Here is a 56,758-nt window from a genome sequence, read left to right as displayed (position 1 = left end):
TTATCAAGCATAGAGCAGACACGCCAAGCTCACTTAGCACGCTTAAGTAATAACAGTAGTAAAGCACAAGACGACCCTGCCGTTGTATGGATGGGTTATAGCGTTCATGGTAATGAGTCATCAGGTAGTAACTCATCTTTGCTGGTGGCATATTACTTAGCTGCTGCACAAGGTACTGAAATAGATGAGCTATTAAATAAGACGGTTATTTTACTCGACCCTTCACTTAATCCTGACGGGCTTGCTCGTTTTGCTAATTGGGCAAACAGTAACCGAGGCATGAACTTATCAAGTGACCCTAAAACCCGTGAACATGTTGAAAACTGGCCAAGTAGTCGTACCAATCACTACTGGTTTGATTTAAATCGCGATTGGCTACTGCTACAGCATCCTGAATCGCGCGCGCGTATTGCTAAATTTCATCAGTGGAAACCAAATGTCTTAACCGATTTTCATGAAATGGGGCCTAATAGCAGTTACTTTTTTCAACCAGGTATTCCAAGCCGTAAACACCCAATAACACCTGATGAAAATGTAACGTTGACTAAAGCGATTGCTAACTATCACGCAAAAACGTTAGATGAAAACAACGCACTTTATTTTACTGAAGAAAGCTTTGATGATTTCTATTACGGTAAAGGTTCAACCTATCCCGATGTAAATGGCGGCATAGGCATTTTATTTGAGCAAGCAAGTTCTCGCGGACATATTCAAGACACCATAAATGGACCTTTGAGCTTTCCTTTCACTATTAAAAATCAACTGTTAACGAGTTTATCTACCTTTAAGGCAGCAGTTGATAACCGTCAAGCATTACTTGATTACCAGGCTAACTTTTACAATCAAGCTACTGATTTAGCCAGCGATGAAAGCTTTGAAGGTTATGTTGTTGAAGGTGCAAGCGACAACACCCGTATTATGCACTTTTTAGAATTGTTAAAGCAGCACCAAATTAACGCTTACCCACTTACTAAATCATTAAAAGCAGATGGTAAGAATTTCAGTACACATAGCTATTTTGTACCATTAGCACAACCACAATATCGTTTAGTAAAAGCGATTTTTAGTGAGCAAAAAAACTTTGCCGATAATACTTTTTACGATGTATCTGGCTGGACATTAGCGCATGCGTTTAATTTGCCATTTTCTAAAGTTAAAAGTAGTTGGGGATTAAAGGTTGCTGATAAAGCATGGGAAAAAGTAGCAACCCCATCATTTTCTTCACTCACCGAAGGTTACGCATTTGGTTTTTCGTGGGATGATTATTTAGCACCTAAAATGTTAAATAGCTTATTACAGCAAGGTATAAAAGCACGTGTAGCGCTAAAAGCATTAACGGCTAAATCAACATCAGGAGAAATTAATTTTAAACCTGGAAGTATTATTATACCGGCTGGACTACAAACAAATACAGATTGGATTACCTTGCTAAATAAAGCACAAAATGAGTTTGGTATTGCAATCAAACCTATTACATCAGGTTTAACAAGCAAAGGAGCCGATTTAGGGTCGCGATCAATGGCGGTTGTTAGTGCTCCAAAAGTACTGCTTATTGGCGGGCAAGGCGCAAGCCAGTACGAAGTCGGCGAAGTGTGGTATTACCTAGATCGCTTTGTAGGTGTTGCACCAACAATTGTTGAAATGAACCGCTTTAGTTCACTCGAGTTAAGTGACTACAGCCATATTGTGCTTGCTCATGGCAATTACAATAGCTTATCTGATGCCGACAAAGTGGCTATTAAAAGCTGGGTAAGAAAAGGCGGCGTTATTTGGGGTCATAAAGGCGGCGCTAAATTTTTAGCTGATCAGCAATTACTCAAAGCAAGCTATCTATCACGACAAGATGTAGCAAGTGCATTTAAAACGACAGGTTTAAGTTATGGCGATAAAGATCATTTAGCAGGACGTCAACGCATTGCAGGTGCTATTTTTAATACTAATGTAGATTTAACTCATCCGCTTACATTTTCACTAAAGCGTAATACATTGCCCGTATTCAAAAACAGTACTTGGTTGCTAGAAGCTTCCGATGCACCGTTTGTAAATGTACTTACCTACACTAAAAATCCATTATTGGCAGGCTTTACCGATGCCATTAATGTTGAGCAAGTTGCTGGCGGCGCTGGCTTAATTGCTCACTCATACGGACGAGGTACAGTAATAGGCATGACCGATGACCCTGTATTTAGAGGTTACTGGTATGGGACTAGTCGACTACTAAGCAACGCTTTATTTTTTGGCCATACGTTTCGTACAAATGGCGAATAATACCAATTCGCTTAAATTAAGTGATCTATTTTGAGGATGGAAAAACGTGTTGATAGCTAAGCAAAAAATTCGCTATTTAGTTGTTCTCGGCAATTGCTCCTGCATTGCTCTACCTTCTGCATCCATGCAGTCGTAAATGAGAATTTTTTAACTCAGGTAGCGACACGTTTAGCCCCGTAAAATGATTAAGTATTATTGCGGATTGGTATAATACTTTTTAATAATTAAATAGGCGTTAAGCAAGTTGTAAAAGCCCACACTTGTTTAGCGCCTGCTTGTTTTAGTGCACTAGTAGCTGCGTTTAATGTTGCCCCTGTCGTCATCACATCATCAACAATAGCGACTGTTTTACCGCCCATATCCTGTGTACAAATAAAGGCATTTTTTAAGTTTTTAATACGCTTTGCTTTAGATAGCTCCGACTGGGCTTGTGTTTTTTTATCGCGAATAAGTACGTTACTCACTGATGCGTAATTAGCTAAACATGGTTGCCAAACTTGGCTTACCTGATTAAACCCGCGAGTAATGAATCGGCTTTTATGAAGAGGTAAAATAATAAAGGTATCTGGCAAAGTAGGGCTTTGCTCAAAAAACTGCGTTAATTGTTTTTGTATAACTTGCTGCAATGCCTTTTTATAATGAATTTGATTATTAAATTTTAGCCTTTTAAGCCAATGTTCAAAGGGAGGTTGATAAAAAGCACAGGCAAATAATTTATCAAACTCGCAATTAGGAAACATCTCAACAATATCGGGTCGATGCAGTAAATTCTTATGCTTACTAAAATCAAACAATGGTAAATCTTCAAGGCAATAATCACAAAGCCCTAAAGAGGTCGTAATCGTATTTTGACATTGCACGCAATAAGAGGGAAATAACCAATTTAAAATGGCTTGCTTCACTGACTCGCTCCTTGCATTGCAATCGCCTTTTTAAACGTTATGATGAGCCTAAGTTTGGTAAAGGTTAGGCAAATATGCAAAATGAGTTAGTGTTATTACATGGTTGGGGAATGAATCAGGGCGTATGGCAGTTAGTACAGCCAGAACTTGAGTTTTTATATTCAGGAAGTGTACGTAGCCTTGACCTACCTGGGTTTGGTAATAGCCATGTTTGCCCAAGCCCTTATACTTTGCATGATGCAGCAGAAACTTTAAGTAAGCAATTAAAGCCGAAGAGCATTTTAATGGGGTGGTCGTTAGGTGGATTGTTTGCACTTTATATTGCTAAGCATTGGCCTGAAAAAGTATCAAAAGTTATTTTAATTGCATCGACTCCTTTCTTTGCTGAGGCAGATAATTGGCCCGGAATAAAAGCGAATGTATTGGCGCAGTTTAAAGAGCAGTTAGTTAATCATCGAGAAAAAACAATAGAGCGCTTCTTAGCTATTCAAGCGATGGGTAGCGAGTCGGCGCGTGATGATATAAAGCTGCTTAAACAATTACTAAATCAGTACAGCGCACCACAAAGCGACGCCCTGAGTGCTGGTTTAGATATTTTACAAAACGACGATTTACGTGATTTATTTGCTCATTGCCCAGTACCTATCAAAGGAGTATTTGGCCGACTTGATGCCTTAGTGCCTTATAAAGCAATTAGTGAAATGTCAGTACTAAATACTGAGTTTGAATACGAGGTGCTAGATAAAGCGTCGCACGCGCCATTTATTTCTCATAAAAGTGAGTTTTTATCTGTCGTTAAATCAATGCTTTAAAATAGAGCTAAGAATAGCGCTGTTTAAAGCTTTATTTTGAGCAGAACCTGAGCGATAATTAAACAATGTTTATTTGGTGGAGGTTTTAATATGCCAATCGGATCTGTATTTAATAGTGGTGTAGAAGGGTTTAATCGAGCTAGCCAAGGTATTGAAAAAGCCAGTGCTGAGATTAACCGTGCCAGTATAGAACAGCAAGATGACGCGCAATTAGCGCAGCAACGTCAGCTTACAGCAGCACGCCCTGAAGAAGCTATTACTGCACCTGTAGCACAGCCTGCTCGTGTTGATGAAGCACTTGTTAACTTAAAAGTTGAAGAGTTTAATGCCAAGGCAAATACGCAATCAATTCAAACGGCCGATGATGTACTTGGCACGTTAATCGATATTAAAGTTTAGTATTATGAATATTGTCACGCCATTTCCTTCTATCAATATAAACACTGCAAATGTTTATACGGAAACTGCACGGCGTGACAACCAACTACGCGAAGTTATTCCTGCTCCCGCATCTAGTAGCGCAAGCAATACAGAAACCAAAGCGCAAAGTGATTCTGAAAAAGCAAAATTACCAGGCAGTAGCGATGGTGCGACGTATAACGCAACGGGGAAAATAGCAGACGAAAAGTCAGTTCAGCAGCGCGATGGAAACTCAGAAAACCCTGAGGGCTCTGAGGAAGAAAGTGAAGAAATTGAGAAAAAAGAATCTGAGCAAGAAGAGCTGCAATTAGAACAAGAACAACAACAAATTACAGAGCTAAAAGCACGAGATACTGAAGTACGAATACACGAGCAAGCGCACGCTTCTGTAGGTGGGCAACATGCTGGCTCGCCAAGCTATGAGTATCAACGTGGCCCAGATGGTACTAACTACGCAGTTGGCGGAGAAGTACAAATAGATGTGTCAGAAATTCCGGGTGACCCGCAAGCGACTATAGACAAAATGCAAACGGTACGAGCTGCCGCATTAGCGCCTGCAGAGCCTTCGGGAGCTGATCGCTCTATTGCTGCAGATGCTACGCAAAAGCTAGCAGCGGCTCAAGCTGAGCTTGCACAACCTGAAAAAGAAGACGACGAAGACGCAAAAAGTAAGCTTGAAGCTTCATTCTCTAGCGATGAAAGCAGCGATACAAAAACAGCTAAAAGTGATGAGCAAACACGTGATGCCGATGTTGAGGCACGGGCGGGGCGTATTGCTAACTTTTATCAAATGGCTACATCGCCAGCGAGCCAAAGTAGTTTTTCAGCGTTAAGTTAATAATTTAGCAAAACATAACCACAAAAAAACCGCTTACGCGGTTTTTTTCGTTTTAGCTTAGCTGTACAAGTATTATTTTTTCACTTTAGCATTAGCGAACGCATCGGCAAATGCATTACCCATTAACGCATTACCGTTGTCACGTTTAGGCTTTGCAGCGCGAGGTTGCGAATTATTAGCACGTGCTTGTGGTTTTTGCGTAGCTGGCGCTGCTGACTTATTACTTGTGTCAATGTCGTCATCTAAGCGCATAGTAAAGCTTATACGTTTACGTGCAGCGTCTACTTCAACAACTTTAACCTTTACAATATCACCAGCTTTAACAACTTCACGCGGATCTGATATAAATTTATTCGTGATTGCTGAAATATGCACTAAACCATCTTGGTGAACACCTACATCAACAAACGCACCAAAATTAGCAACGTTTGAAACCACGCCTTCTAAAATCATACCTGGTTTTAGGTCACTAATTTTTTCAACACCGGCTTTAAACTCAGCTGTTTTAAATTCAGGGCGAGGATCTCGGCCTGGTTTATCAAGCTCAGTAATAATGTCGGTAACGGTTGGTAAGCCAAATTTTTCGTCAGTGTAATCGTTTGCAGCAAGTTTAGTTAAAAAGTCGCTGTTACCAATTAGGTTACTGACATCTACGCTATTGCGTTCACAAATACGTTTAACAACAGGATAAGCTTCAGGGTGAACTGATGAGTTATCTAGAGGATCGCTACCATTGTTAATACGTAAAAAACCAGCCGCTTGTTCAAATGCTTTTGGCCCTAAACGCTCAACCTTTTTAAGCTCACTACGTTTAGTAAATGTGCCGTTAGCATCGCGATAATTAACGATATTTTGCGCTAATGTTTTGTTTAAACCAGATACGCGTGTAAGTAGCGGTACCGATGCCATGTTTAAATCTACGCCTACTGAGTTTACACAGTCTTCAACTACTGAAATAAGGCTTTGGCCTAATTGGCTTTGCGATACATCGTGTTGGTATTGGCCAACACCAATTGATTTTGGCTCAATTTTAACAAGTTCAGCAAGAGGATCTTGAAGGCGGCGCGCAATAGAGACAGCCCCTCGTATAGAAACATCTAAATCTGGGAATTCATTAGCTGCAAATTCAGAAGCTGAGTAAACCGATGCACCCGCTTCGCTAACCATAATTTTACTAAGCTTAAGTTCGCTGTTTGCTTTCATAAGCTCAGCAACCAACTTATCTGATTCGCGTGATGCAGTACCGTTACCAATCGCAATTAGCTCAACTTTATGCTGACGACAAAGTTGCTCTAACGTACGCACTGATTTATCCCAATGATTTTGTGGTGCATGAGGGAAAATAGTTTGTGTAGCTAGTAATTTACCTGTGCTATCAACAACGGCAATCTTACAGCCAGTACGAAGGCCTGGATCAAGACCTAAAGTAGTACGGGGGCCTGCAGGTGCTGCCATTAATAAATCTTTTAAGTTTTTAGCAAATACGTCGATTGCACCAGCTTCTGCTTTTTCGCGCATTGCTGCAAAAAATTCATTCTCTAGGTGTAATCCTAACTTAATTTTCCACGCCCATTGCACAACGTTTAATAACCAAGGACTTGCCGCTTTATATTTAATATCTAAACGGTAATGGTCAGCAATCATGTTGGCACATAGTTGCGCTGAATTTTCAGCGCTAGGCTCTGGATTAACATTTAACTGAAGTACACCTTCATTTCGGGCTCTAAGCATAGCAAGCGCACGGTGAGAAGGTACTTTTTTGAGAAGTTCTTGATGCTCGAAGTAGTCACGGTATTTTGCACCCGCTTGCTCTTGGCCTTTAATTACAGTGCTTTCAATTGCGCCGTTTTGGCTTATGTGGCTTCTAAATTTAGCAAGCAATTTTGCGTCTTCAGCAAAGCGCTCCATCAAGATAAATTTAGCGCCTTCGAGTACCGCTTTTGTATCTGCGAAACCTTTTTCAGCACTTACAAATTGATCTGCTTGTTGCTCTGGGTCAAGGTTAGCATCTTTAAATAGTGCATCTGCAAGTGGCTCTAAACCTGCTTCAATTGCTATTTGGCCTTTAGTACGGCGCTTAGCTTTATAAGGTAGGTATAAATCTTCAAGTTCAGTTTTACTTTGTGCATTAGTTATATCGGCACTTAGCTCTGGCGTTAATTTATTTTGCGATTCGATGGTCGATAAAATAAAACTACGGCGCTCTTCTAGTTCACGTAAATACGATAAACGCTGCTCTAAAAGGCGTAATTGGGTGTCGTCTAGGCCGCCGGTAACTTCTTTTCTGTAGCGGGCAATAAAAGGAACAGTTGCGCCTTCATCAAGTAATTTTGTAGCTGCAACAACCTGTTGCTGCTGTGCGTTTAACTCACCGGCTAAACGTGCAGAGATATCGCTCATGCAAAAACCTTTTTATACAATAAAATAAGACCAGAAGCGTGTTACTGGCGCCGTTAATTGCTAGAATAATATCACAGGAGGTAGTAATAAAAAGCTCTTAAAGCAAGCTATTTCACTTGCTTTAAGATGGTTGTGAGGGGAGTAAATCAATTCAACTAAAAGAGCGCCCTAGTGAGGATGCTCAATGTTTTCTAATACTTCACTGAAAGAGTGAGCAATAGGGCTAATATGTAGTGGAATATGTAATGTTTTAGCTATTTGGCGAGCTGAAATTAAACCACAAATTTCGCTACTTGCTGTTGTTACTAATAAAAACATTACACCTTGATGCTCCATTGTTTGCAGCGCATCACCAATACATGCATAGCTTAAACTTTGCATGCTTACACCTGTAAGTCGGCTAATTGGCGTCATAATATCGCGCAAGCTTACTTCACTTCGTGGGGTATTTAAACGCTCTGCAATAATAGTAATTTTAGAGCTTTGTAAATCGGCGCTAGAAACAAGACCAATCAATTTTTGGTTCTCGTCGGTTACTAAAACAAAATCAGATTGTTGTGCACTAACTTGTTTAAGTGCATCTGTAATCGTTGTTGTATGCTCTGCACGAATGGGCGTTTTTTGAGTAAAGTTATTTACCATTTTTAGCGCTGGAGATGATAAATCAATCAATGGTTGGTCATCTGCAAATGTGCTTGCAATAACGCCGTGAGAAACATTTTGAGTACGTAATTCTTTAAAGTTAGACATAGTAGTCACCTTAGTAGTTATAAAATTTAATTAAGTTGTAAAATAATGAATTAAATTAAATAGCTAGGTGGTCCGCGTTGGTACGCAGTGCTAAAAGGTCTGTTTAGGTTGGTGCTCTTATAAAAAGAATCTACGACATTAGGAAGTGGTTGAGGCGACCTAAAGGTAATAGTATTAACGTGAGAGTCTACGTCAAAATCGAGGTTTGCTTGGTCAGGAATGTCACAAGCAATAAAGTGATTAGATAGTTTAGCGTTATCAAGGTTTACTTCAGTGTTACTGGCATGCAGCGTCAAACTTACACTCATTAAAAGTGCAAACAATACGGCATTATTTAATATGCGCTGTACTATGTTTGACATAACCACGACCTTAATTAACTGCTTTCAAATTAAACAAATCAACTTGAATAATTCAGTTATAGCTTATTGGTTTAATTTACACAATCAAAAGTTAACATGATCTGAATCAAAACTTTTTATTTCTTTTTTTGGTAATCGATACTGTTTACATACCACTGTTTTTTACCCTGAGGAGTAGGTACCTCAAAATCGTCATCTACTTGTTTTTTAATCAGCGCCCGCGCCATAGGTGAGTCTATCGATATGTAATCTTTTCGGTCGTAAATTTCATCAGGTCCGACAATTCTGAATTTTTTAGTTTCACCTTCTTCGTTTTCAATTTCGACCCATGCACCAAAAAACACTTTTCCATCTTGAACGGGAGAGTAGTCGATGATTTTTAAATCAGGTATGCGTTTGCGTAAATAGCGTACACGACGGTCAATTTGGCGTAGCAAACGCTTGTTATATTGATAGTCTGCGTTCTCAGAGCGATCTCCGAGGCTGGCTGCCCAGCTTACTATTTTTGTTACTTCTGGGCGTTTAACGTTCCATAGTTGGTCGTGTTCTTGTTGTAATTGTAAGTAACCTTCGCGGGTAACTAAATTTGTTTTCATGGTGAATTCTTTATTAGCTCTAATGGTGTGCACGTTATTAAATTTGCCAAAACTTGTCGAGCGTAAAATGTAATAAAGTACGAGTAAGTAAGCTTTGAAATGTTCAGTAACAATCTAAGCAAGTAATTAGTTTTTGATTATTAAGTTTTTCATTTATATTAACTAGTAATTGGATATAAAAATAAGAAAGAGATTATGGGACACGAAACCACAAAAGTATTAGTTGTTGATGACGATATGCGCTTACGCAGTTTGCTTGAACGTTATTTAGTAGAGCAAGGCTTTATTGTTAGAACCGCAGGAAACTCGGAGCAAATGGATAGACTCCTAGAGCGAGAAAACTTTCACTTAATGGTTCTCGATTTAATGCTCCCAGGCGAGGATGGCTTATCTATTTGTCGCCGTCTACGCCAAAAAGAAAATGAAATTCCTATTGTTATGCTTACTGCAAAGGGCGACGAAGTAGATCGCATTATTGGCCTTGAACTTGGCGCTGACGATTACATTCCAAAACCATTTAATCCACGAGAGCTACTTGCTCGCATAAAAGCCATTTTACGTCGCCGAGCAAAAGAAGTGCCAGGCGCACCTGCTGCTGAAGAAAACTTAATCGCTTTTGGTAAATTTACGCTTAATTTGGCAACGCGCGAAATGAGTGAAGGGGATAAAACAATATCGCTTACCAGTGGTGAGTTTGCAGTGCTTAAAGCGCTTGTTTCGCATCCACGTGAGCCACTTAGCCGCGATAAGCTAATGAACTTAGCGCGTGGCCGCGATTACAGTGCGCTTGAGCGAAGCATTGATGTGCAAGTGTCGAGACTTCGCCGCATGATTGAAGTAGATGCTGCCAATCCGCGATATATTCAAACCGTTTGGGGTTTGGGGTATGTGTTTGTTCCCGACGGTGAAAAGTAATATTTATGGGCATGTTTCCGCGCAGTGCTTTTGGACAAACTGTTTTTTTAGTGGCGGCTCTGCTGCTCATAAATCAAATAGTGTCTTATGTTACGGTTAGTTTTTATGTTGTAAAACCAACCATTGAGCAAGTTAACTTGATGCTTGCTAAGCAAATTAAAACAGTATTTATTGACTGGGAAGATGGCGTTGAAATAAACGACGAAGTATCTGCAAAGTTTTTTGAAATTACCGGCATTGAAGTCATGACGCAGCGCGAAGCAATGCGCCAAGGGCTTGGGCAAAGCCGCGAATATTCTATGCTATCGCGTAGCATGACTGAGCAACTTGGTGGTTATTCTCGTGTACGTATTAGCCAAACTGATCCGTTGATTTATTGGGTTGAAGCACCGCAAGCGCCAGGTTATTGGGTAAAAGTACCGCTTAAAGGCTTTAAAGAGAACAACTTAGAGTTTTTAACTTTTTACTTATCAAGTATTGGCTTTTTAAGTGTGCTGGGTGGGTGGTTGTTTGCAAGGCACCTTAATAGACCATTAAAAGCACTGCAACAGGCTGCAGTGAAAGTGGGTAAAGGCGACTTTTCTACCAAGTTAGAAGAACAAGGCTCAACAGAAGTAATAGAAGTAACGCGCGCGTTTAACCAAATGTCGCGCGGAATTGCTGCACTTGAAAACGACCGCCGTCTACTAATGGCCGGTGTATCTCATGATTTACGTACGCCGCTTACGCGTATTCGTTTAGCCACCGAAATGATGGTTGATGAAGACGACTATCTCCGTGAAGGTATTATTTACGATATAGAAGACATGAACGGGATTATTGATCAGTTCATTGAGTATCTACGCCACCATAAACGTGAAGAACTAAGCTGCGAAGATATCAATGCTTTAGTTGCCGAGGTTGTCAATTCTGAGCTTCAGCATCAACGTACTATTACGTTTAAAAGTAATCCAAATATAGGCAATATACCGTTAAGCTCTGTAGCTATTAAACGTGTAATTACCAACATGATTGGTAATGCGCTGCGTTATTCTGAGGGCGATATTGAAGTACTTAGCTACTTTAATTCAAACAAAAAGTATGTAGTTATCGCTGTAAACGATAATGGCCCCGGCATTCCTGAAAACGAACTAGAGTCTGTGTTTGAGCCCTTTAAACAAGGCGATGCAGCTCGCGGAAGTGAAGGCAGTGGTTTAGGCCTTGCTATTATTAAACGCATTGTTGATATGCACGACGGTAAAGTAAAGCTAGAAAACCGCCCAGAAGGCGGTTTAAGTGCACAAGTATACTTGCCAATAAAGGTATCAACCCCTGCATAGTAAATGCAGGGGGCCCATTATATTAAAGTGCTTTAAAACGAATAGCTGTACCGCCACTAGTGGCTAATTTAAGCGTTAGTTTATCGCTTGCAGTTACAACACGTTTTTCGATAGCTAGATCGTACGGATTGTTTTTCCACTCTGCGCTTTTACCATCTTTATAAATTTGTGCTTCAAACTTTTTGCCTTGCTCTAAAAAGTCGAGTTTCACCTCAATTGTTCTGGCTTTTTCGTCAGTAACAGCACCTAGGTACCAATCGTTTCCTGAGTATTTAGTGCTTTTACGTTCTTTACGAGCGAATACAATAAAGTCGCCTACTTCACCATCAATAGCAATACTTTGCTGCCAATCTGTTGGTACGTCTTGAATGAATTGAAACGCATCGGGCTTAGCCAAGTAGTTTTTAGGTAAGTCGGCAGCCATTTGAATGGGGCTATACAAAACAACATAAAGTGCGAGTTGTTTGGCGAGTGTGGTTTGTGGGCGGTTTGTATCGCCTCCTAAACCATTAAAGCTCATATCAAAAATACCTGGCGTAAAGTCCATTGGTCCTGCAAGCATGCGGGTAAAAGCAAGCATTGGTACATGCTCTGGTGGATTAGGAGGTGAACCCCATGCATTGTATTCTTGTCCGCGTGCGCCTTCGCGCGCAATCCAGTTTGGATAAGTACGGCGCAGGCCTGTATCTTTAATTGGCTCGTGAGTATTAATGCTAATTTTATGTTTAGCTGCAAGTTTTACGTTATAAAGGTATTCGTTAACCATAAACTGGCCGTCATGCCATTCGTGGCGAGCAATACCGTTTTTGTCTATACGTTTTATATTTCCGCCATCGGCTACATAACCTGTTTTTACTTGGCTTACGTTTGATTTTTCGTAAAGGGCAAAAGCATCTTCCATTTGGTCACGGTAGTTGCTTACATTGCCTGATGTTTCATGGTGGCCAATGAGCTGTACGCCTTTTTCTTTGCCGTATTGAGCAAGCGCTGCTATATCAAAGTCGTCGTACGGTTTGGTAAAGTTAAATACATCGCCATTAAAATACCAATCGCCATCCCAACCAATATTCCAGCCTTCAACGAGTACGCCATCAAAACCATACTGCGCTGCAAAATCCATATAGTATTTTGTGGTTTGCGTAGTGGCGCCGTGTTTTTTACCGCTACCCCAAGTTTGCGTGTTTATATGCATACCCCACCAAATACCCACGTATTTGCCAGGCTTAACCCACGACACGTCGCCGAGTTTATTAGGCTCGTTTAGGTTTAGTATTATATCTGAATTAACTAAGCCAACAGCGCTGTCGGCTATTTGAATGGTGCGCCATGGCGTTTTAAAAGCACCTTGTTTTTTAACGGCAACACCATCTGACCACGGCGTTAAATCGGCAGTGAACTTACCAGAGCGGCGTTGATTAAGTACCATGCCTGCGTAATCAACAAGTGCGGCTTCATGAATACTAATATGAGTACCGTCACTTGTTTTAAACGTAAATGGTGTGTGAGCTAGTGGAGCTTCGTTAAGTGGAGTAGTGTTGTAAACATATTCGTAGCGGTTCCAGCCACGAGCAGGTATCCACCATGCTGTTGCATCATGGCTATTGTTTATTGCAAATTCAGTTAACTCTTTGGTTATTTCTGTATGTTCGAACCCGGCTTGTTGTGGTACTTCGTATCTAAAACCTACACCACTATCAAATGCTTTAAATCGAATGGTGTAGGTACCTTTATTTGGCTCATTTTTTGTAAAGGTAACGGCTACTTCGTTATATTCGTCAACAACGTTTTGGCGTTCGCCCCAAGGTTGTTGCCACTGCGAGTTAACGCTTTGTTGTTCAATGCTTTTAATTTTAAAGCCGTCGCTAAAAGCTGCTTGTGTTTTAAATTCAAACCCCAGTAAAGATTTGTTTATAACCGCTTTGTTTTTAAATTTTATTGCGTAGCTTGGCGTGTTGTTTTCGTCAGAGATGCTTACTGTTATTTGTGTGTCTGGCGATTTTAGCTCTACGGTTTGTCCGTAGCTATTACTAGCAAAGGCTAAAAGCACAAGTGCAGGAATTCTCATGGTGTGTCCTTAGATGAGTCGGTGGTGACATTTAAGGATAATGACTGTTGATGATTAATACGACTGCCTACATACGTATTCAATGTTTTAAAAAATAGAAAGAATTTGCTGGCTTAATCGGTCTATAATGTAAACAAATTGATAATAGCGACAAGAAAATGATAAAAAGCTTACTTTGTGTATTTTTATTAAGTGTTAGTACTGGAGTTTTTGCAGCAAATATTACAATTAAAAATGCTAATAATGACCCGTTACCTAATGCTGTTGTATGGCTAACTGCAGGAGGCCCCTCTAGCGTTATTCCTCCAGAAGCACCTTATGCGATGACCCAGCAAAATCGAGAGTTTAAGCCGCGTATTTTAGTTGTCCCACAAAATGCAAAGGTAGAGTTTCCGAATGCGGACTCAATCATGCATCATGTTTATTCATTTTCTAAAGCTAAAACGTTTGAATTAAAACTATATAAGGAGCATCCAAAAGCGCCTATTACTTTTGAACAAACGGGTGTTGTTGAGCTTGGCTGTAATATTCATGATTGGATGTTAGGCTATATTGTGGTGGTCGATAGTACTATTTTTGCAATCACTGATGAAAATGGACATGTAGATTTAAATGCCAATGCAGGCGAATACACGTTAAGTGTTTGGCATTCTGGGTTTAGCGATATTAGTAAGATTGAATCTCAAACTATTACTGTGGCTACCAACCCTATCACTTATAACGTAAAGCAGGAAATAGCGGAGCAAATTGATTTTGCTACGGATGAATTTGATGATTATTAATAGGCTAATGAGACTGGCACTTGTAGCCAGTGCTTTATGTTTTAGTAATGTGTTGTATGCACAAGTAAAAGGTTTAATACAAATTAGAGCCGTGCAAGGTGATAATACGCTTAGTTTTCAAGAGGGCGGTATCGGACTATATCGGCACGATACTAAAAGTGATGAGCTTATTCTATCGCAAGGTATTTTAGATTTTAATGTTGATTTAGCATCTAGCTGGTCGGCTCACGGCGTGTTAAATGCGAATCAAGATCCTGACGTTGGCCTTGGTTTTACGCAAGCTTTTGTAAAGTATCAGCCACTATCTAACAGTAACTATAAATGGCACGTGCGCGTAGGGGGATTTTATCCGCTTATGTCGCTTGAAAACCCTGACATAGGCTGGACTTCTCCTTATAACTATACAAATTCAGCTATTAATAGCTGGATAGGTGAGGAAGTGCGTACCGTTGGTGCTGAAGTAACTATTAAGCGACCAGCAAAACGTTTTAACAGCAGACATAGCTTTAGCTTTGTCGGTGCGACATTTAAAGGCAATGACCCCGCAGGTACTTTACTCGCATGGCGTGGCTTTGCATTACACGATAGACAAACAACGTTTAACGAAAGCGTGCAATTTGCGCCTGTAGCGGCATTAAACGAATACGAATTACGCTGGCAAGCTAATCAGGTTTTACCGTTTGAGGAAGTAGACGGGCGCTTTGGTTATTACGCCGGTATACATTGGGATTACTTAAAGCAGTCTCAATTTAGAATCTACTATTATGATAATAATGGCGATCCAAATACTGTTAATTATAGTTCTGGGCAATATGCTTGGAATACTCGATTTACGAGCGCCGCTTGGCTTTATAAATTTAACAGCAAGACACGTTTTATTGCTCAGGCACTCAATGGCAAAACTGAAATGGGCAGTAACGCATTAATTGATAATGCTTTTTATAGTCATTATTTAATGCTAAGCCATAAAGAAGGCAAACATCGAGTTTCAGTACGTTACGATTATTTTAAAGTTACTGACAACGACACAACCGCGTTTGACCCTAATGCAAGTAATGGGGAAGGCTTAACCGCAACATGGCGCTACCAGCTCACTAATAAACTACAAATAGGGGTTGAAGGTTCTGCACTTAAAAGTGCTGCAAAAAATAGAGAGCCAATTGGATTTAATGAACGAATCTCGCAGCAGCAAATAATGCTAAATGCGCAATGGCGTTTTTAAAAGTATAAAAAAGGGAGCATTTAAATGCTCCCTTTTTAGTTTAATAAAATTGGTATAGATTATACCAACCTGCATAAATCTTTGATCAATTTAACGAATTAAATTGCACTATAAAGTCGTTAAAAATTTTTTATTTAGAACAACTAGATACAAAAATTTTTGCCTAGTTCTAGCGTAATTTTCTTAACGTTAAATAGACCCTATATATAAGCAGATTGGTATTATTTTTTATCGAATGCGCGTTTCATGTAGTTAGGTGTAGCGAGTGCACCATGATGAATACCGCTGTTGTAGTATTCACTTTGCTGTGCAATATTTGCAGCAGCGTCTTCTCTAAAACCGTCAAATGCTTGTGATTTACGCGCAAGTGTTACTGACCATAAACCGCTTGGGTAAATTGGTTGTGGGAATGGCAGTGTTTGTAAATCCTTAAAGCCTACGCTTAGCATTGCTTCGCGCATTTCAACTAATAATGGCATGTGCATAAGTGGCGATTCACTTTGTTGTACTAAAATACCACCTGGGCGCAGTGCATCTAAACAGCTTGTGTAAAACGCATGATTAAATAAACCCTCACCTGGACCTACCGGATCTGTGCCATCAACAATCACTACGTCGATAGATTCGCCAGCGGCTTCGCGCATGTATTTAATACCGTCGTCAAACATAACAGTTGCACGGGCGTCGTTATTAGATTCACAAAGCTCTGGGAAGTATTTTAACGACATTTGCGTTACTACTTCGTCGATATCTATTTGCGTTACAGTTTCTACGCCTGGGTGTTTTAATACTTCGCGTAAAGTACCGCAGTCGCCGCCGCCAATAATAACGACGTTTTTAGGGTTTGGATGCGCTAAAAGTGCAGGGTGGCTGATCATCTCATGATAAAAGAAGTTTTCGCGGGTTGTTACCATAGTACACCCGTCGATGATCATTAAATTACCAAAGTCTGTGGTTTCAAACATTTCTACCTTTTGAAAAGGAGACTGTTTTTCATCTAACTTTTTATTAATACGTAATGAAAATGCGCTGCCATCGCGGTCGCTAATTTCAGTAAACCACTTACTTTGATCTAAATTTGCCATAGTTACTATTACACTTTTTAGGTTGAGTATGAAAAAGGGGCAATTCTGCCAGTGCTTGGCGTTTTGCTCAATGACATTTTAACTGATTTGACGAATAAAGTTAGTTAGGAGTGAGTGAAAGTTCAATTTTTGTTAGCCTAGTGGATAGTGACGTATTAAAATGCGCCTTTATACCTAATTGACTAAAGAAGAGTTGCCATGACCTGGGGTTTAGAAACAGCACGCGCCACTTATAACGTTGCTCATTGGAGTGATGGTTATTTTGATATTAACGCACAAGGCGAACTGGTGGCTTACCCAGATGGCGACCAAACAAAACCGGCCATTTCTTTAACGCAATTAACTGAGCAGTTTAAGCAACAAGGTTTAACGTTGCCGGTTTTAGTACGCTTTACTGATATTTTAAAAAATCGTGTAGACACCCTTACTAACGCGTTTACGCAAGCGCGAGCAAATCGTGAATATAACGGTAAATACACCTGTGTTTATCCAATTAAAGTAAATCAGCAACGTTCTGTAGTAAGTAAGCTATTAGCGCATCCAAGCGGGCTTGTTGGCCTAGAAGCAGGCTCAAAGCCAGAACTTATGGCTATTTTGGGTGTAGCAAAAGAGCCAATCACAATAGTGTGTAACGGCTATAAAGACAGTGAGTTTTTACGCCTAGCGTGTATTGGTCAAGCAATGGGCCACAGCGTAAAAATTGTGGTAGAGAAGCTTTCAGAACTGACCACATTACTTGAAGAAATAGACAACCTAGGCATTGAACCGGCTATTGGTATTCGCATTCGCCTAAACTCAGTAGGCAAAGGCAAGTGGCAAAACACGGGCGGCGAAAAAGGCAAGTTTGGTTTAACAGCAGGCCAAGTGCTAAGCGCTGTTGAAGTGCTTAAAAAGCATAACAAATTGCACTTAATGCAAATGGTGCATTTTCATATTGGTTCTCAAATTGCCAATATTCGTGATATTCACCGTGCTTTACGTGAATGTGCACGCCACTTTGCTGAGCTTACACAATTAAACGTACCGTTAAATACCGTTGATGTGGGCGGCGGCTTAGGTGTTGATTACGAGGGCTCTGGCTCGCGTAGTGCATGTTCAATGAATTACACCGTAGAAGAGTATGCGCGTAACGTAGTGAATGCATTTGCTGAGGTGTGCGATCAGCATAACCTTACGCATCCGGCCATTATCACCGAGTCGGGGCGTGCTTTAACTGCTCACCATGCGGTATTAATTACCGATGTAATTGACGTAGAAAAAGCGCCTAATCATTTAAATCCAGAGCCACCGCTTGAAAATAGCGCATTAGTGCTTGATGAAATGTGGCAGTGTTTACAGCGTTTAAACCCGCGTATGGCATTAGAGATTTATCACGACGCTATGCACTTATTTAGCGAAGCGCACGATCAGTACGTGCATGGCTTAGTAAGCATGCTAGAGTGGGCGAAAATAGAGCAGCTTTACTTTACTATTTTACATCGTGTACGTGCATCGCTTAGTAATAACGCGCGCGCGCACCGTGAAGTACTCGACGATTTAAACGAAAAGCTTGCTGATAAACTCTTTGTTAACTTTTCATTATTTCAGTCGTTGCCTGATGTATGGGGTATTCAGCAGTTGTTTCCTGTTATGCCAATCGAAAACTTAACTCAGCCACTTACTCAGCGCGCGATTATTCAAGATATTACCTGCGATTCTGACGGGCAAATCCGCGAATACGTTGAAGGCGCTGGTATCGAAACCAGCCTACCAATTCCAGAATATAAGCATGGTGAGCAATACCACATTGCTATGTTTATGGTGGGTGCATATCAAGAAATTTTAGGCGATTTACATAACCTATTTGGTGACACTGATTCAGTGCATGTAGAGCTTAACGACGATGGCTACGTGTTAACCAATGCCATAAAAGGTGATAGCGTTAAGGATGTATTAAAGTTTGTTGACTATGATAGCGCCATTTTAGCTGACAACTTTGCGTACCAAGTTAATAAACTTGATGTATCGACGCAGTGTAAAGAAGGTTATTTAGCTGAGCTTAATGCAGGCCTTGAAGGCTATACCTATTTTGAAGATTAATTTGTAAGCAACTGAAAGCGCAGTATTAGTGGCTGCGCAATGTTTAAAGGAATGGAAGTAATGTCAGTTATTCGCAGTGTATTTAGTATTATTTTTTACACAATAAACACACTTTTTTGGTTTGTGCCTATTTTTGTTTGTGGGCTTATAAAGCTTATCCCTATTAAGCCTCTACAAAAGCTTATGAGCTGGGCAGCTAAGCAATTTGCAACTATTTGGGTTACCTTTAATAGCTTAAATCAAGCGTTATTTACGCCAACTAAACTTAATGTAACTGGCCTTGAAGACCTTAAACTAAAAGATTGGTACCTAGTAATTGCAAATCACCAAAGCTGGGTCGATATTTTAGTATTACAGCGCGTGTTTAATCGTAAAATTCCATTTTTAAACTTCTTTTTGAAAAAAGAGCTTATTTACGTGCCTATTTTAGGTTTGTGTTGGTGGGCGCTTGATTTTCCGTTTATGACTCGCACGAGTAAAAGCCAATTAAAAAAGAATCCAAAGCTGCGTGGCAAAGATTTAGAAACCACACGTAAAGCCTGCGAAAAATTTAAAGAGATGCCAGTAAGTGTGGTTAACTTTGTAGAAGGCACTCGTTTTACTACGCAAAAGCATGAGCGCCAGAATAGCCCGTTCCCACATTTATTAAAACCAAAAGCGGGCGGTATTGCTTTTGTAATGCAAGCAATGGGCGAGCAAATTACTAAAGTGGTTAACGTCACCATTCATTACCCAGATGGTATTCCTACTTTTATGGATTTTGCTGGTGGTAAGGTAAAAAATATCAACGTACACGTGGAAGTAAGGCCGGTAAGCGAAGAGCTTATTGGTGACTACACAGGTGATTCTGAATTTAGAGTTCGCTTTCAAAGCGAGTTAAACCGCTTATGGGAAAACAAAGAGCAAACACTGCAATCGCTCGAAAAAACCCATAAGTAAAAGGTAAAAATATGAGCTTACAGTTATGCTAAAAAAGTGGTTACCAAATTGGCTTAACGGCTTAATTGTAGGCTGCGTATTGTTTTCTAACATGATACTTTTTGGCTCGCTAGTATTTGTACTGGGCCTTATTAAGTTATTACTGCCTTTGCCTGTGGTTAACTCTATATTACACAGCGCTTACCGAGGTTGGTGTAACGGCAACCGTTTAGGGCTTTGGTTAGGTTGCCCTAACATTGTGGTTGATATAAGTGGCGACTTAAACTCAAAAAGTTGGTATTTACTTATTTGTAACCACGCGAGTTGGTTAGATATAACTGTACTTAGCTCATTACATGCATTGCCTGCCCCTAAGTTCTTTTTAAAAGACGGGTTAAAATACATGCCTTTTATTGGCACTGGTGCGTGGGCTATGGGTATGCCGTTTATGAAACGGGTAAGCAAAGCGCAATTAGCTAAAAATCCAAAGTTGAAAGGGTTGGATGTAGAGCGCACGAAGCGTAGTTGTCGTAATTTTCGTCATCATCCTACTACCATCATTAATTTTGTTGAAGGTACACGCTATACGCCAGCCAAACATAAACTGCAACAAAGTCCTTTTAAGTATTTATTAAAGCCTAAAGCTGGCGGCATTGCTTTTGCGCTTGAAGTATTAGCCGATCAATTTGATGCCATGCTTAATACAAGTTTAGTATATAGCGGTAAGACAGATCACGTTTGTCGTAACTTGCTAAAAGGTGAGCTAGATTCTATTTATGTTTCAATAGACGTAACGCCCATTAATGACAATATGCAGGGCAGCTATCAAAGCGATGACGTATTTAAAGTTAATTTTCAACATTATGTGAATGAGCTATGGGTTGCTAAAGATCAGCAGCTTGCCGACATTTATGCTCAACAAGATTTACCTGAACCACAAATCAGTAAGGAAATTGAAACACTATGACCAACACCCATCTTCAGGAATTAATTGCTCCTTGGTTTGAAAAAGTACCCGACGCGGATTTTCTTAGCTCAATTACCGCAGTCTCAATAGGGATATTTTCTTTATTAATTGTTTACTTATTTACTCGTAGATTAATGTTACCTGGCATTCAAAAAATAGTGACGAGGCTTTCTCCTGAGCGAATTGGTGCGCTTTCTCCTATGCTTAATAAGCTAAATAAGCGTATTGCCGGAATGCTGTGCTGCGTATTGTTTTTAGCTACGTTTGATAGCGTATACCCAGTTAATGAAATTGCAGGAGAAATACTAAAAACGATAGGACAAGCTTTGCTTATTATTTATGCTGGTTTTATTTTTAGCAGTATTGTGAGCATTGCGGGTACTATTTATAACCAGTTAGAGTTTGCCCGCGAGGTCCCTATTCAGGGCTTAATTCAGGTTGTTAAGCTAATAACCTTTATTGTGTGTGCAATTTTAATTGTGAGCATTTTTCTTGAGAAGTCACCTACTTATATTCTCTCTGGCTTTGGTGCTATTGCTGCCGTTACGTTATTAGTATTTAAAGACACTATTTTAGGCTTTGTAGCCAGTATTCAAATAGCAGCAAATCGCCTAGTAACCTATGGTGATTGGATTCAAGTAGAAAATTACGGCGCCGATGGCGAAGTAATTGATTTGGGTTTAAATACTGTAAAGGTACGTAATTGGGATAACACCATAACAACTATTCCAACTTATATGCTAGTTGCGGGTTCGTTTAAAAACTGGCGCGGCATGCAAGAGTCGGGCGGTAGACGTATTAAACGCTCACTCAATATTGATATGCACAGCATTTGTTTAGTGGGTGATGAGTTTAGAAAACAAATTGATGCGGCTATTCCGTTGCACGACTATATTCGAGTGACGACATTACCCGCTCAGGTTTCTAATTTAGGGCTGTTTCGCCGTTATGCGGAAGGCTATTTAAAACAGCACAGTAAAATTAATACGTCGCTTACGTTAATGGTACGAGAGCTACAACCACTAAACCATGGTTTACCTATTGAGTTTTATTGCTTTAGTGAAGATAAACGCTGGATTTCGTACGAGCACTTACAGGCCGAGATAATGGACCATTTGCTTGCGGTGTTACCGGTGTTTGGTCTTAGGGCATATCAAAGTGTAAGCGGGCAATTAAGCCCACCGAGTGAGCAACAAACAGATAAGCCAACATTTAGAGTGATGGCAAATAGTGTTGCAAAAGACCCACAGCAATAAATAAAGCTAAGAGCCACCAAATAGGTGGCTTTTTAAATCGCAGCCATGCAAATGCAATTATTACTAACGCAACTTGCCAAAGATTATGCACCGCTGATGTCCAAATTGGCGAATACAGTGCAGCCGCTAAAAAACCAACTACCGCAGCATTAAGCGCCGCTATTGAGCTTTCAAAGCGTGGCTTACTTGCCAAGTTAATCCAGCTCTTTTGAAACGCGAGTATAAGTAAAAAACCAGGCATAAATATAAGTAGTGTAGCTATAAGAGCACCCACTAAAGGTTGCTCTGTAGTAAGTTGTGCGCCTAAGTAAGTAGCAATAGTAAACATAGGTCCTGGCACCGCTTGTGCACTCGCGTAAGCACTTAAAAACTGATCATCACTCAATGCAGGTACGCCTGCTTGAAGTACCGGTAGTACTACGTGTCCGCCGCCAAACACCATTGCACCTGCTTGGTAAAAAGGGGCAAACAAAGCAAACTCATGGCCTAGTGGAATAAAGCTCACACCAAGTAAGAGCGCAAATAATCCCAGTGCAATCCAATTAATATTACTTTTTGTACTGCCAACATTTTCTGTGGCTGTACCCAGTTTTAATAAAGGCCATATAGCACCTACTGTTGCAGCGGTTATTAAAATAGCGATTTGAGTACCCATCATTGGAAATAACACCAAAGCAAGTGTACTCATTACCGCAAGTAACTTAAGCGCAGCACTTGTACAAAAGCTTTTAGCCATACTAAGTGTTGCATCAGCAACTATAACAACGGCAAATAACTTTAAGCCTGCAATAATGGCAAAGTAAACAGCGTCAAACTGATGAGCACTCACCGCAAGTAGCACCATTATTAAAAACGAAGGCAGAGTAAAACCTACAAAAGCAGCTATACCACCCAGTACTCCAGCACGCTCAACACCAATAGCAAAACTAACTTGGCTAGAGCCTGGCCCAGGCAGTGCTTGGCTTAAACTAATAAGTTGTGCGTAACGCGTGTTAGTTAACCAATTTAACGAGTCTACAAAGTGGCGTTTAAAATAACCTAAATGCGCAGCAGGGCCGCCAAAGCTCATACACCCTAGTAAAAAAAACTGTCTAAAAATAGCAATTAACATTGCGCCAATATCCTTTGTAAAATTCATTAAATTGTCACAAGGGAGTATGACATTTTTATTAAAATGGCACATTAGTTAGCGTATATAACTTAAAGTGCACTGCTTTAAATTAAATAAGCCTATTTTTATTTGTCAGGCGTTGCTAAAAGTGCTCTTTATGCATACACCTCTAATTCAGAGATCAAATAACGAATGCTTATACATTAAACCGCATTTACCTCAGTAAACTTTAAGCCTTTCAGGTTATGCTGTTTCACCAAGTCATATAGACCGCCCTTTTGATCTGTACAAAAGGTGAAAATACCGGCTCCCTTAACTTTGAATAATCCACCCTGTTGTATAGCACCTTTACTTAGGACTAACTTTTTAAAGCGCCTTACCCTGTTAACACGGCCATTTTTTAAATTTAACTCTGTATGCACTTCATTAATAGCTACATGCTGACCTAAGATATTTAATGCAAACCAACTCTCACCATTTAAGTTTAATGGTAAAAATTCACAACAATCCTTTAACGTAAGCTCAAATACTTTTTGTAAAGTAATAGGTATAGCGAGCGACATAGCCCCCCATCCAGCTATATCTGGTTTGTTAGTCGGGGTTTCACCTTCAACTACCAACCAATCAACATCTACAGGACGCCAATTATCATTTTTTGGCGTATCGTCGAAAGTAAAAATATCGTTGTTTGTTAACTGCATAGATTGCTCAAACATCGTTTCTTGTAAAAGTAGGTATTCACCTGCATTAACGCTAACAGCGTAAATTTTATCAAAATTTTCCATTAAATTACCTTGGTATCATGTTTGAAATTTTGTCATGTATTGGGAAGTCACCACTTTGTAGTTCATCACCAATACTCTAAGCAGTTCAATATGTAGAAGCTCAAAAACAAAAGGAATTAACATTGCGCTAGGCAATGACTACTTAGCGTCACAAGGTTTAGTGTCATTGAGAGATATTTGGATCGGTATTCATTACGGGAAATGAACCGCCCATTGCAGTTCTCGCTAATAAAAACGCATGATGAGTGGTGTGGGGGCTGGAGGTTAGAGACCTCCAGCTACCCGATTATGTTTTGTTTGTGTCAGCTTTCTTTGTAGTCTTTTCTTTTGGTACTTCGGGGAAGTTAACTCTTCCTACACTGCTTAATATAGCTTTCCTACATTTTGTAGCGAACCTTAAGTCTTTGTTATCTGAAAGATACTTTGCCACCACAAACAAATCAGGTGTAAATACTAAAGCTGTAGAATTTGTCTTAGACGCGGTATGACATTTAGTAGTAAAAGGGTCATTTCGTTCACTTAGTTTTTGAAGCCTGTAGGCATTACCAAATAAAACAGGTTTAGCGGGAGATTCGACTTCTTTCCTTTCTAGATCTTCATGAATATTAAGTGCTAACTGCCTAAGCTTATCTATATTAAGCGGTTTATTATCCTTTCCTTCAGCTTCACCAATAAGGCGACCTTCGTTAGACTCAAAGACAGCATCAAATTCAGATTCTCCATTTTCAAACTGTGAAACAGAGAACCCTAGTTGTTTCAATGCGTCTAAAATTGAAAATTCTAAAGGTTTACCCTTTTCAAATAATAGGTTTCTTAATCTCCCACAGTCTTTCAATTTGTTGATAATAGATTCTTTCTTAAGTTGAATTTTTTCTAGCTCTGACTCGATCTTAAGTAATTCTATATCTAATTTCTCTTCTGATTTAAGCTTATAATCTGATGATTTACACCATTCAGGTTCGGCAGTAACTTCACCTGTGTTTTTTATAGCTTTATCTATAGTTACAATTGATTTGGTTAGTCTTGAAGCAAATTGTACCGATTCATTGGTCCAATCCCCTTCATCATCAAGAAATTCATCAGGATAAAAATCCATATAAGGTAAAAGTATAAGAGCTCCATTTGAGTTTTTAGACCTTAAAATAGAACCTACAGTTTTATCACCATTCTTTGTTAGTAAACACGGGGGTACTTTATCTCCAATAGTTACTTTATAACTAGATTCACCCGAAAACTCTTTCCAATATGACGCAATTAGTTCTGAATTTTTTGGAGCAAGTTTAATTTCTTGCCCTTGAGTTTTAACTACATTTAATTCGGCGGGGATTATTTTATAATTATCATAAGATTCTACATGCCTTGTTGTTTGTCGATTTCGTCCTGTCCCTGAAAATGATTTTTCACCAGTAGCTATGAATACTTGTGTTAGTTCGGAAAGAAAAACAACCACGGTTTTTCCACAGTCTACAGATTCGACAATCTCTCTTCTCCAATGCTGAATCCTGTCTTTCAATTGAAACGACATATGGTCATTTAAAGACGGTTTTCCTTCAAACATATCATTGTGTGAAACAAATTCATCAATATCTGGTTTGAATAAAATGATGTCAAAATCTAACAATGAGGAATCGCTATTGAATTCGCAATAATTGACATTATCGTTGTTCAATTCAAAGCCAACCGTAACAATATTTTTTTGTGCCATTTATCGATATACCCTCAAAAAAACATAACAATTTATAGTGGTCTCGTCGCGCATATTTCTGCCGATGAAACGCTTATTTTTCTACTTTATATAGTTTTAACAAATTACCTAAGATATTACTATCACTAAGTTTTCTATTCTCTTTGGGTAAAACTAAATGAAGTAATATGCACGCCTCGTTCATTTTTGTGAATATGTAAGCAACAGTTTGACTATTCAATTAGTTATTATATTTTGACAATACCAATGTTCGCTTATAGCTCATGGTCGCCTATCAGATGAACTTTAAACCAAGTCCTAATGACTGTAAGCGTTGGTACGAGCTGCTACATTTTAACACTCTCTTCATAGTTTGTTCATACGTGTATTTGCATACTCCTGCTAAATTCTTATTGAATAGGTAACATCATGACTTTAACTAAATCACTTTTAAGCGTAACCGTATTAGCTGTATTACTTTCTGGTTGTGAAATGAATAACACAGGTAAAGGAGCCGCTATAGGCGCCGCAGCCGGAGGTGTATTAGGTAAGGCTACGGGTAATCATAAAGATAAACGTATTTTTATTGGTGCAGCTATTGGTGCACTGGCGGGCGCTGCTGTTGGCGACTACATGGATAAGCAAGAAGAAGCATTTCGTGATGAGTTAGCGGGTTCAGGTGTTGAAGTAGTGCGTGAAGGCGATAACTTACGTTTAGTAATGCCATCAAACATTACGTTTGCGACTGCTCAGTCTTATATTTCATCAGGCTTTAACGATACGTTAGATGCGATTGCTAAAGTAATGAACAAGTACGAAAAAACCTACCTTAGTGTGCAAGGGCATACTGACAGTACGGGTAAAGATAGCTTCAACATGAACCTATCGCGTGAACGCGCACAAAGTGTGAAAGACTACTTAGTGAACCAACAAATTATGGCTACACGTGTTAGCACTATGGGCTATGGCGAAACACGCCCAATTGCAACTAATGATAGTGCAAATGGCCGTGCTCAAAACCGTCGCGTAGAAATTCAGATAGTGCCAAATACCGAAGAATAATTAGTCTTTATTGAACTGTAATTCACACAGTTTTTGATACAACGGGTTACTTGCTAACAACTCTTGGTGAGTACCCGTTGCTATGATTTCCCCATTTTCCATTACTACAATTACATCGGCATGTTTTACCGTTGCCAGCCTATGGGCAATAATTAACGTTGTTCTGTTTTGCATTAAATGCTCAAGTGCAGCTTGTACATGGTGTTCGCTTTGCGCATCCAGCGCGCTGGTGGCTTCATCAAGAAGAAGTATTTCAGGGTCTTTTAATATGGCACGTGCAAGCACAATACGCTGCTTTTGCCCACCCGATAACCTCACACCCTGCTCACCTAAAAAGCTGTTATAACCTTGCGGTAGCTGTTTGATAAATTCATCGGCATGCGCATACTTTGCTGCGGCATATACTTGCTCATCGGTTGCACTTGGGTTGCCGTAGCGGATGTTATGCATTACGTCGGAGCTAAATAAAATAGGGTTTTGCGCTACCATGCCCATTTTATTACGCAGAGTATTAAGCGATAAATCTTTAATGTTTACATCTTTAAACTTAATAGCTCCGCTAGCCGGATCGTAAAAACGTTGTAGCAATTCAAATAACGTTGTTTTACCTGCGCCAGAAGGGCCAACAATTGCCACGGTTTGGCCTTGATTTATATTTAGGCTTATTTTATTAAGCGCGCTTACGTCTGGGCGAGAGGGATAGTTAAAGCTTATATTTTCAAGCGTAATAGCAGGGCTACTACTATCTTTCAGTAAGCTATCGTCTTGTGGATCTAGTGGGTTTTCTATCTCACTTTTAACAGCAAGTAACTCAAGTAACCTTGCCGCCGCGCCTGCTGCACGTTGTAGTTCGCCATATACTTCAGCAACGGTTGCCACCGACATTGCCACCATAATAGCGTAAAACACAAACGCACCTAGCTCACCACCTGTCATGGTACCTGCAAGTACATCGTTGCCACCTACCCATAGCATAGCGCTAATGGCACTAAAGGTTAAAAAAATCACTACAGCTATTAAAAATGAACGTTGCTTAATACGTTTTTTAGCCACGTTAAAGGCTTTTTCGGTCTCAAGCGCAAAGGCATGCTGCTCTTGTGCTTCGTGGCTATAGCTTTGCACTACTTTAATATTTTGTATGATTTCTCCGGCATAGGTACTTATGTCGGCAATGGCATCTTGGCTAGAGCTTGCTAGTTTACGTACCTTGCGACCAAATATCATCATAGGAACAAGTACCAGCGGTACACAGGCTACAACCACTAAAGTAAGTTTTAAATTAGTAAACAACAGCATAGCTAAGCCACCAATCAACATAAGTACACTGCGCAGTGCCATAGAAAATGATGAGCCGATAATTGATTGCAGTAATGTGGTGTCGGTGGTTAAACGCGACATAAGTTCGCCACTGCGGTTTTCTTCAAAGTAGCTAGGGTGTAGCGTAACAATACGATTAAACACGGCTTTTCGAATATCGTTACTGACTCGTTCGCCAATCCACGACATTAAATAAAAACGGCTAAAGGTGCCCACGGCTAATAAACTAATTAAGCCAATGAGCACCAGTACAGCTTGTTGTAATTGATCTTTGGAGCCTGCAATAAACCCATGATCAATAACAAACTTAACCCCCTGACCTAGTGATAAGTTAACACCCGCAGTCACTAACAGTGCAGCTAGCGCAGCTACTACCATCCATTTGTAAGGTTTTATAAAAGCAAAAACAGGTAATAGGCTGCTAAAAGCTGCTTTTTCGGATGCAGAGGTGTTTTTTGACATAGTGGATTCTTTTTAAAGGTTAAGGTATAGATATGGCATCATCGGATTAAAAATCAATAGTATTAAATATCATCAATAAGGAATTGTTATGACAACAAAAATAATAAGCGGTGAATTTACAGTGGCTTTAGCTCCTATTGAAGGTTATGCCAAAGGGCAGCAAGGTATTAACTTAGGACGTATGTCGATCGATAAAACATTTAAAGGTGACTTAAATGCTACAAGCCAAGGCGAGATGCTTAGCGCAATGACGCCAACCCAAGGCAGTGCGGGTTACGTGGCAATAGAGCAAGTGATAGGTGAGCTTGAAGGTAAGCAGGGCAGTTTTGTACTGCAACACTTTGGCACTATGGATAAAGGACAAGACAGTCTTATTTTAAATGTTATTCCTGATTCAGGCACCTATGAGCTAAAAGGGTTAACGGGCAGTATGAAAATACGTATTGAGCAGGGCATTCACTATTACGACTTTGACTACCGCTTATAAAATGGATAACAAACAATGCAAAAAATAGTAGAATTTAAAAGGCGTGGTTTTTTAGTAACGGCATTGATGTAGATGCTTTGAATGAGCGCATATACCACTTAAATCAAGAAGGTTGGAAAGTAATAAGTATAAATACCGCGACTGCTTTTCAAGGCCAAATAACGGCCTATATATTATTAATAGAAAACGATGAACTATAAGGACAAAAATGACATTAGCAGCATGGTTTAGTTTAGTACTTGTATGCATGATGGGTGCAATGTCGCCAGGCCCAAGCCTTGCAGTTGTACTAAAGCATACAATGAGTGGCGGAATGAAAAACGGTATGCTTGCTGCACTTAGCCATGGCGTGGGTGTTGGGCTTTATGCGGCAGCTTCGTTACTTGGTTTGGGGACATTGATGGCTCAGTTTCCAACGGTATACCAAGTACTTGTATATTTAGGCGCTGGGTATTTAGCTTATTTAGGTTTAAAAATACTATTAGCAAAACCCAATAATGACGAACTGCAAGTACAAAAAAGTGAGATAAGCGCAACTAAAGCGTTGCAAGATGGATTCGCCATTGCGTTTTTAAACCCTAAATTGGCAATTTTCTTTTTAGCGTTGTTTTCGCAGTTTATAGACCCGCAAAATCTCACTTTAAGCATTGGCATTATTATGTGCTTAACCGTGTTTGTAATTGATACAGGTTGGTATTTACTAGTTGCAGTACTTACTGAGGTTTCAAAAAATCGCTTTGGTTTTACTAAGCAGAACCCGTGGCTTGATAAAATACTGGGGGTTGTGTTTATTGCTCTTGCTATAAAAGTCGTTATTAGTTTGTAAGATTGAGTAGAGATTATTGAAGTTTGCAGAGTGTATTTGTAGTTATATAGATAAAGGATTAAAACAATGACAAAACATATTTTAAAAAGTGCATCTTTCGACCCGAAGGTTCAGCAATACTGGATGCTAATGGCCGCTTTTTTTAGTGTACTAGCGCTGGTGACTATTCCGTTGTTACCCATTGTTTTAGCGATTGTATGGCTGGTGGGCGGGCGAATACTCGCAGCTATGTCGGCTGACTTATTACCACAAAAATTGGTAGTTAAACGTGGCATATTATTTAAAGAAGAAAAATCTATTCCGCTTGAAAAAATAACCGATGTTGGATTAAGCCAAGGGCCGCTCATGCGAATTTTTGGATTATATCGTTTAAGCTTTGAAACAGCTGGGCAGTCAGGAAATGGCGCTTTAGTGTCTTTGCTTGGTGTGGTTAATGCGAGTGAGTTTAGAGAGGCGATACTTGAGCAAAAAGATGTATTGGCTAATCAAGGTAAAACGTCGCAGCAGGCAACAGAGCAAAGTGAGAAAGAGCTACTGAGAGCACTTACTTATAGTGTTAAAAATATTGAGCAGATGCTACTTGTTTTAGTTGATCAAAGGCAGCAAAAGTAACCTGTTTTAAACTTGTAATACTTATAAGGATGTTTTTATGAATACGGATATAAAAAATATATTTAATAATTATCCTGAGGCAGCTAAAAGTACGCTTATACAATTACGAGAGTTAATTTATACCGTAGCACAAGAGCAAAACTTAGGAGCTGTTGAAGAGTCTTTAAAGTGGGGAGAGCCAAGTTATAACACAATAAATGGCAGCCCCATTCGCGTAGGCTTAAAGGGCTCATCGTGTTATTTGTTTTTTCATTGCCAATCAAAGCTAGTAAGCACATTTAGAGAGTTGTACTCTCATAATCTTACCTTTGAAGGAAATAGAGCAATAGTGTTAAATAGTGAAAAGCCATTACCAGAACACCCAGTTAAAGAGTGTATTAAATTAGCACTGACTTATCACAGCGTTAAACACCTACCTTTGTTAGGCGCATAATTATAAGTACTTAGTAGATACTTAAAATACGCTACATATTTGGTTTGCGTCACAGGTAATAACAGTCACGTTTTCATAACCCACACGCGTTAATGCTTCTGCTCCCAACGTTGCGCGTGCACCACTTGCGCAGTGCACGTAAATAGGGCGAGCTGCGTCTTTTTCTATTTCCATTAGTTTCATCTCGAGTAATCCACGCGGAATATTTATAGCGCCGGAAGCCGATTTTGTCGCGTGCTCTGCAGGTTCTCGCACATCAATAAGTAAACCTTTATTTTTTTCAAGCTCGAGTTTTGCTTGCGCTGCGTCAATACGGCGTTGGTTAGGTGTGATAATTTTTAGTAAATCAGGGATTGATGTAAGCATTAGTTTGTAAATCCTCTTTTTCTTAAAAAAGACATTAATGGGTGCTACTTGGTATAAGTAGGTTGAATTGAGTTAATACTTATAAATAACGTTAAAAACTGAAAGCTACTTTATATAAAGTAACTTAATAGTGCGGATACTGCTACAGCACTTCCGCCGATTAATAAAATGGCATCGCTAGTTTCATGGCCATCTTAATATTAGTAAAACCTAATGTTAATTATATTAGAACTTACTAATGTAAAAGTCTATACTTAAAAAGGTATCAAAAAGAGAAATAATAAAATGAATATTGAACAACTAGCTGTCAACGCAGAGCAAGCCGAACAGTTTTTAAAATTAATGGCTAACAAAAATCGCTTAATGATTTTATGTAGTTTATTACAAGGTGAGCAAAGTGTAGGTGAGCTAAATAAAAATGTACCTTTAGCGCAGTCGGCGCTATCTCAGCATTTAGCAAGTTTACGCAAGGCAGATATGGTTGCTACTCGCAGAGAAGGGCACACTATTTATTACTCATTGACCGATCCAAAAGTTGAGTCGATCATTGCTTTGCTATATGAGTGGTTTTGCCGACAAGAAGATACTAAATAAACGTAGCTATTTCATCGAGTGATTTTTTATCCAGTGCATGAGCCGGTATTGTTGCATCATCATTTGGGTAGCCTGCAATAAGTAGCATGTATGGGCGTTCATTATCTCTATCGCGATTACATATGTCGGTTAAAAAGCTCATTGGCTTTGGAGTATGAGTAAGGGTTGCCAAACCACTGCGGTGCAAAGCTTGAATTAAAAAGCCGGTAGCTAAACCAACAGACTCATGCACATAATAATTCGTATTTTTATCATCGGTGCTTACACCGCCCTTTTTTTGACTAAATACAGCTATAAGCCAAGGTGCATGCTCTAAATAAGGTTTATTGGCGTCGGTACCTAACGGCTTTAGCGCATCTAACCATTCTTCACCTGCTCTGCCTTCGTAAAAAGAACGCTCTAGCTTTTCGGCGGCTTCTCTTATTTGTTTTTTTACATCGCTACTGTTTATAGCCACAAAATGCCAAGGCTGATGATTCGCTCCACTAGGTGCTGTGCCAGCTGCTTTTATACATGCTTCAATAATATTTTTTGGTACTGGGCGATCGCTAAAGCTACGAATGCTATGGCGGCGTTGGCTGGTTTGTAAAAACTCGTTAGCACGATTTAGCATTTCGTCGTGTGAATATTCTATAAAGTCATTTAACGGCTGGCTTTGGTGATCTTGCATGGCTTTTCGCTTCTTATAAAAAGTATATGTGGTTTTTATACCGAGTGAATACAGTGCAGGCAAGTGTTATGAGTTTAAATTATGTTTATTTGTTGTTACAAATTTAACTAACAAGTAACTTATGTTCCTGTTTTTCTTGTGATATAAAACATTATAAAAATAATTACTCATATTCAAGGAAGTAAAAATGCTATCAATAACTGGGTTATCTAAAACCTACGATAACGGCGTACATGCACTACAAGGTGTTGATTTATCTATCGGTAAAGGGATGTTTGGATTGCTTGGGCCAAATGGCGCAGGTAAATCATCGCTTATGCGTACCATTGCAACGCTGCAGTCGGCTGATTCAGGTTCAATTACTTTTGATGGCATTGATGTATTTAAAGACCCACAAGCTTTGCGTCAGCGTTTAGGTTACTTACCACAAGATTTTGGTGTGTACCCGCGTGTTAGTGCCTACGATTTGCTAGATCATATGGCTGTTTTAAAGGGGATTCATAATAAAGCCGAGCGTAAAGAGTCGGTTGAAGGATTACTTGCACACACTAATTTATATCAACATCGCTCAAAAGCGGTAAGTGGCTTTTCGGGCGGTATGCGTCAGCGTTTTGGTATTGCACAGGCATTACTGGGCGACCCTGATTTACTAATAGTTGATGAGCCAACAGCGGGGCTAGACCCAGAGGAACGTAATCGTTTCCATAACTTATTAGTAAGCTTAGGCGAGCAAAAAGTAGTTATATTATCGACCCATATCGTTGAAGATGTTGCAGAGCTTTGCCCAAATATGGCGGTGTTGGCTGGCGGTAAGATTTTACTAGAAGGTAACCCAATAGCGCTTACCGATAAGCTCCAAGGACAAATTTGGCGCAAAGCCATGAGCCAAGAAGAAGCGCAAGAACTTGAGCCACAATTACCGGTTATTTCTAAGCGCCTATTTGCAGGGAAAACAATTTTACATGTAATAGCAGAGCAAGCCCCACAAGGGTTTGAAGCAAGTAATGCAAATTTAGAAGATGTGTATTTTTCTACTCTGCTTAATCATCGTAACAGCCAAGTAGCATAAGGAGGCGTTATGTTTTTTAATATGCTCGCGTTTGAGCTGCGTTATTTCGCGCGTCAGCCTTCGTTTTATGTGACCTCATTAATCTTCTTTTTTATGGCGTTTTTTATAAGCTCTAGTAGTAAGTTCCCGTTAGGTGGGGCGAATGTTCATATGAACTCGCCTTTCTCTATTATGCTTTTAACCGTTACATTTTGTACACTCGCTATGTTTTTAGTGGTTAACTTTGTTGCCAGCTCTGCTATTCGCAACAGTGAAAGCAAAATGGATGAGCTGGTTTTTAGTAAGCCTGTTAATCCTGTGCCTTATCAAGCAGGGCGTTTTTTTGGTTCTTACTTAGTTGTACTTATTGTGTTTTTAAGCGTGCCATTGGGTGTGTTTTTAGGGTCGCAATTTGGTTTATTAGTTGGCTGGCTCGATGGCGAATTGATTGGTCCTAATAAGCTAATGTACTACGCTGCGCCTTATCTTTATTTAGCAGTGCCAAGTTTACTGGTGCTTTCGGCTATTTTTAATAGTGTAGCGGTCTATTTTAAAACCATGATGTCGGTGTATGTAGCAGCTGTTGTGATTTTTATAGCCTATCAAATTGCCGGCGTTTACTTTGATGATTTAGCATTTAGAAATATTGTTGTTTACGCCGACCCATTTGGCTCTGGTTCGTTAATTGATTTAACACGTTATTGGACTGTAAATGATAAAAACACAGAAGTGCTAACGCTCACAGGTGACCTTTTAGTTAACCGTATATTGTGGGTGGCAATCAGTGTTGCAATGTTTTTTGGCCTTGGAAAGCTAAGCAATCGCATAGTAACTAAAAAACAGAAGAAGCAATTTAAAGTCTCTGCTTTTGTACAAAATAAACAAGCTGCACTTATCAATAGTGCTAAAAATTATAAATCAGCGGGGGTTAGTACTAAATCTCAGCTAATAATGCGCAGTATATTCGAACTTAAACAAGTTATATTTAGTGCTCCTTTTATGATTTTAGCGGGTGTAAGCATTGTAACGCTTATGATCCCTCTGTTTGCGCCTATTGGTGCTTATGGCACTACTAACTGGCCTTTAACTCAGAATATGGTAAATGTTATTAGTGGTATTTCCGGTTTATTTTTGTTTGTTATTATCGCTTTTTATAGTGCTGAGCTTGTGTGGCGAGAGCGACAAAGTGGCATGGGCGATATTGTTGACAGCTTTCCTGTACATAACAGTGTTTTTTGGGTGTCAAAAATACTGGCTTTAATCGCCGCTATTTCTGGGTTGTTCCTCGTGGGAATGATACTCACAATTACAGTTCAGTTATTTAAAGGTCAATTTAATTTAGAGCTAGGACAGTATTTATTTAGGATTGTTTATTTATCGATTTTACCGTTAATTATGCTGACGGTACTCGCCTTCTTTTTACAAATTATTAGCCCGAATAAATATGTAGGAATGGGCTTGTTTATTTTGTATTACATAGCGCAAAAAGTGATGGGTTCTTATGGGTTTGAGCACCATATGTATCACTTTTCGCAAAGCAGTAGCGTACCGTATTCTGATATAAATGGTTATGGGCACTTTTTACAAGGCGCGCATTGGTACACATTGTATTGGGGTGCGTTAAGTCTTGTTTTAGCGATTGTTGGGTTTGCGTTATGGCATCGTGGTCCTTCACAAACGCTGCGCACACGCCTGTCTATGCTTCGTTATAATATGTCGTTAAAAGGGCAAGCGGTTGCGGTTATTAGTGCATTAGTGTTTGTTGGTGCAGGCTACAATATTTATAACAACACAAGAGTTTTGAACGAGTTTACTACGAGCGATGAGTTTCAAGACAAGCAAATAAGTTATGAGCAGCAGTTTGCACAATACAAAGACTTAGCACTACCTATGGTGACCGATGTTGACTTAACTGTTGATATTTTTCCAAAAAAGCGTGCTTTAAGTGCTGTGGCAAAAATTAAATTTACCAATACATCTAACGAGCCAATTACGCGAGTGTTAATAAGCTCACCTCAACACGCTAAAAGTTGGGATGTAGCCATGGCAGGCGGTAAGATAGTTGAAAAATTACCAGCGCTTTATTCAGCATGGTTTGAGTTTGAGCAGCCGCTTATGCCAAACGAAATAAGAGAAGGGCAACTGTCGGTTACTCGCGATCACAAAGGCTTTACTGATCAAGGTTCTGATACACAATTAGTTGCCAATGGCACTTTTATTAATAACTTTGAACTCCTCCCTAGCTTTGGTTATAGCCGTGGTTTACAGGTAGCTGATAAATTTGAACGCCGTAAGCATGATTTACCAGAACTTGAACGTGCCCATAAGCTAGAAGCCAGTCAGTACTATACACAAAGTAATTTTGGTGCAGCTAATGGGTTTATTAACTTTAAGGCAACGGTAACAACCGACGAGTCGCAATTTGCTATTACCCCAGGGTATTTACAAAGTGAAAGTGTAAAAGACGGGCGCCGCACTTTTGTTTATGAAATGGATGCGCCTATTTTAAACTTTTATGCGGTGCTTTCGGCAGAGCTTGAAAGTAAAAAGGTTGAACATAATGGGGTAAATATTGAGGTGTATTACCACAAAAATCATGCATGGAATATTGACCGTATGATTGAGTCAGTACAAGACTCGATAGATTACTTTACACAAGCATTTGGGCCGTATCAGCATAAACAGCTACGTATTATTGAGTTTCCTAAGTATCGCTCGTTTGCACAAAGTTTTGCCAATACAGTCCCTTACTCAGAAAGCATGGGGTTTATTACAGACTTAAGAGATGAGAGTAAAGTTGACTACCCTTACTATGTTACCGCACATGAAGTAGCGCACCAGTGGTGGGGGCATCAAGTGTCGGGAGCAAATGTTGAGGGGAGCGCAGTTATTTCTGAAACGCTTTCACAGTATAGTGCGCTTATGGTGCTAAAAAAACGCTTTGGCGGCGAGAAGCTACGTAAGTTTTTAAAATATGAGCTTGATAGGTACTTAATAGGGCGTACAGGGGAAGCCTTTGAAGAAATGCCACTATATAAAACGCAGTCTCAACAATATCTTCATTACAATAAAGGATCAGTTGTGATGATGGCGATTTATGATCGTTTAGGTGAAAAACGTTTAAATGATGCACTCAAATCATTTTTAAATGAATTTCAGTACCAATCAACACCATACCCAACTACGCTTGATTTACTTAGCTATTTAAAACAAGACGCAACGCAAGCAGAACAAAGTTTTATTGACGATCAGTTTAAATATATCACCTTGTATGAGCTTGAGATGAAAGATGTTTCAGTTACAGATAGCGCTGATAGTGATGGCTTTTATAGCGTTACGCTAAACATTGAAGCCATTAAACAGCGTGCGGATGGCCAAGGTGAAGAAACCGAGCAGCCGCTCGATGAGCTAATTGATATTGCATTATTTAGCGACGACCCTGAAAACTTACTAGCTGAAGACTTTGTTATTTACTCGCAAAAGCATCAAATAGTGTCTGGTACCAATACTATTGAGCTAAAAGTAAAAGAAAAACCATTATTTGCGGGGGTAGATCCTTACATTAAGCTGGTCGACAAAGACAGTAAAAATAATTTAGCTAAATTCTAACGTCTATTTATTTACTAACCACTTAAGTTTACTACTTTAAGGGCCGCATTTATGCGGCCTTTATGTGTAATAAACTGTATAAAACTTCATAGCGTTTCTACATATTCCCCACAGCTTTTTACGCTAATATTTTATGTTCTCTTATAAAGTTACCTTACTGGTATTTAGTTTATAAGGAAGAGTATGAAACCATTAATTATAGGGGCGATAGCATTAAGCCTCAGTGCTTGTTCTGCGGTAACCATTCAGCCACAGGCAACAGCAAAAATAACGAGCCAAGCTAATTTCGAAGATAGCCGCCCATTTTATTTATGGGGGTTAGTGGGTGAGCAGCGGGTAGACGTAAAACAAATATGTTCAAATACACCGGTTATTCAAATGCAGTCACAACAAACGTTTAGCGATGGAGCGCTGAGTTTAATTACGCTTGGAATATACTCGCCCCATACCATTAAAGTGTGGTGCCAAGAGCAAATACTAGGGGAGACATTATGAGCATCAAGCTATTTGCAGCCGGTTGCACACTGATTATTTTAACGGGGTGTACAAATATTTACTTTGATAACGGTATACAGAGAAAAGTAAGCAATAAAACGCTAAAAAGCTCACAGTGGCATCATAATTTTGCACTTGCGTTGTACGAGGGATCAGAGCCGTTAGATTTAACAACACATTGCCCACAAGGGGAGTGGCAAAGCGTTCATACGTATAAATCGTTTACTAATGGTTTAGCTGAGGTGGTTGTGAATCAAATCGGCCCAGCTTGGTACCCTAAAACAGTAGAAGTACAATGTAATAAGGTACCATTTAAAGCTAAATAATTATTTAAACTAGTTATTCATAACGCAGTGCATCTATAGGGTTTAGTCTTGCTGCTTTAATAGCAGGGGCTAAACCAAATATAATCCCAATCATTGATGTAAATCCGAACGATAGTATTACAGCCCATGCTGGTATATATGCATCAGGCATACTAGGGACTAAAAACGAAATAAGCCCTGCGGCGCCATATCCTATAATGAGTCCTATTAAACCACCAAAGAGTGAAAGCACAACGGCTTCAACTAAAAACTGCAGCATAATAAAACCAGGTGTTGCGCCTAGTGCTTTTAATGTACCAATAACGCGTGTGCGTTCAGTTACCGACACTAGCATTATATTCATAACACCAATACCGCCAACAAGTAAGCTTATTCCAACAATACCAGCAGTAATAGCAGTAGCGCTGCTGGTAAATTTATCTATTTGGGCACGAGATTTTTCAGCGGTTTCAAATTCAAAGTCGTTTTCATCTTTCTCTTTTAGTTTATGTAGTTGGCGCAATACACGGGTTATTTTTGCAAGCACTTGTTCTTCGTTAGTACCTTCATTCAGCCTAAACATAATTTGCACATTAGTTTGTGTACTTCCGCCTTCTAAAGCACTCATGGTACTAATTGGAATATTAATGTAATCGTCTTGGTCAAAACCAAATAAGCTACCTTGTTTTTCAGCAACGCCAATAATTCTAAACCATTCACCACCTAGCTTTATATATTCACCTACTGGGTTTTCAGGAAGGTTTAGCTTTTCTATGATTGAAGGGCCGATAAATGCGACCCTTCTTCGCTTATCATCGTCCTCAGCACGAATAAAGCGACCAAGTTCAGGATAAGTACGATACGCTTTTTGATAGTCTTGCTCAGTACCGATAACACGCGATGAGTGGCTTTTATTTCCATACTCAGCTCCCCCCGAAAAGCGCCAGGTAAACATTAGGGCAGTTAGCGTTTCTGCTTCTTTTATACGCGACTTTAAAGCTAAAAAATCGTCGTAGGTAAGCTTGGCATTTTTACCAACCATTTCGAGTTCAATACTGGTGTAAGGCTTTATTGTTGTTACATCTGGCGACATATCAGCAAGTTGATCGTTTATTTGCTTTGTAAAACCCTGCATTACTGCAACGACAGTAACTACGGCGGCAACACCAATAATAATGCCCAAGCAAGTCAGTGCGCTGCGCATTGCATTAGCTTTAATAGCTGAAAAAGCGGCTTTAGTGCCTTCCATTATGGCAAGAGCTGATTTAAACATGTTGCTTGATTCCTTCATCTTTAGTTACATCACTTACCACTTTACCGTCCACTAAACGAATTACGCGTTGGCAATGATCGGCAATTTCTTGCTCATGTGTTACTAAAATAATAGTGTGACCTTCGTTATGCAGCTCATCAAACAAATCCATAATTTCGCGGGTCGTTTTACTATCAAGATTACCTGTGGGTTCATCTCCTAATAATATATGTGGTTTTGTGACTAAAGCGCGGGCAATAGCAACACGTTGACGTTGCCCGCCCGATAGCTGGCTAGATAAATGATTAACTTTATCACCGAGACCTACCCGCTTTAGTGCTTCTAGAGCTTGTTGCTTGCGTTGTTTACTAGGAATAAAGCGATATACTAAAGGCTGCATTACATTTTCTAGTGCGGTTGCACGTGGTATTAAATTAAAGCTTTGAAATATAAACCCGACACTTTCATTACGCTGATGAGCAAGCTCTGTCTCGGTCATACTTTTTACTAGTTTATCTTTTAAGTAGTATTCGCCACTGCTGGGTGTATCTAAACAGCCTAGTAAGTTCATTAAGGTCGACTTGCCTGAACCAGAAGGTCCTATAATCGCCACGTATTCGTTTTGCATTATATGTACGTTTACATCATCAAGTGCCTTAAATACCTCTGAGCCCATTTTGTATTGTTTATTAATATGCTCTAGCTTGATTACCGCAGACATTAGGCTTCTTCCTTGTCTGCATCTGATTTAAGTTTTACCACATCACCTTCAGTCAAAAGACTTACTGGGCGCGCAGGGCCAATAACTATTTTGTCGCCCTCATTTAAGCCGTCAGTAATTGCTTGCTCTATATCAGATGATATTCCAACAGTTACAGCAATTTTGCTAACTGTGTTGTCACTATTTAGTCGCCATACAAATGTTTTATCGTCTTCTTTTTGGATTGCCTCTATTGGAAGTTTTAGACCATTTTCGGCAATGCTTGTTGCGATCTCTGCTCTACAACTCATTCCTGCATATAGCTGGCGCTCAGTAGTATCGAGTAATACTTTTACTTTAAATGATAAACCTTGAGAGCCTGCTTGGTTTTTAGCTGAAGTACCAATATTGATTACTGTGCCGCTAAATGGTTTATTAGGGTATGCGGCAGCATAAATATTCGCTTTTTGGTTAAGCTTAATACTCGCAATGTCGGTTTCATCAACACGCAGCTCGGCTAAAATAGCGCTAGGATCGGCTACTAACATCAAATCAGAACCAATAATATTAGTAGTACCGGCTATAACGGTTTCACCTTCTTTAATATTTACAGATGCAAGCAAGCCGCTCATTGGAGCTCTAAATACACTTTTACTTAAGCGATCTTGCGCAATTTGTAATGATGCTTGTGCTTGGTTGTACGACTCTATTCGTGATTCAATATCGATTTTAGCTAGATCGCGTGCGCTTTCAATATTCTCGTAGCTCTCTTGATTACCTAAACCGACATCGTATAAGTCTTTTTGTCTTTTAAGTTGGCGCTCTAGGTTAGCAAGGCGTGTTTTATTGTGTTTAATTTCAATTTCTGTGGCGCGAAGGATTGCTTTACTACGGGTAACTTCTGATTCAAAAGCAGTTGTATCAAGGCGCATTAACATATCGCCTTGTTTCACTCCTTGGCCTTCTTGAACAAATATTTTATCTACTCGGCCTGTCACTTCAGAGCGTAATTGCACTTGTGTATTAAAAACTAAATTACCTGAAGCCATTATTGAGTCAGCAATGTCGCCAAGCTCTACTTGAGCAATATTTACTTCGGCTTGTTTTTCATCGCCAGAGATTTGCTTTGACACAATTAGGGCTATAAATGCGCCTACAGCGAGTGTGATGATTATTGCTTTTTTCATTTTTATCTATCCGTGAATTAAGTAATGCGGAGGCAATACATACCCCCATCTAGTGGTTACATTGCTGCAATGACTGCCCAAATACCAAAAATAATGATTGAAGGAAGTGCAGAGAATAGGAGTGCTTTGTTAGTTGAAAAATTAGTCCAGCATTTTAAGCCGATCATTCCCAGTGCAATGCTCCAAAAGCTAAATAAGTTTATTGATTCTAATAAGCTATAAAAAGGATGGCCAATTTCAAGTCCTATTATTAATTGGTTAATAGATGCGTAGCTAAATACGGCTTGTTGAGATATTTGATCTGTACTTGCACTTAGTACAAGAGCTATTGTGCCTAGGCTTGAAATAACAACTGGCATCATTGTCCAGGTAGAGAATCCATACCAAGCTCCGTAGCTATGTTCTGATTCAGGATCTTGTTTAGCCACAAGCATATAATAAAGTGCCATGAGTGCATTCATGATAGCCAGCGCAATTACGCCGCCAAACAGAGCAAACCAAATTTGGTTTTCTGCATTTAGCTCTATACTTTGACGAATTGCTTTTTGCTCGCCAATTGTTGCATCTATACTTGATGCTGCTACTTGCTCATTAATCAAAAACTGCATATCAACACTAGAGTAAAAAATATAAACACTAGCGATACTAGCAAGGGTAATACATATAAATGCTAACCACGACCAACCTTTGGCGTGTTCAACACCATTGAAAGCTTTACTAGGATTTATATAAATATCGAGTAGGGCGCTAAAAGCGTTAGGTGATTTCATTATTATTCCTTTATACCTATTTTATGGCTAGGCAGTTATAAATGCCCAGTGACTAGGTAATAGAATAAAGGAAAATGTATGTATTGTTTTTATTCAATTGTAACGGTTTGTTAACAGATATGAGGGGGTCTTGTTCAAAAACGAGAAAAGGGCCAAAAGGCCCTTCGTGTCGCAGCAAGTAACACATTCTTTCTTATAAATTAAAGTCTACAGAATAAGCAACGTAAGCTTTAATATCTGAATCATCCATATCTGTATCAGATAAACCAAAAGTGAAACCATCTTTCGAAATTGATACACCGTAATCTAAGATATTATCATCGCCAATAAAGTCACCAGAGTAGTGGCCTAAGTGAAGTGCCATTTCAGTGCCGTTACTGCCAACAGCAAAACCGTAATCAGCTGTCAGGTAAAGTGAATCACCAAAGTCTGTACCATCACCACTTGCAGCTGATGTTGCAAGTACTGAAGCACCAAATGTAAAGCCTTCAACACTGATGCTACCGTAAATTTCAGAGAAATCTGCGTCTGCTTCAGAAGCTGCGTCTGGGTAAGCGTAATAAATATAGCCAACATCGTAGCTAACGCTTTCGTTAATGTCGCCACCAAAGCCTGCATATAAATCAAGCTCATAGGTCATTTCATCGGCCCACGATGCATTTGAAGCCCAAGTACCTGCATAAAAGCCCGATTCATTGGCGTAATCAATACCGCCTGAAATAGCTGCATCGCCCCCAGTTTGCTCTTGACCACGCCATAAGTAGTTTGATGTTGCCGCTGCGTTTGCTGTTACTTCAGCATGTACGGCTGTTGACGTTAAAGATGTTGCGCCCATTAATGCTATAGCACTTATAGCGATGGTTTTTTTTAGTTTTAGCATGTCCATTTCCCGTTATATGATTTTTGCTCGCCAAGGTTTTTATTATGTAATCGGAACCTTTAGGCTGACGGCTTTTTATTGTTTAACTAACGGGATAATTGCACTGTATGTGCCAGCTTCATTATTTTTTATTAAAAATTATTTTTTATTTATTAAAAACATGAGCTTGAATTTTATGAATAGGATGGGGATATAACATGAAGGAAGATGTTGCGCACATTGGTGGTGCATAAATTAACCTAGCCGCACCATAAAAGTACGGCTAAATTAGAAGATTTTAACCGAATATAGTGCGCATAAGGCTAATTGTTTCGTTTACGCTGCGACCTTTTTGTACTTCACTCACAATTGAATCACGTTTACTGCGAATGTGTTCAGGAATATCGTCAGCAGCAAGAGCACGGTCTACTAATATTTCTGCAGACTCTTTACCTCTACGCTGAGTTTTACCTGTTGTAGTTGTAGTACGTTTAGGCTTGGTTAGCAGTTTAATGTAGTTAGAGTTATCTGGTGTTTTAGCATCAGCGTAGTGAAAGAAACATGGAATTAATGCTTTAATAGCAACCAATTGTTCTTCTAACTCATTACTAGGTTTAGCCATTTTGTACCATGACATAGCTTGAATACCTTTTACGATATCTTGCCAGTAACGCTCAAAATCACTATTTTTAAGTTTAGAAACACCAAGGGCACCACATAATGCATCTAATCGATTATTTGTAATCGGAGTAAATAAATCAGGGCGACGCATTGCAAGCAGTCGTGTTGCAGGCGCAAGTGTTGGCTTTTCGTTGTTGTCGGTGAATATTTTTGAATAAGCAGCAACAAATTGTTGATATTCGTATTGAGTAATATCACCTTCAAGTGGAATATTCACTAGTGCATCGTCAAAAGCACCTGGTAAATCACCAAGCATTTGATGGAAGCTCTTTGCACTCTTTGTAGATGCAAACCATTCAACGTCAAAGTTGTATGTGCTTGGATCAAGTGATGCCATGTGCTTACCGCTAAACGCAAGTAAGTCTTCAGGAATCATATCTTTAAGAGACTGTTCACGAATGCTTTTGATGTAGTCTACCAAACGAAGCTGTTCATCAAGTGCAATAACGTCTTTGTGTTGTTCTACAAATACACTTACAACAGGCCACGGAGCAATACGTAAAGTTTTAACCTGTAAAAAGCTGATAGCTGAAATAAGCTGATCGTGTAGCTTCTTAAGTACTGGTAACTGCTGTGGCTCTAGCAAATCGTAGTTCATACGATCTCTGCTTGCACTTAGCAATTCGTAACACCAAGGTAAAAAATCATCAGGGTGGTTTTCTACTTTCACGGCCATAAGGTTAAGGCTTAACTCTGAAGATTGCTTCAGAATGTTCTGATAGATTTGATTTTCTTGTTCGCCTAGCGTCATTTTTGACGGTGAAATTAGCAGTTTTTTCATGCCTTGTAGAATCTCCGGTTTAGATATATATTTTTTTGCTGGTCTATTTTAGCGCAATTACGCTAATAACAACAGCGCTGTCCTCCATACGTTGTAATTGAAGTGACTAAATCGGTATTTTTGCTAATAAAATGAGACTAATGCTTTAACATGTATCAATCATTTTCATCCAGTACAAAGAGGCTTTCAACTGAGGTATTAAAATGCTTTGCTATTTTTAGAGCAATTATTACCGACGGCGTAAACCGGTTTGTTTCTACGGTACTTATTGTTTTGCGCGACACTTTAATAGCATCAGCAAGTTCTTGCTGTGAAAGCCCGGCCTCTTTTCGATACTTTGCTATGTTATTTTGCATATCCACTCCTAATCACGATTTTGCCAAAGCAATGAAGCGCCATATACCAAGAGCATGATACCTAGGTAGAATATTGCCATAGTTGCATGCGAAAATTCGGTAGGTATTTCATCGCTTATATAAAAAACACCCAGAAGGCAAAACCCAAATGCAAAACTTGTATGTTTATATGCATTAGTGTCAATGGTGTTTAGAAACTCATCTTTATAAGCGTATTGAAAATACATTTTTAACGGAAAACCCCCTTTAATGAGATAAATAATCACTATAACTATATAAAAAAAAACGCCCATTCCAACAGTTAAAAGCCCTCCAATATGTTGATCTTGTTTTATTAGTGAGTAAACACAGAGAAGTAAACAAACTATCCCTGCGCTTAAACTAATCCATATGTTTTGACCCATAAATTGTTCTTCAGTTTTAATATCCTGTTGCTTCATAGTATTCATCCTGTAATAGTATTTTATTTTTTGTAACCTCTGGGTATCAATGTAACCTTGGGGTATCACCGGGTCAATATTTATTTGTAACCTAAAGGTATCAAAATGTTTCAGGAAAGATTCACATATAACAGGTAAAATGGTTTTAGTGGCTTTTTTACATCAACTACAATGATTTTAAGGCTAACACTCGCTATGATAAGAACATTATTTGCACGTTTGAAAGGACGATCATGAAAACTTTACTTAAAATTGTAGGTGTAATACTTTTACTATGTATAGCACTAATTGTTGCCGCACCGTTTTTAATCCCTACTGATACTATTTTTAATAAAGTGTCTGAGCAGGTAGAACAAACAACTGGGCGCACTCTTACTATTAAAGGTGATAAAACACTTAGCGTATTCCCTGCATTAAAGTTAGAACTTAACGACGTGCATTTTGCAAATATGGAATCAGGTTCGCGCGCCGATATGGCGAGTATGAAACAGCTTGCTGTACATATACCTTGGTTTTCATTATTTGGTGGCGAGTTTAAATTAGATAAGTTTGTTATAAACGAACCAAATATCCTATTAGAAACTGACAAAAATGGTAAAGCTAATTGGCAGTTGTTTGATGCAGTTGCAGAGCAACCTAAAGAGCAAAGCCAATCAGGTGAAGCGATAAAGCTTCCAGATAACTTTGATATTGAGTTAGGTGAGGTTGCTATTTATGGCGGCACATTTACTTATCTAGATGGCCTAACAGGTGCTAAGCAACAAATTAGTGATTTAGAACTCGCTATTTTACTTCCATCACTTCGTAAAACATTAGAAGTAAAAGGGGGTATTACTTATATGCAGGAGCGTTTTGAGCTTGATATAAAATTAGATACTCCTGCTAAAGCAATTGAAGGTGCTACTTTTAATGTTAAACAAACCTTAGATTCTCGTTTAGTTGATCTAACGTTCGAAGGGAGCATCGCTGGGCAAGGACAAGATATTAAAGGTCAGTTATCACTAAGCGGTGAGTCTGTTAAAAGTATTGCAAAATGGCAAGGTGTAGAGTTAGACGCTAAAGACAATGCTTTTAACGCATTCAGTGTAAACGGTAAAATGCACCTAGCAGGTGAGAAATTTAATTTAGACGATTTAGTTGCGACGTTAGACGCATTGGAAATAAAAGGTAAGAGCGAGCTTAACCTAGGAAAGCGTTTAGCTGTAAATGCTGATATCGATTTAGGTATGCTTGATTTAAACCCGTACCTACCTGAAGCAGTAGCAAAACAAGAAGAGCCAGTAGAGCAAAATGATAAACCTGCAGAGCCAATAGTATGGGATGACACTAAAATTGATCTAAGTGCGTTAAATTCACTAGATGCGAATGTAGTTATTCGTTCAAGTGGATTAAAAGCTAACGATATTAAGTTGGGCGCAAATCAATTTACTGTTGCTTTAAAAAATAGCATTGCAAAACTAAGCCTAGATAGCTTTTCTGCTTATGAAGGGTCAGGTAAAGGCGTTATCAATGTAAACGCACAACAAGTACCTTATAAAATATCAACTAACTTTGACTTAGCTGGTATAGATGCACAGCCTCTATTAACTGATGCGGCAGGTTTTGACAAGCTAATGGGTAAGGGGTCTTTAAATTGGAACCTAAACACAACTGGCCAAAGTCAAAAGTCGTTTATTGGTGCGCTTAACGGAAAACTTGGATTTGAGTTTGCTGATGGAGCCGTAAAAGGTGCGAATATAGCTGAGATGGTTCGTAAAGGTAAGGAACTCATTTCAGGAAACTTTGGTGCTGCGTCTGAAGGGCTGGATACCGGGTTTGAAGAATCAGAGCAAACAGATTTCTCTGCACTAACAGGAAGTTTTAACTTTACTAATGGTGTTGGTAAAAATACTGATTTATCACTTATTAGCCCACTCGTTAGAATATCAGGTGAAGGCGATGTTGATTTACCACAAACAACAGTTAATTACCGTTTGGTTACAGGCATAGTTGGATCAATCGAAGGACAGGGGACCACTGATGACAGCACTGGTTTTAAAATACCACTACGTATAAAAGGGCCTTTCCACGATGTTGGTATAAAGCTTGATGTAGGCAATGCGCTTAAAGATGAAGCTAAGCAGAAGGTTGATGAGGCAAAAGAAAAAGCCAAAGACAAAGCAAAGGATAAGATTAAAGATAAATTAAAAGGTTTATTCGGTTAATCATCTATAGTTAAAACAAACAAGGCACTTATATAGTGCCTTGTTTGTTTTGTAACCATCTGTAAAATAGCTACATAGCCGTAATTACTCAACTTTAATAACCATACGCTCTAAATTAATTAAAAAATAACCTATCACTACCCCCTCAATGCTGGTACAATTGCCCGCCCTTAAGAGACAACTCGTTTGTTTTTTGATTGGGATTTAATCGAAATGTCTGATTTTTAAACGAATTTTAGACACGTTGTAATTACTACACCGGAGGTCATTAACATGATCCAAATGCAAACTCAGCTGGAAGTTGCTGATAACAGCGGCGCTCGCAAAGTGCAGTGTATAAAAGTCCTTGGTGGTTCACACCGTCGCTACGCAGCGATTGGCGACATCATTAAAGTTTCTGTAAAAGAAGCTATTCCTCGCGGTAAAGTGAAGAAAGGTGATGTTAAAAACGCGGTAGTTGTGCGTACCAGAAAAGGTGTTCGCCGTCCAGATGGTTCTTTGATCCGTTTTGACAGCAACGCAGCTGTTATCTTAAATGATAACTTGCAGCCAATTGGTACACGTATTTTCGGCCCTGTGACTCGCGAACTTCGTAATGATAAGTTCATGAAAATCGTTTCACTAGCCCCAGAAGTACTGTAAGGAGCCAATCATGGCAGCAAAAATACGTCGTGATGACGAAGTAATCGTACTAGCAGGTAAAGACAAAGGTAAGCGCGGAAAAGTGCTTTCAGTTGTTACTGAATCTGGTCGAATCTTTGTCGAAGGCATAAACTTGATCAAGAAACACCAAAAGCCGGTTCCACAATTGAACCAAGCTGGCGGCATTGTTGAGAAAGAAGCATCTATGGATGCATCAAACGTTGCGATCTTCAACTCGGAAACGAGTAAAGCTGATCGTGTAGGTTTCAAGATTGAAGATGGTAAGAAATTACGTATCTTTAAATCTACTGGTAAAACTATCTAATAGTTGGAGTAGAATGATGGCGAAACTGCATGAAGTATATAAAGACAAAGTAGTTGCGGAACTTCAAGAGAAGTTTGGTTTCAGCTCTGTCATGCAAGTCCCTCAGATCGAAAAGATCACATTGAATATGGGCGTGGGCGAAGCCCTAGCTGACAAGAAGATTTTAGATAACGCAGTAGCGGATCTAGCAGCAATCTCTGGTCAGAAACCTCTAATCACTAAAGCACGCAAATCTGTTGCTGGCTTCAAAGTGCGTGAAGGTTACCCGATTGGTTGTAAAGTAACCCTACGCGGCGAGCGTATGTGGGACTTTTTTGAGCGTTTGGTATCAATCGCTATCCCACGTATTCGTGACTTCCGTGGCGTAAGTGCTAAGTCTTTTGATGGACGTGGCAACTACAGCATGGGCGTACGTGAACAAATCATCTTCCCAGAAATCGATTACGATAAAGTAGACCGTGTACGCGGTATGGATATTACTATCACTACTTCTGCGAAATCTGATGAGGAAGGCCGTGCGTTGTTAGAAGCGTTTAACTTCCCATTTAAGAAATAAGGGTAGGGTTATGGCAAAGAATTCTATGAAAGCGCGCGAAGCAAAGCGCACAAAACTAGTTGCTCAGTTCGCTGAAAAGCGCGCGGCACTAAAAGCTATCATCAGTGATGTTAACACATCTGAAGATGATCGTTGGGACGCGGTACTTAAGCTACAAGCTTTACCTCGTGATTCTAGCCCTGCACGTCAACGTAATCGTTGTAACATTACGGGCCGCCCACATGGTTTCCTTCGCAAATTCGGCATGAGCCGTATTAAAGTTCGCGAAGCAGCTATGCGCGGTGAAATTCCTGGCCTTAAAAAGGCTAGCTGGTAATAGAATCATGGGAGTAAGACTATGAGCTTGCAAGATCCTATCGCGGATTTGTTTACACGAATTCGTAACGGTCAATCAGCGAAGAAAGTATCTGTAACGATGCCAACTTCAAAGCTGAAAGTAGCATTAGCTAAAGTACTAAAAGACGAAGGTTATATCGTAGATTTCGCCGTTAACGGTGAAACTAAACCTGAGCTTTCTATCGAGTTGAAGTACTTCGAAGGCAAAGCTGTAATTGAAAATATCCAGCGTGTAAGTCGCCCTGGTCTACGTATCTATAAGAAACGTGACCAATTACCTAAGGTAATGGGTGGTCTTGGTATCGCTATCGTATCAACTTCTAAAGGCCTAATGACAGACCGCACAGCACGTAGTGCTGGTGTTGGTGGTGAAATCATTGGTTTTGTAGCTTAATCGGAGGGGAACTATGTCTCGCATAGCAAAGGCACCAATTACTGTTCCTGCCGGTGTAGAAGTTACATTAAAAGGCCAGGAAATCACAGTTAAAGGCAAAAACGGTGAACTTACTCGTACTATCAACAACGCTGTTGAAGTACAAGTTAATGACAACGTTATTACTACTTTACCTCGTGATGGCGTAGCTAATGCATGGGCTCAAGCAGGTACTGCTCGCGCTCTAATCAACAACATGGTTGTTGGTACGCATGAAGGTTACGAGAAGAAACTTCAGTTAGTAGGCGTGGGTTACCGTGCTGCAGCTAAGGGTAAAACATTAGATTTAACTCTTGGCTTCTCACACCCAGTTAATTTCGCAGTTCCTGAAGGAATTACGATTGAAACTCCAAGCCAAACAGAAGTTCTAGTTAAGGGCGTAGATAAGCAGTTAGTTGGTCAAACAGCTGCTAACATTCGTGCATACCGTAAACCTGAGCCTTATAAAGGTAAGGGTGTTCGTTATTCAGATGAGAATGTACGCCGTAAAGAGGCTAAGAAGAAGTAAGGTAAGACGATGGATAAAAAAACAGCTCGTCTACGTCGTGCTAAACGCACTCGTAGAAATTATATTGAACAAGGCACAACGCGTCTTGTTATCCACCGCACGCCACGTCACATATACGCTCAAGTAGTAAATGCTGAGGGTAATGTACTGGCTGCTGCTTCTACTGTTGAAAAGGCTATTAGCGAAACAGTTAAAGGCACCGGTAACGTTGAAGCTGCGCAAGCAGTTGGCAAAGCGGTTGCTGAACGTGCGGCTGACAAAGGCATCGAAAAGATTGCTTTTGATCGCAGTGGCTTTAAATATCACGGCCGTGTGAAGGCGCTAGCTGATGCTGCGCGTGAAGCCGGTTTGCAATTCTAGGAGTAGACTATGGCTAACGTAGAAGCAAAGCAACAACAGCCTGATCTAGCTGAAAAGCTAATCGCGGTGAACCGTGTGTCTAAAGTAGTTAAAGGTGGTCGTATCTTTAGCTTTACTGCACTAACTGTAGTTGGTGATGGCGCAGGTAAAGTAGGTTTCGGTTATGGTAAAGCACGTGAAGTTCCAGCTGCTATTCAAAAAGCAATGGAAAAAGCACGTCGTAACATGATCAACGTAGACCTAAATGGCAACACATTACAGCATCCTGTTAAGGGACGTCATGCTGGCTCACTAGTGTTCATGAAACCAGCATCTGAAGGTACTGGTATCATTGCAGGTGGTGCTATGCGTGCAGTACTAGAAGTTACTGGTGTGCAGAACGTACTTTCTAAATGTTACGGTTCTACTAACCCGATCAACGTGGTACGTGCAACGATTTCGGCTCTTGAGAATATGAATTCTCCACAGTCAATCGCTGCTAAACGTGGCCTTCGCGTAGACGAAATACTGGGGTAACCATGGCAAATCAAACTGTAAAAGTAACACAAGTAAAAAGCTCTATCGGTCGTTTACCGAAACATAAAGCTACATTACGCGGTCTTGGTTTACGTCGTATCAACCACACTGTTGAGTTAGAAGACACAGCATGTGTACGTGGTATGATAAACAAGGTTTCTTACATGGTTAAGGTAGAGGGTTAATTCGATGCATTTGAATACACTTTCACCTGCTGCAGGTTCAAAAACTGCTCCAAAACGTGTTGGTCGTGGTATCGGTTCTGGTCTAGGTAAGACTGGCGGCCGTGGTCACAAAGGTCAAAAATCACGTTCTGGCGGCAAAGTACGCGTTGGTTTTGAAGGCGGTCAAATGCCTATGCAACGTCGTCTACCTAAATTTGGTTTTACTTCTCGCAAATCTTTAGTATCTGCAGAAATAAACCTTTTTGAAATCGCTAAAGTAGAAGGCGATGTGGTAGACCTAAGCGCGTTACAAGCAGCTGGTCTAGTTAAAAAGAACGTTCTTTTCGTTAAAGTTGTTAAATCTGGCGAAGTTTCACGCGCTGTTACCGTTAAAGGCCTTAAAGCCTCTAAAGGTGCTCGCGAAGCTATTGAAGCTGCCGGAGGCAAGGTAGAAGACTAAGGAAGTACTAATGGCTAAACCAGGTCAAGATACAAAAAGTGCACAAGGTGGACTTTCGGAATTGAAGCGCCGATTACTCTTCGTATTGGGTGCTATCATAATTTACCGTCTAGGTTCATTTGTGCCGATCCCTGGGATTGACGCCGCTGTACTTGCCGATTTCTTCGAGCAACAAAAGGGCACCATTGTTGAGATGTTCAACATGTTCAGTGGTGGTGCACTTGAGCGAGCTTCAGTGTTAGCACTGGGTATTATGCCGTATATCTCGGCTTCGATTATTACGCAACTATTAACGCATATGTATCCTCCGTTTATAGAGCTTAAGAAAGAAGGTGAGCAAGGGCGTAAAAAAATTAGCCAGTACACACGCTATGGCACGCTTGTGCTAGCTACTATTCAATCAATCGGTATTGCTTCTAGCTTACCGGGCATGATGGAGGGGTTAGTTGTTAACCCTGGTATGGGTTTCTATTTCACCGCAGTGGTGAGTTTAGTAACTGGTACTATGTTCCTTATGTGGTTGGGTGAACAAATAACAGAGCGTGGTATCGGTAACGGTATCTCTGTTCTAATATTTGTTGGTATTGTAGCTAACTTGCCGTCTGCTATTGGTTCGACAGTCGAAATGGCGCGCCAAGGTGATTTGAATGTTTTTGTACTGTTGATGGTTGCGGTAATCGTATTCGCTGTTACTTATCTTGTAGTGTTTTTCGAACGTGGACAACGTCGTATTGTTGTTAACTACGCTAAACGCCAACAAGGTCGTCAAGTATTTGCTGCTCAAAGCACGCATTTACCACTAAAAGTAAATATGGCGGGTGTTATTCCACCAATCTTCGCTAGCAGTATAATTCTGTTCCCTGGTACAATTGCTAGCTGGTTCGGCCAAGGTGAAGGTCCAGTCGCTGATGTATTACAAGCTGTTGCTACTACGCTGACCCCAGGTCAACCGTTGTACTCACTTGTTTTAGCTGCGGCTATTATCTTCTTCTGCTTTTTCTACACAGCGTTGGTTTTTAACCCACGTGAAACAGCAGATAACCTTAAGAAATCTGGCGCATTTATCCCAGGTATTCGTCCAGGTGAGCAGACATCTAAATACATTGATAAAGTGATGACACGCCTGACATTGGCAGGCGCTTTGTATATAACCTTTATCTGTCTGGTGCCTGAATTCATGACGATGGCGTGGCAAACGCCATTCTACTTCGGCGGTACATCAGTTTTGATTATCGTTGTAGTGATCATGGACTTTATGGCACAAGTACAGACTCACCTGATGTCTCATCAGTATGATTCTGTGCTGAAAAAAGCGAACCTTAAAGGCTACGGTCGATAAGGTCAGTTTACGGAGTTGAGCAATGAAAGTACGTGCTTCCGTTAAGAAAATATGCCGTAACTGTAAAGTTATTAAACGTGCTGGTGTAGTACGCGTAATTTGCAGTGAGCCTAAGCATAAGCAAAGGCAAGGTTAAGTAAACAGCGTGCAGGCTGAGTTTTCTCGGCCTGTGTTTTTAGTAGTAATTTGGTCTTCGTTTGAGTATCCTTACGGGCTTTTCAAACAGATGATTACCAAATTCGAATATAGGAGATGTGTTAGTGGCCCGTATTGCTGGCATTAACGTCCCTGATCATAAACATGCAGTTATTGGTTTAACAGCTATTTATGGCATAGGTAAGACTCGCTCTAAGGCTATCTTAGTAGCGACTGGTATCGCCGAAACCACAAAAATCGGTGAACTTTCAGACGAAATTCTTGACGTACTGCGTGATGCAGTTGGCAAGTACACTGTTGAAGGTGATCTTCGTCGTGAAGTTACTTTAAATATCAAGCGCCTTATGGACCTTGGTTGTTATCGTGGCCTACGTCACCGTCGCTCTTTACCACTACGTGGTCAAAGAACTAAGACTAACGCGCGCACCCGCAAGGGTCCTCGTAAGCCTATTAAGCGATAAGGGGATAGTATTATGGCTAAGACACCAATTCGTCGTAAAAAGGTTAAAAAACAAGTTGCTGATGGTATGGCTCATGTTCATGCGTCTTTCAACAACACTATTGTAACGATTACCGACCGTCAAGGTAATGCACTATCATGGGCTACTGCCGGTGGTTCAGGTTTCCGTGGTTCACGTAAATCTACACCATTTGCTGCTCAGGTTGCTGCAGAGCGTGCAGGTACTGCTGCTCAAGAATACGGTTTAAAAAATCTAGAAGTTTTCATCAAAGGTCCAGGTCCAGGTCGTGAATCTGCTGTACGTGCTTTGAATGCTGCTGGTTACCGTATTACCAACATTACTGACGTGACGCCTATACCACATAATGGTTGTCGTCCACCGAAGAAACGTCGCGTTTAACAATAGGTTAGGAGAAATAACATGGCAAGATATTTGGGCCCTAAGCTCAAGCTGAGTCGTCGTGAAGGTACTGACCTGTTCCTTAAGAGCGGCGTAAGAGCTATCGACTCTAAGTGTAAACTTGAGACTGCACCTGGTCAGCACGGCGCCCGTAAAGGTCGTTTATCTGATTACGGTTTACAATTACGTGAAAAGCAAAAAGTACGTCGTATATACGGTGTATTAGAAAAGCAATTCCGTAACTACTACAAAGAAGCTGCTCGCCTTAAAGGTAATACAGGTGAAAACTTGTTACAGCTTTTAGAGCAACGTTTAGACAATGTTGTATATCGCATGGGTTTTGCTAGCACACGTGCAGAAGCACGTCAGTTAGTAAGCCATAAAGCGATTTTAGTTAATGGTCGTGTTGTGAACATTCCTTCATACGTAATTACTCCAGAAGATACTGTTGTAATCCGTGAGAAGTCTAAGACACAAGCACGTATCATCGCTGCTCTAGAGTTGGCTGAGCAACGTGAAAAGCCGACTTGGGTTGAAGTTGACGGTAAGAAATTGGAAGGCAGCTTTAAGCGTCTACCTGAGCGTTCAGACCTGTCTGCGGACATTAATGAACAACTAATCGTCGAACTTTACTCTAAGTAAAGTTAAGAGTTAAGAGAGGATAAAATGCAGGGTTCTGTTACAGAATTTCTAAAACCAAGGTTAGTCGACATCGACGCTATCAACCCAACGCGTTCTAAAATAGTTTTAGAACCATTAGAGCGTGGCTTTGGCCATACTCTGGGTAATGCTTTACGCCGTATATTACTTTCATCTATGCCTGGATGTGCAGTAACTGAAGTTGAAATCGACGGTGTATTACATGAGTACAGCGCGAAAGAAGGCGTTCAAGAAGACATCATTGAAATACTATTAAACCTTAAAGGTTTAGCAGTAACGTTAGAAGGCAAAGATGAAGTTTTTCTGACCCTGACTAAATCTGGTGTAGGCCCTGTTACTGCGGCTGATATTCAGCACGATGGCGATGTAACAATTGCTAATCCAGATCACGTTATTTGTAATTTAACTACAAATAACAGCGAGATCAGCATGCGTATTCGTGTTGAACGTGGTCGTGGTTATGTGCCGGCATCTAGTCGTTTATCCTCTGATGACGATGAGCGTCCAATTGGTAGATTGTTGCTTGATGCATCATTTAGCCCAGTTGAACGTATTGCGTACTCGGTTGAATCAGCTCGAGTTGAGCAACGTACAGATTTAGACAAGTTAATCATTGATATGGAAACAAACGGCACTTTAGATCCAGAAGAAGCGATCCGCCGTGCGTCTACTATCTTAGCTGAGCAATTAGATGCATTCGTAGATTTACGTGATGTAACTGAGCCAGAAGAGAAAGAAGAGAAGCCAGAATTCGATCCTATTCTACTTCGTCCAGTTGATGACCTTGAATTAACAGTACGCTCAGCAAATTGTTTGAAAGCCGAGCAAATTCAATATATCGGTGATTTAGTTCAGCGCACTGAAGTTGAGCTTCTTAAAACACCTAATTTAGGTAAGAAGTCTCTAACTGAAATTAAAGACGTGCTAGCTTCACGTGGACTTTCTCTGGGCATGCGCCTAGAAAATTGGCCACCTGCAAGTTTAGCTGAATAATCTAAATCACTATATTAGTTTAGTTAGAAGGATAGGGTCATGCGCCATCGTAAGAGTGGTCGTCAATTAAACCGTAACAGTAGCCATCGTAAAGCGATGTTTAGCAATATGGCAGGTTCTTTGGTGAAACATGAAATCATCAAAACTACTTTGCCTAAAGCGAAAGAGTTACGTCGTGTAATTGAACCTTTAATCACACTGGCTAAGACTGACAGTGTAGCAAATCGCCGTTTAGCGTTTGCTCGCACGCGTGATAATGAAGTTGTTGGTAAATTATTCAGTGAAATCGGTCCACGTAACGCGGATCGTCCAGGTGGTTACACTCGTATTCTTAAGTGTGGCTTCCGTACTGGTGATAATGCACCAATGGCTTATATTGAACTAGTTGGTCGCCCAGCGACTAGCGAAGCAGTTCAAGAAGACGCACAGTCTGCAGAGTAAGTCTTAAAGAAACCTAAAAGCCGAGCCTATGCTCGGCTTTTTCTTGCCTAAAATTTGTCAAACTATATGAACCAGTAATTACCTTCTATTATGGGCAATGACTCATAGATTCTGAATTGATAAGTTGTTTTGACAGCTGCTTTAATAGCTCTACCTAATTACTCTTTATTTACCATTCATTCAAAATAGCCTATCAGATTCTAGTTAAAGATCATTTCCACTATATATTGTGATTTACAGCTATTAATAATGCCGCCGCGAATTGAGCTACAATTAGAGCAATCCCTAACGAAGTTTCTACTTATAGAGCTGATTAAAAGATATAACGTGCGTACTCTTATAAATATACCGGTACTAAGAACCTCAGAGTAAAGTTAACCATTACGGCCTAAGTAAACTTCCTCCTAAAATATGTAAAACTATTATTAAACATAGGCTGATCAATTTAATTCTCAGCTTTTGATTAATTTAAATGATTATAGGAATACGACTCTTGCTCTATTGGTTGTTTTTTCCGCATCGATGATCGAAATGTGTCTCTACCCGTTAGTAGTTGCCACAACTTTCATTTCAAATAGCTCTATGAACCTATTAATAATGGTAGTTTAGTTGTGTTTTTGAGCNGAACCTATTAATAATGGTAGTTTAGTTGTGTTTTTGAGCGTTTAGCTCAAATACTCAGCGAACAGCACATTATTTCAAGTTTTCTTCAAAAAAGGGTTGATCTGTTTTCGGATCTCCCTATAATGCGACCCCACTGAGACGGGAAACGCCAACGCATAGCGAGGCACGAACTACTCAGAGAGTTAAATAAAACTTCGGTTTTAAATTATCTAAAAAGAAAGTTTAAAACTAAGTGTTGACTCAAAAAATAAAGGGTGTATTATTCGCATCCCTTGAGACGCTAAAGCGACTCAAAACGTTCTTTAACAATATAAAGCAATCATCTGTGTGGGC

General features: G+C 39.9%; 61 protein-coding genes (1 of these 61 cut by a window edge). 40 read left to right on the top strand and 21 right to left on the bottom strand.

Annotation, left to right across the window (positions count from 1 at the left end):
• Positions 1-2,268: the 3' portion of a M14 family zinc carboxypeptidase gene (locus I6F43_RS17160; RefSeq protein ID WP_197103299.1), read on the top strand. The gene continues 282 nt to the left of window position 1, outside the view; only the last 2,268 of its 2,550 coding nucleotides appear in the window; its start codon lies off the left edge, out of view; its stop codon occupies positions 2,266-2,268.
• Between the two features lie 224 nt (positions 2,269-2,492).
• Here the strand turns inward: I6F43_RS17160 and I6F43_RS17155 are convergent, their stop codons facing one another.
• On the bottom strand, positions 2,493-3,170 hold the full coding sequence (locus tag I6F43_RS17155; RefSeq protein WP_197103298.1) for a ComF family protein: 678 nt from the start codon (positions 3,168-3,170) through the stop codon (positions 2,493-2,495).
• Positions 3,171-3,244: 74 nt separating this feature from the next.
• On the opposite strand from I6F43_RS17155, the gene bioH reads away from it, so the two are divergent.
• The 3 genes from bioH (at position 3,245) to I6F43_RS17140 (ending at position 5,240) form a co-directional block, all read left to right on the top strand.
• Positions 3,245-3,982, top strand: a complete 738-nt coding sequence (gene bioH / locus I6F43_RS17150) for a pimeloyl-ACP methyl ester esterase BioH (RefSeq protein WP_024594288.1) — start codon at positions 3,245-3,247, stop codon at positions 3,980-3,982.
• Positions 3,983-4,072: 90 nt separating this feature from the next.
• Positions 4,073-4,381 carry a hypothetical protein gene (locus tag I6F43_RS17145; protein ID WP_007584971.1) on the top strand — a complete coding sequence of 103 codons (309 nt, stop codon included), beginning with the start codon at positions 4,073-4,075 and terminating at the stop codon, positions 4,379-4,381.
• 4 nt (positions 4,382-4,385) lie between these two features.
• Positions 4,386-5,240: a putative metalloprotease CJM1_0395 family protein gene (locus I6F43_RS17140; RefSeq protein ID WP_197103297.1), complete on the top strand. Its 855-nt coding sequence runs from the start codon at positions 4,386-4,388 to the stop codon at positions 5,238-5,240.
• Between the two features lie 72 nt (positions 5,241-5,312).
• Here I6F43_RS17140 and I6F43_RS17135 read toward each other — a convergent pair whose 3' ends face one another.
• From I6F43_RS17135 to greB, 4 genes are all read right to left on the bottom strand, one after another.
• Entirely contained in the window at positions 5,313-7,640 is a 2,328-nt protein-coding gene (locus I6F43_RS17135) for a Tex family protein (protein WP_121955225.1), read from the bottom strand.
• A 168-nt stretch (positions 7,641-7,808) separates the two neighbouring features.
• Positions 7,809-8,390: a CBS domain-containing protein gene (locus I6F43_RS17130; protein WP_024594284.1), complete on the bottom strand. Its 582-nt coding sequence runs from the start codon at positions 8,388-8,390 to the stop codon at positions 7,809-7,811.
• Between the two features lie 50 nt (positions 8,391-8,440).
• Entirely contained in the window at positions 8,441-8,752 is a 312-nt protein-coding gene (locus I6F43_RS17125; RefSeq protein ID WP_007584977.1) for a hypothetical protein, read from the bottom strand.
• Between the two features lie 116 nt (positions 8,753-8,868).
• Positions 8,869-9,348 carry a transcription elongation factor GreB gene (greB, locus tag I6F43_RS17120; RefSeq protein ID WP_007584978.1) on the bottom strand — a complete coding sequence of 160 codons (480 nt, stop codon included), beginning with the start codon at positions 9,346-9,348 and terminating at the stop codon, positions 8,869-8,871.
• Positions 9,349-9,543: 195 nt separating this feature from the next.
• Between greB and ompR the strand changes: the two genes are divergently transcribed.
• On the top strand, positions 9,544-10,263 hold the full coding sequence (ompR, locus tag I6F43_RS17115; RefSeq protein ID WP_002959552.1) for an osmolarity response regulator transcription factor OmpR: 720 nt from the start codon (positions 9,544-9,546) through the stop codon (positions 10,261-10,263).
• 5 nt (positions 10,264-10,268) lie between these two features.
• Positions 10,269-11,582, top strand: a complete 1,314-nt coding sequence (envZ, locus tag I6F43_RS17110) for a two-component system sensor histidine kinase EnvZ (protein WP_007584979.1) — start codon at positions 10,269-10,271, stop codon at positions 11,580-11,582.
• Between the two features lie 22 nt (positions 11,583-11,604).
• On the opposite strand, the gene I6F43_RS17105 is transcribed toward envZ, so the two are convergent.
• Positions 11,605-13,647, bottom strand: a complete 2,043-nt coding sequence (locus I6F43_RS17105; protein WP_197103296.1) for a glycoside hydrolase family 97 protein — start codon at positions 13,645-13,647, stop codon at positions 11,605-11,607.
• A 158-nt stretch (positions 13,648-13,805) separates the two neighbouring features.
• Here I6F43_RS17105 and I6F43_RS17100 point away from each other — a divergent pair, with 158 nt between their 5' ends.
• Positions 13,806-14,429 carry a methylamine utilization protein gene (locus I6F43_RS17100; RefSeq protein ID WP_197103295.1) on the top strand — a complete coding sequence of 208 codons (624 nt, stop codon included), beginning with the start codon at positions 13,806-13,808 and terminating at the stop codon, positions 14,427-14,429.
• Entirely contained in the window at positions 14,419-15,651 is a 1,233-nt protein-coding gene (locus tag I6F43_RS17095; RefSeq protein WP_197103294.1) for a hypothetical protein, read from the top strand. The genes I6F43_RS17100 and I6F43_RS17095 overlap by 11 nt, the downstream gene beginning before the upstream one ends.
• A gap of 221 nt (positions 15,652-15,872) precedes the next feature.
• On the opposite strand, the gene speE is transcribed toward I6F43_RS17095, so the two are convergent.
• Positions 15,873-16,736, bottom strand: coding sequence for a polyamine aminopropyltransferase (gene speE, locus I6F43_RS17090; RefSeq protein WP_197103293.1), 864 nt, complete (start codon positions 16,734-16,736; stop codon positions 15,873-15,875).
• A 198-nt stretch (positions 16,737-16,934) separates the two neighbouring features.
• On the opposite strand from speE, the gene speA reads away from it, so the two are divergent.
• Genes speA through I6F43_RS17070 form a run of 4 tightly spaced genes read left to right on the top strand, consistent with a single transcriptional unit; the run spans position 16,935 to position 21,956 of the window.
• Complete coding sequence (gene speA / locus I6F43_RS17085) at positions 16,935-18,815, top strand: biosynthetic arginine decarboxylase (RefSeq protein WP_007584591.1); 1,881 nt, start codon at positions 16,935-16,937, stop codon at positions 18,813-18,815.
• A gap of 60 nt (positions 18,816-18,875) precedes the next feature.
• Positions 18,876-19,754 carry an acyltransferase gene (locus I6F43_RS17080; protein WP_197103318.1) on the top strand — a complete coding sequence of 293 codons (879 nt, stop codon included), beginning with the start codon at positions 18,876-18,878 and terminating at the stop codon, positions 19,752-19,754.
• 25 nt (positions 19,755-19,779) lie between these two features.
• Positions 19,780-20,700, top strand: coding sequence for an acetyltransferase (locus I6F43_RS17075; protein ID WP_197103292.1), 921 nt, complete (start codon positions 19,780-19,782; stop codon positions 20,698-20,700).
• A complete protein-coding gene (locus tag I6F43_RS17070; protein WP_024608077.1) occupies positions 20,697-21,956 on the top strand; it encodes a mechanosensitive ion channel family protein in 1,260 nt (419 codons plus the stop codon). The genes I6F43_RS17075 and I6F43_RS17070 overlap by 4 nt, the downstream gene beginning before the upstream one ends.
• Here I6F43_RS17070 and chrA read toward each other — a convergent pair.
• From chrA to I6F43_RS17055, 3 genes are all read right to left on the bottom strand, one after another.
• Positions 21,913-23,067: a chromate efflux transporter gene (chrA, locus tag I6F43_RS17065; RefSeq protein ID WP_197103316.1), complete on the bottom strand. Its 1,155-nt coding sequence runs from the start codon at positions 23,065-23,067 to the stop codon at positions 21,913-21,915. The genes I6F43_RS17070 and chrA overlap by 44 nt on opposite strands.
• Before the next feature lie 203 nt (positions 23,068-23,270).
• On the bottom strand, positions 23,271-23,852 hold the full coding sequence (locus I6F43_RS17060) for a hypothetical protein (protein ID WP_197103290.1): 582 nt from the start codon (positions 23,850-23,852) through the stop codon (positions 23,271-23,273).
• A 286-nt stretch (positions 23,853-24,138) separates the two neighbouring features.
• Positions 24,139-25,557 (bottom strand): hypothetical protein, encoded by a 1,419-nt coding sequence (locus I6F43_RS17055; RefSeq protein WP_197103288.1) that lies wholly within the window; start codon positions 25,555-25,557, stop codon positions 24,139-24,141.
• Positions 25,558-25,965: 408 nt separating this feature from the next.
• On the opposite strand from I6F43_RS17055, the gene I6F43_RS17050 reads away from it, so the two are divergent.
• Entirely contained in the window at positions 25,966-26,598 is a 633-nt protein-coding gene (locus tag I6F43_RS17050; protein WP_197103286.1) for an OmpA family protein, read from the top strand.
• Here I6F43_RS17050 and I6F43_RS17045 read toward each other — a convergent pair whose 3' ends face one another.
• Positions 26,599-28,377 carry an ABC transporter transmembrane domain-containing protein gene (locus I6F43_RS17045; protein ID WP_197103284.1) on the bottom strand — a complete coding sequence of 593 codons (1,779 nt, stop codon included), beginning with the start codon at positions 28,375-28,377 and terminating at the stop codon, positions 26,599-26,601. It abuts the gene before it with no gap.
• Between the two features lie 88 nt (positions 28,378-28,465).
• Here I6F43_RS17045 and I6F43_RS17040 point away from each other — a divergent pair, with 88 nt between their 5' ends.
• The 4 genes from I6F43_RS17040 to I6F43_RS17025 all read left to right on the top strand — a co-directional run bounded on the left by I6F43_RS17040 (position 28,466) and on the right by I6F43_RS17025 (position 30,735).
• Positions 28,466-28,864: a DUF3224 domain-containing protein gene (locus I6F43_RS17040; protein WP_197103282.1), complete on the top strand. Its 399-nt coding sequence runs from the start codon at positions 28,466-28,468 to the stop codon at positions 28,862-28,864.
• A 208-nt stretch (positions 28,865-29,072) separates the two neighbouring features.
• Positions 29,073-29,690: a LysE family translocator gene (locus I6F43_RS17035; protein WP_197103280.1), complete on the top strand. Its 618-nt coding sequence runs from the start codon at positions 29,073-29,075 to the stop codon at positions 29,688-29,690.
• A gap of 66 nt (positions 29,691-29,756) precedes the next feature.
• Positions 29,757-30,302, top strand: coding sequence for a PH domain-containing protein (locus tag I6F43_RS17030; protein ID WP_197103278.1), 546 nt, complete (start codon positions 29,757-29,759; stop codon positions 30,300-30,302).
• Positions 30,303-30,339: 37 nt separating this feature from the next.
• Positions 30,340-30,735, top strand: coding sequence for a DUF1801 domain-containing protein (locus I6F43_RS17025; RefSeq protein ID WP_007584614.1), 396 nt, complete (start codon positions 30,340-30,342; stop codon positions 30,733-30,735).
• Between the two features lie 21 nt (positions 30,736-30,756).
• Here I6F43_RS17025 and I6F43_RS17020 read toward each other — a convergent pair whose 3' ends face one another.
• Positions 30,757-31,101 (bottom strand): rhodanese-like domain-containing protein, encoded by a 345-nt coding sequence (locus tag I6F43_RS17020; protein ID WP_197103276.1) that lies wholly within the window; start codon positions 31,099-31,101, stop codon positions 30,757-30,759.
• Positions 31,102-31,386: 285 nt separating this feature from the next.
• On the opposite strand from I6F43_RS17020, the gene I6F43_RS17015 reads away from it, so the two are divergent.
• On the top strand, positions 31,387-31,695 hold the full coding sequence (locus tag I6F43_RS17015; protein WP_121955058.1) for an ArsR/SmtB family transcription factor: 309 nt from the start codon (positions 31,387-31,389) through the stop codon (positions 31,693-31,695).
• On the opposite strand, the gene I6F43_RS17010 is transcribed toward I6F43_RS17015, so the two are convergent.
• A complete protein-coding gene (locus I6F43_RS17010; protein ID WP_197103275.1) occupies positions 31,688-32,365 on the bottom strand; it encodes a nitroreductase family protein in 678 nt (225 codons plus the stop codon). The genes I6F43_RS17015 and I6F43_RS17010 overlap by 8 nt on opposite strands.
• Before the next feature lie 187 nt (positions 32,366-32,552).
• Here I6F43_RS17010 and I6F43_RS17005 point away from each other — a divergent pair, with 187 nt between their 5' ends.
• The 4 genes from I6F43_RS17005 (at position 32,553) to I6F43_RS16990 (ending at position 37,843) form a co-directional block, all read left to right on the top strand.
• Positions 32,553-33,434, top strand: a complete 882-nt coding sequence (locus I6F43_RS17005; protein WP_007584623.1) for an ABC transporter ATP-binding protein — start codon at positions 32,553-32,555, stop codon at positions 33,432-33,434.
• 9 nt (positions 33,435-33,443) lie between these two features.
• Positions 33,444-37,022, top strand: coding sequence for an ABC transporter permease/M1 family aminopeptidase (locus I6F43_RS17000; RefSeq protein ID WP_197103274.1), 3,579 nt, complete (start codon positions 33,444-33,446; stop codon positions 37,020-37,022).
• Between the two features lie 183 nt (positions 37,023-37,205).
• Positions 37,206-37,517, top strand: coding sequence for a Bor family protein (locus I6F43_RS16995; RefSeq protein WP_101163388.1), 312 nt, complete (start codon positions 37,206-37,208; stop codon positions 37,515-37,517).
• Positions 37,514-37,843 (top strand): Bor/Iss family lipoprotein, encoded by a 330-nt coding sequence (locus I6F43_RS16990; protein ID WP_197103273.1) that lies wholly within the window; start codon positions 37,514-37,516, stop codon positions 37,841-37,843. Before I6F43_RS16995 ends, I6F43_RS16990 begins: the two co-directional genes overlap by 4 nt.
• Before the next feature lie 13 nt (positions 37,844-37,856).
• Here I6F43_RS16990 and I6F43_RS16985 read toward each other — a convergent pair whose 3' ends face one another.
• The 8 genes from I6F43_RS16985 to I6F43_RS16950 all read right to left on the bottom strand — a co-directional run bounded on the left by I6F43_RS16985 (position 37,857) and on the right by I6F43_RS16950 (position 44,848).
• Positions 37,857-39,095 (bottom strand): ABC transporter permease, encoded by a 1,239-nt coding sequence (locus I6F43_RS16985; protein WP_101216074.1) that lies wholly within the window; start codon positions 39,093-39,095, stop codon positions 37,857-37,859.
• A complete protein-coding gene (locus I6F43_RS16980) occupies positions 39,088-39,795 on the bottom strand; it encodes an ABC transporter ATP-binding protein (protein WP_024594267.1) in 708 nt (235 codons plus the stop codon). The genes I6F43_RS16985 and I6F43_RS16980 overlap by 8 nt, the downstream gene beginning before the upstream one ends.
• The gene (locus tag I6F43_RS16975; RefSeq protein ID WP_024595210.1) at positions 39,795-40,961 is read right to left on the bottom strand and encodes an efflux RND transporter periplasmic adaptor subunit; all 1,167 of its coding nucleotides are present in this window, start codon (positions 40,959-40,961) and stop codon (positions 39,795-39,797) included. The genes I6F43_RS16980 and I6F43_RS16975 overlap by 1 nt, the downstream gene beginning before the upstream one ends.
• A 56-nt stretch (positions 40,962-41,017) precedes the next feature.
• Positions 41,018-41,731, bottom strand: coding sequence for a YIP1 family protein (locus I6F43_RS16970; RefSeq protein WP_024594265.1), 714 nt, complete (start codon positions 41,729-41,731; stop codon positions 41,018-41,020).
• A 193-nt stretch (positions 41,732-41,924) separates the two neighbouring features.
• The gene (locus I6F43_RS16965) at positions 41,925-42,611 is read right to left on the bottom strand and encodes a TorF family putative porin (RefSeq protein WP_024591363.1); all 687 of its coding nucleotides are present in this window, start codon (positions 42,609-42,611) and stop codon (positions 41,925-41,927) included.
• Between the two features lie 277 nt (positions 42,612-42,888).
• Positions 42,889-44,052 (bottom strand): hypothetical protein, encoded by a 1,164-nt coding sequence (locus I6F43_RS16960; protein ID WP_024591362.1) that lies wholly within the window; start codon positions 44,050-44,052, stop codon positions 42,889-42,891.
• A 155-nt stretch (positions 44,053-44,207) separates the two neighbouring features.
• Complete coding sequence (locus I6F43_RS16955) at positions 44,208-44,408, bottom strand: helix-turn-helix transcriptional regulator (RefSeq protein WP_007584642.1); 201 nt, start codon at positions 44,406-44,408, stop codon at positions 44,208-44,210.
• Positions 44,409-44,416: 8 nt separating this feature from the next.
• Entirely contained in the window at positions 44,417-44,848 is a 432-nt protein-coding gene (locus tag I6F43_RS16950) for a hypothetical protein (protein ID WP_007584645.1), read from the bottom strand.
• Positions 44,849-45,081: 233 nt separating this feature from the next.
• On the opposite strand from I6F43_RS16950, the gene I6F43_RS16945 reads away from it, so the two are divergent.
• From I6F43_RS16945 to rplQ, 18 genes are all read left to right on the top strand, one after another.
• Positions 45,082-47,052 (top strand): AsmA family protein, encoded by a 1,971-nt coding sequence (locus tag I6F43_RS16945; RefSeq protein WP_007584647.1) that lies wholly within the window; start codon positions 45,082-45,084, stop codon positions 47,050-47,052.
• Positions 47,053-47,325: 273 nt separating this feature from the next.
• Positions 47,326-47,694 carry a 50S ribosomal protein L14 gene (rplN, locus tag I6F43_RS16940; RefSeq protein ID WP_002959498.1) on the top strand — a complete coding sequence of 123 codons (369 nt, stop codon included), beginning with the start codon at positions 47,326-47,328 and terminating at the stop codon, positions 47,692-47,694.
• A 10-nt stretch (positions 47,695-47,704) separates the two neighbouring features.
• Positions 47,705-48,019 carry a 50S ribosomal protein L24 gene (gene rplX / locus I6F43_RS16935; protein WP_002959496.1) on the top strand — a complete coding sequence of 105 codons (315 nt, stop codon included), beginning with the start codon at positions 47,705-47,707 and terminating at the stop codon, positions 48,017-48,019.
• A gap of 16 nt (positions 48,020-48,035) precedes the next feature.
• A complete protein-coding gene (gene rplE / locus I6F43_RS16930) occupies positions 48,036-48,575 on the top strand; it encodes a 50S ribosomal protein L5 (RefSeq protein ID WP_010554915.1) in 540 nt (179 codons plus the stop codon).
• Positions 48,576-48,585: 10 nt separating this feature from the next.
• Positions 48,586-48,891, top strand: coding sequence for a 30S ribosomal protein S14 (rpsN, locus tag I6F43_RS16925; protein ID WP_010554914.1), 306 nt, complete (start codon positions 48,586-48,588; stop codon positions 48,889-48,891).
• Between the two features lie 21 nt (positions 48,892-48,912).
• On the top strand, positions 48,913-49,305 hold the full coding sequence (gene rpsH / locus I6F43_RS16920; protein WP_007584660.1) for a 30S ribosomal protein S8: 393 nt from the start codon (positions 48,913-48,915) through the stop codon (positions 49,303-49,305).
• A 13-nt stretch (positions 49,306-49,318) separates the two neighbouring features.
• On the top strand, positions 49,319-49,852 hold the full coding sequence (gene rplF, locus I6F43_RS16915) for a 50S ribosomal protein L6 (RefSeq protein WP_002959488.1): 534 nt from the start codon (positions 49,319-49,321) through the stop codon (positions 49,850-49,852).
• Positions 49,853-49,861: 9 nt separating this feature from the next.
• Positions 49,862-50,212: a 50S ribosomal protein L18 gene (gene rplR / locus I6F43_RS16910; RefSeq protein WP_002959486.1), complete on the top strand. Its 351-nt coding sequence runs from the start codon at positions 49,862-49,864 to the stop codon at positions 50,210-50,212.
• A 9-nt stretch (positions 50,213-50,221) separates the two neighbouring features.
• A complete protein-coding gene (rpsE, locus tag I6F43_RS16905) occupies positions 50,222-50,728 on the top strand; it encodes a 30S ribosomal protein S5 (protein WP_002959485.1) in 507 nt (168 codons plus the stop codon).
• Between the two features lie 2 nt (positions 50,729-50,730).
• The gene (gene rpmD / locus I6F43_RS16900; protein ID WP_002959482.1) at positions 50,731-50,913 is read left to right on the top strand and encodes a 50S ribosomal protein L30; all 183 of its coding nucleotides are present in this window, start codon (positions 50,731-50,733) and stop codon (positions 50,911-50,913) included.
• A gap of 4 nt (positions 50,914-50,917) precedes the next feature.
• Positions 50,918-51,352, top strand: a complete 435-nt coding sequence (gene rplO, locus I6F43_RS16895) for a 50S ribosomal protein L15 (RefSeq protein ID WP_002959480.1) — start codon at positions 50,918-50,920, stop codon at positions 51,350-51,352.
• Positions 51,353-51,362: 10 nt separating this feature from the next.
• Positions 51,363-52,691, top strand: coding sequence for a preprotein translocase subunit SecY (secY, locus tag I6F43_RS16890; RefSeq protein ID WP_007584663.1), 1,329 nt, complete (start codon positions 51,363-51,365; stop codon positions 52,689-52,691).
• 22 nt (positions 52,692-52,713) lie between these two features.
• The gene (rpmJ, locus tag I6F43_RS16885) at positions 52,714-52,827 is read left to right on the top strand and encodes a 50S ribosomal protein L36 (protein WP_002959476.1); all 114 of its coding nucleotides are present in this window, start codon (positions 52,714-52,716) and stop codon (positions 52,825-52,827) included.
• 124 nt (positions 52,828-52,951) lie between these two features.
• Positions 52,952-53,308 (top strand): 30S ribosomal protein S13, encoded by a 357-nt coding sequence (gene rpsM, locus I6F43_RS16880; RefSeq protein ID WP_007584664.1) that lies wholly within the window; start codon positions 52,952-52,954, stop codon positions 53,306-53,308.
• Between the two features lie 12 nt (positions 53,309-53,320).
• Entirely contained in the window at positions 53,321-53,707 is a 387-nt protein-coding gene (gene rpsK / locus I6F43_RS16875) for a 30S ribosomal protein S11 (protein WP_002959471.1), read from the top strand.
• 21 nt (positions 53,708-53,728) lie between these two features.
• Positions 53,729-54,349, top strand: coding sequence for a 30S ribosomal protein S4 (gene rpsD, locus I6F43_RS16870; RefSeq protein WP_002959461.1), 621 nt, complete (start codon positions 53,729-53,731; stop codon positions 54,347-54,349).
• Positions 54,350-54,373: 24 nt separating this feature from the next.
• On the top strand, positions 54,374-55,360 hold the full coding sequence (locus I6F43_RS16865) for a DNA-directed RNA polymerase subunit alpha (RefSeq protein WP_002959452.1): 987 nt from the start codon (positions 54,374-54,376) through the stop codon (positions 55,358-55,360).
• Positions 55,361-55,399: 39 nt separating this feature from the next.
• Positions 55,400-55,801, top strand: coding sequence for a 50S ribosomal protein L17 (rplQ, locus tag I6F43_RS16860; RefSeq protein WP_002959450.1), 402 nt, complete (start codon positions 55,400-55,402; stop codon positions 55,799-55,801).
• Positions 55,802-56,758: the final 957 nt, after the last annotated feature.

The organism is Pseudoalteromonas sp. NZS71_1 (genome assembly GCF_015864305.1).
In the GTDB taxonomy this organism is placed as follows: domain Bacteria; phylum Pseudomonadota; class Gammaproteobacteria; order Enterobacterales; family Alteromonadaceae; genus Pseudoalteromonas; species Pseudoalteromonas arctica.
Note: the sequence above shows the minus strand (reverse complement) of the source record. Positions and strands in the feature narration are given on the sequence as shown.

Bases quoted from the DNA above. Each gene is read 5' to 3' on its own strand.
- rpsD (WP_002959461.1), top strand. From the start codon at position 53,729: ATGGCAAGATATTTGGGCCCTAAGCTCAAGCTGAGTCGTCGTGAAGGT.
- rplE (WP_010554915.1), top strand. From the start codon at position 48,036: ATGGCGAAACTGCATGAAGTATATAAAGACAAAGTAGTTGCGGAACTT.
- rplO (WP_002959480.1), top strand. From the start codon at position 50,918: ATGCATTTGAATACACTTTCACCTGCTGCAGGTTCAAAAACTGCTCCA.
- I6F43_RS17135 (WP_121955225.1), bottom strand. From the start codon at position 7,640: ATGAGCGATATCTCTGCACGTTTAGCCGGTGAGTTAAACGCACAGCAG.
- envZ (WP_007584979.1), top strand. From the start codon at position 10,269: ATGGGCATGTTTCCGCGCAGTGCTTTTGGACAAACTGTTTTTTTAGTG.
- I6F43_RS17060 (WP_197103290.1), bottom strand. From the start codon at position 23,852: ATGGAAAATTTTGATAAAATTTACGCTGTTAGCGTTAATGCAGGTGAA.
- I6F43_RS17030 (WP_197103278.1), top strand. From the start codon at position 29,757: ATGACAAAACATATTTTAAAAAGTGCATCTTTCGACCCGAAGGTTCAG.
- I6F43_RS17145 (WP_007584971.1), top strand. From the start codon at position 4,073: ATGCCAATCGGATCTGTATTTAATAGTGGTGTAGAAGGGTTTAATCGA.
- I6F43_RS17070 (WP_024608077.1), top strand. From the start codon at position 20,697: ATGACCAACACCCATCTTCAGGAATTAATTGCTCCTTGGTTTGAAAAA.
- rplF (WP_002959488.1), top strand. From the start codon at position 49,319: ATGTCTCGCATAGCAAAGGCACCAATTACTGTTCCTGCCGGTGTAGAA.
- I6F43_RS16970 (WP_024594265.1), bottom strand. From the start codon at position 41,731: ATGAAATCACCTAACGCTTTTAGCGCCCTACTCGATATTTATATAAAT.
- I6F43_RS16980 (WP_024594267.1), bottom strand. From the start codon at position 39,795: ATGTCTGCGGTAATCAAGCTAGAGCATATTAATAAACAATACAAAATG.
- I6F43_RS17095 (WP_197103294.1), top strand. From the start codon at position 14,419: ATGATTATTAATAGGCTAATGAGACTGGCACTTGTAGCCAGTGCTTTA.
- rpsK (WP_002959471.1), top strand. From the start codon at position 53,321: ATGGCTAAGACACCAATTCGTCGTAAAAAGGTTAAAAAACAAGTTGCT.
- rpsE (WP_002959485.1), top strand. From the start codon at position 50,222: ATGGCTAACGTAGAAGCAAAGCAACAACAGCCTGATCTAGCTGAAAAG.
- I6F43_RS17035 (WP_197103280.1), top strand. From the start codon at position 29,073: ATGACATTAGCAGCATGGTTTAGTTTAGTACTTGTATGCATGATGGGT.
- I6F43_RS17140 (WP_197103297.1), top strand. From the start codon at position 4,386: ATGAATATTGTCACGCCATTTCCTTCTATCAATATAAACACTGCAAAT.
- I6F43_RS16965 (WP_024591363.1), bottom strand. From the start codon at position 42,611: ATGCTAAAACTAAAAAAAACCATCGCTATAAGTGCTATAGCATTAATG.
- speE (WP_197103293.1), bottom strand. From the start codon at position 16,736: ATGGCAAATTTAGATCAAAGTAAGTGGTTTACTGAAATTAGCGACCGC.
- I6F43_RS17105 (WP_197103296.1), bottom strand. From the start codon at position 13,647: ATGAGAATTCCTGCACTTGTGCTTTTAGCCTTTGCTAGTAATAGCTAC.
- chrA (WP_197103316.1), bottom strand. From the start codon at position 23,067: ATGTTAATTGCTATTTTTAGACAGTTTTTTTTACTAGGGTGTATGAGC.
- I6F43_RS17130 (WP_024594284.1), bottom strand. From the start codon at position 8,390: ATGTCTAACTTTAAAGAATTACGTACTCAAAATGTTTCTCACGGCGTT.
- I6F43_RS16945 (WP_007584647.1), top strand. From the start codon at position 45,082: ATGAAAACTTTACTTAAAATTGTAGGTGTAATACTTTTACTATGTATA.
- rplX (WP_002959496.1), top strand. From the start codon at position 47,705: ATGGCAGCAAAAATACGTCGTGATGACGAAGTAATCGTACTAGCAGGT.
- I6F43_RS16960 (WP_024591362.1), bottom strand. From the start codon at position 44,052: ATGAAAAAACTGCTAATTTCACCGTCAAAAATGACGCTAGGCGAACAA.
- I6F43_RS17075 (WP_197103292.1), top strand. From the start codon at position 19,780: ATGCTAAAAAAGTGGTTACCAAATTGGCTTAACGGCTTAATTGTAGGC.
- I6F43_RS17100 (WP_197103295.1), top strand. From the start codon at position 13,806: ATGATAAAAAGCTTACTTTGTGTATTTTTATTAAGTGTTAGTACTGGA.
- rpsH (WP_007584660.1), top strand. From the start codon at position 48,913: ATGAGCTTGCAAGATCCTATCGCGGATTTGTTTACACGAATTCGTAAC.
- I6F43_RS17020 (WP_197103276.1), bottom strand. From the start codon at position 31,101: ATGCTTACATCAATCCCTGATTTACTAAAAATTATCACACCTAACCAA.
- I6F43_RS16975 (WP_024595210.1), bottom strand. From the start codon at position 40,961: ATGAAAAAAGCAATAATCATCACACTCGCTGTAGGCGCATTTATAGCC.
- speA (WP_007584591.1), top strand. From the start codon at position 16,935: ATGACCTGGGGTTTAGAAACAGCACGCGCCACTTATAACGTTGCTCAT.
- rplN (WP_002959498.1), top strand. From the start codon at position 47,326: ATGATCCAAATGCAAACTCAGCTGGAAGTTGCTGATAACAGCGGCGCT.
- bioH (WP_024594288.1), top strand. From the start codon at position 3,245: ATGCAAAATGAGTTAGTGTTATTACATGGTTGGGGAATGAATCAGGGC.
- I6F43_RS17045 (WP_197103284.1), bottom strand. From the start codon at position 28,377: ATGTCAAAAAACACCTCTGCATCCGAAAAAGCAGCTTTTAGCAGCCTA.
- greB (WP_007584978.1), bottom strand. From the start codon at position 9,348: ATGAAAACAAATTTAGTTACCCGCGAAGGTTACTTACAATTACAACAA.
- I6F43_RS16985 (WP_101216074.1), bottom strand. From the start codon at position 39,095: ATGTTTAAATCAGCTCTTGCCATAATGGAAGGCACTAAAGCCGCTTTT.
- I6F43_RS17050 (WP_197103286.1), top strand. From the start codon at position 25,966: ATGACTTTAACTAAATCACTTTTAAGCGTAACCGTATTAGCTGTATTA.
- I6F43_RS16990 (WP_197103273.1), top strand. From the start codon at position 37,514: ATGAGCATCAAGCTATTTGCAGCCGGTTGCACACTGATTATTTTAACG.
- I6F43_RS16865 (WP_002959452.1), top strand. From the start codon at position 54,374: ATGCAGGGTTCTGTTACAGAATTTCTAAAACCAAGGTTAGTCGACATC.
- I6F43_RS16955 (WP_007584642.1), bottom strand. From the start codon at position 44,408: ATGCAAAATAACATAGCAAAGTATCGAAAAGAGGCCGGGCTTTCACAG.
- ompR (WP_002959552.1), top strand. From the start codon at position 9,544: ATGGGACACGAAACCACAAAAGTATTAGTTGTTGATGACGATATGCGC.
- rplR (WP_002959486.1), top strand. From the start codon at position 49,862: ATGGATAAAAAAACAGCTCGTCTACGTCGTGCTAAACGCACTCGTAGA.
- I6F43_RS16950 (WP_007584645.1), bottom strand. From the start codon at position 44,848: ATGAAGCAACAGGATATTAAAACTGAAGAACAATTTATGGGTCAAAAC.
- I6F43_RS17080 (WP_197103318.1), top strand. From the start codon at position 18,876: ATGTCAGTTATTCGCAGTGTATTTAGTATTATTTTTTACACAATAAAC.
- I6F43_RS17015 (WP_121955058.1), top strand. From the start codon at position 31,387: ATGAATATTGAACAACTAGCTGTCAACGCAGAGCAAGCCGAACAGTTT.
- I6F43_RS17040 (WP_197103282.1), top strand. From the start codon at position 28,466: ATGACAACAAAAATAATAAGCGGTGAATTTACAGTGGCTTTAGCTCCT.
- rpsN (WP_010554914.1), top strand. From the start codon at position 48,586: ATGGCAAAGAATTCTATGAAAGCGCGCGAAGCAAAGCGCACAAAACTA.
- rpmJ (WP_002959476.1), top strand. From the start codon at position 52,714: ATGAAAGTACGTGCTTCCGTTAAGAAAATATGCCGTAACTGTAAAGTT.
- I6F43_RS17010 (WP_197103275.1), bottom strand. From the start codon at position 32,365: ATGCAAGATCACCAAAGCCAGCCGTTAAATGACTTTATAGAATATTCA.
- I6F43_RS17125 (WP_007584977.1), bottom strand. From the start codon at position 8,752: ATGTCAAACATAGTACAGCGCATATTAAATAATGCCGTATTGTTTGCA.
- I6F43_RS17005 (WP_007584623.1), top strand. From the start codon at position 32,553: ATGCTATCAATAACTGGGTTATCTAAAACCTACGATAACGGCGTACAT.
- I6F43_RS17055 (WP_197103288.1), bottom strand. From the start codon at position 25,557: ATGGCACAAAAAAATATTGTTACGGTTGGCTTTGAATTGAACAACGAT.
- rplQ (WP_002959450.1), top strand. From the start codon at position 55,400: ATGCGCCATCGTAAGAGTGGTCGTCAATTAAACCGTAACAGTAGCCAT.
- rpmD (WP_002959482.1), top strand. From the start codon at position 50,731: ATGGCAAATCAAACTGTAAAAGTAACACAAGTAAAAAGCTCTATCGGT.
- I6F43_RS17000 (WP_197103274.1), top strand. From the start codon at position 33,444: ATGTTTTTTAATATGCTCGCGTTTGAGCTGCGTTATTTCGCGCGTCAG.
- secY (WP_007584663.1), top strand. From the start codon at position 51,363: ATGGCTAAACCAGGTCAAGATACAAAAAGTGCACAAGGTGGACTTTCG.
- I6F43_RS17025 (WP_007584614.1), top strand. From the start codon at position 30,340: ATGAATACGGATATAAAAAATATATTTAATAATTATCCTGAGGCAGCT.
- I6F43_RS16995 (WP_101163388.1), top strand. From the start codon at position 37,206: ATGAAACCATTAATTATAGGGGCGATAGCATTAAGCCTCAGTGCTTGT.